The sequence below is a fragment of the Rheinheimera baltica genome (genome assembly GCF_030731985.1).
Lineage (GTDB): Bacteria > Pseudomonadota > Gammaproteobacteria > Enterobacterales > Alteromonadaceae > Alishewanella > Alishewanella baltica.
Genome location: NZ_JAPJDY010000007.1, coordinates 57,672 through 115,342 on the forward strand (window position 1 = coordinate 57,672; position 57,671 = coordinate 115,342).

Consider the following 57,671-nt stretch of genomic DNA (forward strand, 5'->3'; position numbering starts at 1 on the left):
CCAAACTTATCGTCAGTATACGAGGCAAAAGTAAACAACTTATCGAACTCATCATCTAACTTATAAGCTGCCTTGGCAGAGACCATAAACTGCTCTGCCGACCTTTCATTAACTTTATTACCATTGTCATCAGTCTTTTCATCCTCTTTAAAATAGGCACTGAAAATATACTGGTTACTCCAATGTTGTAACTCTTGTTTTGCATCAATTTTGCCAGTAACAGAGGTACCGGCAGTATTGCCTGACGTGGTGATGGCACCAAGCTCAGCTGAGGTGGTCCAGACCTTATCGGTGCCTGCCACATCGTCAGCCTGCACCTGCAAACTGGCTATAACAGCGGCTGCCAGCACTGAATAATATTTCATGTTTACTCCTGCGTATCTTTCTTAATGTGTAAATCCATTTGTGGAAATGGAATACCAATACCTTGCTCATCAAACGTTAATTTTACTTTTTCCAACGTGTCCCAATAAACAGCCCAGTAGTCTGCAGCATTAACCCAGGGACGCAGGTGAATATTCACTGAAGAGTCAGCCAAAGCAGCAACAGCTATGACAGGTGCAGGAGTCGCAAGTATCCGGCTGTCTTGCTTCACTATGTCTTCTAAAAGTGCTTTTGCTTTGCGAAGATCAGAGTCATAACTGATACCAATCAGTAAATCAACGCGGCGGGTTGGCTCTGCTGAATAGTTGGTAATAGCACTACCGGTGATTTGTGCATTAGGTATGATCACCTTTTTATTATCAGGAGTTTTCATAATGGTTTGAAAAATTTCAATTTTATCAACGGTACCGCTAACGCCACCAGCATCAATAAAATCGCCCGATTTAAAAGGACGGAATAAAATAATTAAAATACCTGAAGCGAAATTTGATAAAGACCCTTGTAATGCCAGGCCAACGGCTAAACCGGCTGCACCTAAAATGGCAATAAAAGACGTGGTTTGCACACCAATTTGCGACAATGCCATCAGCACGGTAGCAATCATGATCAAGGCGTAGACTATGCCAGCGACAAAAGAAATGACCGCTTTATCCACAGAACGAGACAGCAATGCTTTTTCCATTAAGCGTTTGATGCCTTTTGCAACTATGCGGCCGACATAAAATATGAAAACGGCAGCCACGAACTTAAGTAAATAGCCAAATATTAATTCATTGTTGTCTTGAAAGAACTGGATAATGTTATCCATAGCGCGCTCCTGTGCGAATTGTGTAATAAAAAATCAGCAAAATGATAGCATACAACCGCTTAGATGAGCATAAAAACCACAACTCAGCCTTGGCTAAGACGCTTTGTTACTAAAAAAGCTTGGTACCACTAGAAAATATGGGTAAAATGCAATGCCTCGGCGGTGATTGTAGCTCAGTTGGTAGAGCCCCGGATTGTGATTCCGGTTGTCGTGGGTTCGAGCCCCATCAGTCACCCCACTTTATTTTCATCATCATACCCATTTGCTAAACTGTGTTTACTCACTACAGCCGTGTTATTTCACTATGGTCAATCTTGCTAGTTTGCAGCATCAACTGCAACACACCAACACTTCTGCAATTGAAAGCTGGACACCGCCATTTTGTGGCGATATTCCTCTGCACATTGATGCAGCAGGTAAATGGCACTATCAAGGCAGTGAAATTAAGCGCCCTGCACTAGTAGCACTATTTGCTTCAGTACTGCTGCTACAATCGGAGGAGTATTTTCTGCAAACTCCGGTTGAAAAAGTCCGAATTACTGTCGCTGATGTGCCTTTTTTGATCACGGATTGGTGCTGGTCGACAACTGATAATGGTCCCGCATTAGTATTAACAACTAATTTGCAGCACCAACTGGTTGCAAGCCCGCAGCATCCAATTTGTTTACGAGCTGATCCACAGCATCAAATTTTGCCCTACATCACGCTATGGCGTGGCTTACAAGCGAAACTAAGTCGCAATGTCTACTATCAACTGGCGGAGCAAACCCATGCAGTTTACTGCAACAAACAGACACATTATCAGCTTAAAAGTGCTGGTTATCCTTATACCTTAGCTATTACATGAGGGGACACTGGTCGGCAATATCCTGCACTTTATCTCAAGCCGATTGTTCAACAGCACAGCTGTGTTAACACTGTTACACCAGAAACTGTACCAGGCTAAAATAAGATGAACAAAACGCCCATCGCACTGCTACTTAGCAGCTTACTTTTTTGTACGCAAATCCAAGCAGCAACCCTTATCCATGCTGGTAAGCTTATTACTGCAGAAAATAGTCAGATTTTGTCTGAACATACTATCGTTGTTGAGCAAGACAAAATCGTTGCGCTAGAGCAAGGCTACCGAAAAGCTGCAGATGGCGACACCATTATCGACCTGCGCCAGCACACTGTAATGCCAGGCTTGATGGACATGCATACTCACTTTTATACCCAATTCAGCGCTAACGTTTACACCGAAGGCTTTACTATGAATGAAGCTGATTATGCCTTGCGTGGTGCAACGTTTGCCGAGAAAACCCTGATGGCAGGTTTCACCACAGTACGCGAACTGGGCGACAACTATCATATTAGTACCGCATTAAAAAAAGCTATTGCTAAGGGGTACATTAAAGGACCTCGTATTTATGCTGCCGGAACATCCATTGCGACTACCGGTGGCCATGCTGATCCTACCAATGGTGTTGCTTATGCGCTAATGGCGGATCCAGGTCCAAAAGAAGGTGTAATAAACGGTGCAGATGACGCACGCAAGGCGGTTAGACAGCGTTATAAAGAAGGCTCAGATTTAATAAAAATCACCGCCACGGGAGGTGTACTTAGCGTCGCTAAAAGTGGTAGTAACCCGCAATTTACTGATGAAGAGCTAGCCGCTATTGTCAGTACAGCAAAAGATTATGGTATGAAAGTCGCGGTACATGCTCATGGTAAAGAAGGTATGGAACGTGCAATTAAAGCCGGCGTACACTCCATTGAGCATGGCACTTACATGGACAAAAACACCATGGCGTTAATGCGTAAACAAGGTACTTACTTCGTTCCTACGATCAGCGCAGGCAAATGGGCAGAAGAAAAATCCCGTATAGCCGGTTTCTTTCCTGATTTGGTGCGGCCTAAAGCAGCTACTATTGGTGGTCGAATTCAACAGACTTTTGCCGAAGCATATAAAGCCGGTGTGAAAATTGCTTTTGGCACAGATGCCGGCGTGTTTGAACATGGTAACAATTGGCGCGAATTTATCTATATGACTGAAGCGGGAATGCCTGCAATTGAGGCTATACTTAGCGCAACCATTGATGGCGCACGCTTATTGGGTGTTGACGATGAACTTGGCAGTATCAAAGTAGGAAAAACGGCTGATATTATTGCTGTACCTGGTAACCCACTGCAAGATATCACCCAAATGGGTAAAGTTAATTTTGTGATGAAAGCAGGCGAAATATTTCGCCAGTAACTTAGTACATTCCAGCCGGTTACTCCGGCTGGACGCGTTTTAATAAAGCAGCTGCATCAAACAGAATACTCTCTTTTAATTCCTGCTCCGCTTTGATCCTAACTTCATCTTGCTGCGCTGTCAGTGATTTAGCCTGTAATTGCCGTGCTTTATGCGTCGGCATATCTTTAACTACCTGATACATTTTGTACAATCCTGGGTAGGTTATCACCGGATCTGGTTTATGATCCGGCGCCAGATGATCCAACAATACCCACAGCCGCAACGCCCCTTCAGATAATTCACATTGCTCTTCACATACAGCTTTGCAAATGACACTAATACTGTCACGTAAATACTTTTGCTTCTTTTCTAGCTGTTGCTGAGCTACTTGAGTCTGCTGCTGCAGCCGCCATAATAAGGTACCAGCATAAAAAGCCAGAGCAACAACAATAACGCATGCTAAAGTAATAAGTATAACCGCTGTAACGTTCAAGATTAGTCCTCATCTCCTAACAGGTCTTTACGCCAATCTTTACTCTCAAAAGCGGCCAACGGATCAATTTGCTCATTACTGTCATCGTCATCAGTCAAACCTAATTGCTGCAACAATTGCTCCAAACGTGCTGTTTTAGCATTAAAATACTTAGCATCTTTACCGGTCAGTATTTCGTCCTGTTCAACTCGAACCAAAAGCTGCTGCAGATAATTATCATTTTCTATCAATGCTAATTCTTGCTCTGGTGTTAGTGTCTCGGCTTTGGGCTTTGCTAAGCTTGCTTTAGGCAGCGGCATTACACGAGGCTGAGTCGCAGTTTCCGCAACATCAGTCACAATCAACGCAATCGGTTTTTTGCTACCGATGCGCTTGTCTTTCTTAGCCGATTGCTGCTGTGTAGCCGGCTCTGCTAAAGCAACACTATTACGACTACCTGATTTTAAACCAGCACCTTTTTTCTTGGTTTGCTCTTTGGGTTCGCGGGTTTTTCGAATATCTTCTGAGGATAAATGTCGCGAGCCGTTAGGGCCGGCAGAGCGTGTTTTTTTCTGACGAGTCATGATTGTTACCTGTAAAAAAGGGCGCGTATTTTAACCAGAATTTCTGCGAAACACTAATGCTTTCGGCGTTGCAACAGAGCAATATCTTTATCGGGAAAATTGACAATAAAATTATCTCGCTGCGCCAAATAAATAAAAGTATGTTCACAAAAAAAACTGACATGCGTTGGGTCGCGTTTGTAATGCCATGAAGCGAAGGCGTTAACATCAGTATAGCGCTTTGTCATAATGCCTAGCGTCCCCCCCGGTTTCAATAACGTTAGCCACAATTTCCATTCATGCACGGGGTAAATAAAGTGCTCTATCGCTTCAGAGCAGGTAATAAAATCGTACTGTTTTTTAAGTACGCTATCATCGGTTGCAAAGTAGGGATCCCACACTGACATTTTGTGGCCCGTCTCAGCTAACATTTTTGCTAATAAAGGGCCTGGCCCGCAGCCAAAATCCAGCCCTTCAAGGCCATTAGCGGCTAACTGTTGCTGTAATGGTAAGGCTAAACGCTGCAAAAACTGGCGATAGCCAATATCGTTCAAGTCATTTTGATGCATTTGATACTGCGCCAATTCATCTAAAGAAGAGAGCAAAGTTGTTCGATCAGCAAACACCAACAGGCAAAGCTGACACTGATAATACCGTCTTCGATTGTCCTGATAAAAAAACTGACAAGGTTCTGCGTAGCATAAAGGACATTGATGATTTGGCATGGCTAGGGCTTTTTTTGTATAAAGAAAAGGGCGATAAGATTTCCTTATCGCCCTGGATATTTTTGTGTCTCGTGGACACCGTTCTCATTCGCGTTCATCTTCCTGATGCTGCTGCAACACCCTGTCTGCTAGTTCCGTATTTTATATTGCCTTCCTGGCTGCTATTTTTATTGTTTACGATCATCCTGATACTTTCGTAATCATCCTTGAGCGTGAATTCACGCAGCACATCTTCCAAATGTGTTCAAAACGAAGGCACCGCGCACTTGCGTACTGGTACTATTACTTCCCTGCGGATATTCCCTGTTTTTATTCGTTACAAACTGTAACTGACGGTTAATTTACTCTGTTCTGACTATATGGCAAGCCTTTACCCTAAAAAAAACCAATTTCATCACCGCCATAAATATTAAATTTATACTTTTCAGTATGTTGAGCAAAATCAATCACAATAAAAAAGTTCAATTTATTTTCTATACACGCTTTTATCCTACAGCGATTGTGAGATATATCTCACAAAAAATCACCTCAAGCATAAAAAAACCGGCGATGAATGCCGGTTTTTATGCGATAAATGCGGGTAGTTATAGCGTTTAGTGCAAACCACCCAGGTACTGAGATAACACTTCAATATCTTCGTCAGTTAGTTTTTTAGCAATATCTCGCATCATGCCATTCATGTCATTTGCACGTTGACCGCTGCGAAATTCCAGCAAAGTGGTTTTAAGATAATTTGCATGTTGAAAGGAAATTTTTGGAAATCCACTCAAACTGGCACCCGAACCACGAGGACCATGGCAAGCAATACAAGCTGCAATACCACGCTGTGCATCACCACCACGATACAATGCTTCACCACGTGCAATAACATTTTCAGGAGTAGTGCCTGACTTCATTTTTTGTGAAGCAAAATAGGCCGATAAATCTTTCATGTCTTGGTCTGACAGTGCCGCGACCATACCAAACATTATGCTGTTATTACGGCCTTCCTTGCCCGCAGATGCCATACCTTGCTTGTAGTTGGTTAGCTGTTTATACAAATAGGTCGCATGTTGGCCAGCCAGTTTAGGGTACATGTCAACAACGCTGTTACCATCAGCATTGTGGCAAGCGGCACAAACCGCAGATTTTGCTTTACCCGCTTCAGCATCACCGTCAAACGCTTGGGCTGTTCCGATTAAACCGAATATCAGCGTCAGTGGAAGTAGCATTTTATTCATTTTTTATCCGTCTCTGTCCGCATTAAACCGCCAGCATACTGGCAACCAAGTGTAATAACCTTAATTTTTATCTCTATTTTACACGAAACTGGTCAAAGTAAAATCCCATACCGCATGCAAAAGCTTCTGCGGATCTCTCAGATCCGCTACAATGACGCAAATTATTTGCCGGAGAAGCCCGTGTACAAGTCAAAAATCAATTATCAACGAGCCGCATTTTTAACTAGCGCGCCCGATATCAAGGCATTACCGGCGGACGCAGGCATTGAAGTTGCGTTTGCAGGCCGCTCTAATGCTGGCAAGTCCAGTGCATTAAATACGTTGACGCGCCAAAATAGTTTAGCGCGAACCAGTAAAACGCCCGGCCGCACTCAATTGATCAACACATTTAGTTTGGATGAACACCGTCGATTAATCGATTTGCCGGGTTATGGCTTTGCCAAGGTTCCTTTAGCCGTAAAAGAAAAATGGCAAAAATCACTGGCAGAGTATCTGACAAAACGCGCGAGTTTAAAAGGCATAGTTGTGTTGATGGATATTCGCCACCCATTGAAAGATTTAGATCAAGATCTAATACATTGGGCAGTTGATAGTGAACTTCCTGTACTTATATTGCTGACTAAGTCGGATAAGCTTGGCCCTGGTGCACGAAAGAAAACCTTGTTTGAAGTGCGCGATGCCACGTTAGCTTTTATGGGTGATATCACCGTACACACTTTTAGTTCACTAAATAAACAGGGATTGGCTGATTTGGAGCAGGTGCTAGATTTATGGTATCAAGCCCCTGATGCCACTTCAGATATTGCAGACTAACACAAAGCATAAAAAAACCGACACCCTTGGGTGTCGGCCATAGCAAACGGGGGAGAAGCTATAATTTCAAATCAACAGGGTGTCTTATCGCTAAGACAGCTGCATTATACAACAAACCCGGCCCATTTAAAGTATTTACTCTAAAAAATCTAATTAAATTTCAAGTTATTTCGCGACATCTGGCATTTTCCAGCCTTCCTGTCGTAATACAGCAGCACTGCCACGTCAAAATTATTAATAATTACGCAAAAAAAAACGCCCCGCTGCAAGCAGCGGGGCGGCTAAATAAGCCTACTTTCTTGTGTTAGAACTTTAGCTCTGTGCACTGAAAGATAGAATATCTTACCTCTGTACCCTACACGACAAATTTTAGTCAACTACTGGTAAAATGCAAGTCATTTGTGTAATAAAACTACATTATTCATTTAAAAAGCTTAATTAAGCCTTTTTTTGGTAATTTAATTACCTTATTAGGGTTATTGAAAATATAAAAAAACCCCGTCAAATGACGGGGCGAAAATAAACTAAGGAGAGATATATCAACGTAACTGACACTACGACTTCTAGTGTATCAACTTAGTTCAAAATTAATGCGCTTGATCCCAATTATCACCATCACCGGCTTCAGCCAGCAGGGGCACATCGAGCTTTGCTGCCTGCGCCATAAGCTCAACCAATGTTTGTTTTACCTGTTCAACCTTGTTCTCATCAACTTCGAATACAAGTTCATCGTGGACCTGCATAATCATTGTCGCAGGGGGACAATCTTGTTGCTGTAGCCAGTTATCTACTACGATCATTGCTTTCTTGATAATGTCTGCTGCAGTGCCCTGCATAGGTGCATTAATTGCCGCTCGCTCAGCGCCTTTTCTTCTAGCCATGTTTTGCGCATTTATGTCAGCCAGATAAAGACGTCGGCCAAATAGCGTTTCAACATAACCTAGTTCATGGGCTTGCAGCCGGGTACGCTCCATATATTGTAGTACGCCGGGAAAACGCTCGAAGTAACGATCAACATATTGCTGAGCTTCGTTGCGCCCTACACCCAGTTGCTTTGCAAGACCAAACGCAGACATGCCATATATCAAACCAAAATTGACAGCTTTGGCACTGCGCCGCTGCTCCGTTGTCACATCCGCCAAATTCACACCAAAGACTTCAGCCGCAGTAGCACTGTGAATATCACGGCCGTGAGCAAAAGCATCCAACAGTGCCTTATCCTGCGACAAATGCGCCATAATACGCAGCTCTATCTGAGAATAATCTACCGCCACTATCTTTTTACCTGGCGCAGCAATAAATGCCTGGCGTATACGCCGGCCTTCTTCTGTACGAATTGGAATATTTTGCAAGTTAGGCTCGGTAGAACTTAAGCGCCCTGTTGCTGCAACGGCCTGATGATAGGAAGTATGCACTCTACCTGTTAGCGGATTTTGCATTTTCGGCAGTTTATCGGTATAGGTAGATTTAAGCTTGGTTAAGCCCCGGTGTTCGGTAATTAACTTCGGGAACTCGTATTCAAGTGCCAGCTCTGCCAACACTTCCTCAGCAGTTGAAGGCGCACCTGTAGGCGTCTTTTTCAACACAGGCAACTGCATTTGCTCAAACAATATTTCCTGCAACTGCTTAGGAGATGCAAGATTAAACGGCTTGCCTGCCTGCTCATAAGCCTGTTGTTCTAGTTCAGCAATTCGCGCAGCCAGTTGCTCGCTTTGCTTAGCAAGTAGCCTGCTATCAATTAACACACCGTGGCGCTCAATACGCGACAATATATCAACCAACGGCATTTCAATGTCGTTAAGAACCGCTACCAGTCCATTATGCTGTTGAAGCTGAGGCCACAAGTTATGATGTAACTGCAGAGCAATATCAGCGTCTTCTGCCGCATACTGCGCCGCTTTTTCCAACTCAATCTGATTAAAGGTAAGTTGTTTAGCACCTTTACCGGCAATATCGGTAAAACTGATGGCTTTGTGTCCAAGGTACTTAAGCGCAAGGCTGTCCATATCATGCCGGGACGCAACTGAGTTGAGAACATAAGACTCTAACATCGTATCAAAACGTACGCCTTTTAAGTTGATTTCGTATCGAGCTAATACACTTTGATCATATTTCAGGTTTTGTCCTACTTTGGCCTTGCTGTCGTCTTCGAGCCAAGGCTTTAGCTGATCAAGCACCCAGTCTCTATTTAGTTGTTCAGGTGCTCCAACGTAATCGTGTGCTACGGGTACATACCAGGCTTTTCCCGGTGCAGTGGCTACGGATAGACCTACCAGTTCGGCTTGCATATAGTCCAAACTTGTTGTTTCGGTATCAAATGCGGTAAGCTCGCAGGCGCTTATTTGCGCTAACATATCGTTAAAACTCAACTCATCCAGCACGGTGATATACTGGCTACCTTCTGCTGAACCCGTTGCTGCAGCGTTGGCCAAAATGTCATCGTCGGCGAGCATGTCCAATTGCGCTGTTGCAGGTTGCTTGCTTGTTTTAGTCTCGGTTACGCCACTTAATATGTCGCTTAACCAACGCTTAAACTCACACTCTTTATAAAGCTCTGCCAATCGCGCATTGTCCGGCGTTTTCACGGTTAAATCGGCTAACTGACACGGCAAATCAACATCTGTTTTAATGGTTGCCAGCTGATAAGATAACGCCAGTTGATCTCGAAACTCTTCTAACTTCGTCGCCATGGTTTTAGCACCACGGAAACTCAGTTCTGCCACGCTATCCAATTGCTGATATATCTGCTCAATAGAGCCAAGTCCTTGCAATAATGCGGCCGCAGTTTTTTCGCCTACGCCAGGTAAGCCGGGAATGTTATCAACTTTGTCACCCATTAACGCCAGATAGTCGACTATTAGTTCGGGCGCAATGCCAAATTTTTCCACCACGCCTTGCGGATCCAATAGCGTATTGGTCATGGTATTAATCAGCGTGACATGCTCATCCACCAACTGTGCCATATCTTTGTCACCGGTAGAGATAAGTGTGGAGCGCCCTTCACGGCTAGCCTGCCTTGCCAAAGTGCCTATAACATCGTCCGCTTCAACACCACTGATACACAGCAGCGGCAGACCCATTGCCTCAATGATGCTATGAAGCGGCGCAATCTGGCTACGCAGATCATCGGGCATGGGTGGGCGGTGAGCTTTATACTCACTATACATTTCATTACGAAACGTCGGCCCTTTCGCATCAAACACCACCACCATCTGCGTTGGTTGGTACTGTCGCAGCAAACTTTTCAGCATGTTGACCACACCATAAATCGCGCCCGTTGCCTCACCGCGGGAATTAGTTAAATGTGGTGGAGAATGGTAAGCGCGAAAAAGGTATGAAGAGCCATCAACCAAAATCAACGGTGTGCTGGAAATAGAAGCCATCGGAAATAATGTCCTGCAAAAATAAAGCTATAGCATGCCACAGCGCCGTGCACACAACCAGAGAACACGGCAGCAATAATCAAGGTATAATCTGTGGATAACTTTGTGAAAAACAATAGGTAATAGCCGGCTATTTGAAAAATAGCCAGTTCGATAGAAAACATAACACGTTGTTTTATTTAGAGAAAAAATGGATGAACTACAAGACCCATATTATTATTTTTGTACTTCCATTTTGTGGAAAACTGTTTTAGGTAGTTTCCAGCAGCAGCGTAATTTTTTTAATTTGCGATAACGCCGGTCAAGCAGACTACCACAATGAACACAGATGCAAAGCAAAACCTTTAAAAAATTTTGCTTTAAAAAATGATAATGTCCTGCGAGAAAAGCATATAGCAAGAACGACGTGCTTTACGACCACAGTGCCAAACTGAAACACAGAGTGTTAATCTTTTTAGCCGTTAAACACGTATGTTTCAACATCGCGTCATTACGGCAAAAGGGCACCCAGCAGAAGGGCTTCCCCTCGCCGGTGCTTGAAGGCTATAATGGTGCAAACTTTGTGCGGACTTTACCACAGGAACTCATAACATGAAGAAAATCACCATTGCACTTGCCTTGCTGTTAACTACTTTTGGCATTCACGCCAGCTCTGAGGCAGATAAGGACGCATTGGCAAAACGATTGTCGCCGGTGGGTCAGGTCTATGTTGCGGGGGCTGTTGCTGCAGCCGATACGGCAGCTTCCGGACCTCGCAGTGGTGAGAAAGTGTATCAAACGGCATGTTTTGCTTGCCACGGCACTGGAGCTTTGGACGCACCAAAGAAGGGTGATGCGGCGTGGAAAACTCGTATAGATCAAGGTTTTGATGTAATGTTGAAGCATGCTATTGAAGGTATCCGTAATATGCCAGCACGCGGCACTTGCGCAGATTGCAGCGATGATGAAATTGCGGCAGCCATTAAGTTTATGACTGAAGGCGTTTAACCACTCCTCGGAGTCGCTATTCCCTCAAGGCCACTCAATTAGCGTGGCCTTAGTGTTTTTTTACCTGCCTTAAAAAAATTTAGCCTAAGAATATAATGAAATAATGATCGCACCTCTATTCCAAGCGGTTAAATTTTATGCATAATAAAGTAATTTAAAATTTGGCCATCCAGACTGGATATCCACAACGAAAAGAGTCAGGGTTGAAGGGATCAACGGAACTGAACAAACGCCAAAGGCACACTGATGATAAATTACGTCGGTTAACCTTTTTAGCTAAGCGCTACAAGCAGGCGTATTTAATCCAGAATGCCTTACTCAGGTTGTCTGAACTGGCTAGCACCATTAGCGATATGCGGGAGTTTTATCCGGCTATTCATAATATGGTGTCCGACCTCCTGCATGCCGAAAATTTCTATGTTGTGTTTTATGACAGCGCAACCGAACAATATACGCCGCAATATTTTTCTGATGAAAAAGACCAGCTAATTATTGATCAAGTTCCATCCAGCGCCTTTTCCAGCGGCCTTACTGGCTATGTAGCCCGCAGTGGCAAACCACTACTGTGTGACACAGAGCAGTTTGCTACTCTCGTAAAAGATGGGCATATAGAAGCTCACGGCTCACCTAGCGCACACTGGCTTGGCATTCCATTGTGTCGTGGCAATCAGGTAATTGGTGTTATGGCTATTCAGTCATATAACGAGAAGCATCGGTACACCGAGTCTGACCTGGCAGTATGCAGTAGTATCGGCGGGCACACCCTAACAGCGCTGGACCGGGTAAAAAGCCGTGAATTGCTGGAAGATACAGTGCGCCAACGTACGCGACAGCTTCAGAAAATAAACAGTTCATTGCAAAAAGAAATAAAAGAACGGACCAATGCTGAGCAATTGCAGGTAGCGTTGTACCGAATTTCAGAACTCACTGCCAGCAGCAGCGACATGAATAGCTTTTATCGGGCAGTCCATCAGGTGTTGTCTGGCTTGATGCCCGCTGAGAACTGTTATATCGCTTTACTTAACAGTGACCGCACCAAACTCACCTTCCCATTCTTTCTCGACCAATATTCACCGCCACCACGCGAACGGCCGCTTAGTAAAGGCTTTACCGAATATGTTATACGTTGTGGTGATGCCAGACTTATTAATAACGATACCGCAGCCGCGCTGGTTGAGGCCGGAGAGCTGCGTCGCAGCGTAGCTGAACCCATAAATAACGCTAGATATTCTACCAGTTGGCTTGGTACTCCACTGCTCATTGAGCAACAGGTTATTGGTGTCATTGCGCTACAGTCATATGAACAAAGCTATAAGTACTCCGAAACCGAGCTAAGTATACTGCGTTTTGTTTCACAGCATATTGCTGTTGCTATTCAGCGCAAGTTAGCAACCGAGCAACAAAAGCGGCAGCAGGAAGAGCTGGAACGTAAAGTGTTTGAAAGTACGCGCGAGCTACGTCAGACCAATTTGTTTTTGCGCTTGCAGGTGGAAGAACGAAAAAAAGCCGAACAAAAGCTATTTTATGAAGCAAATCATGATGCTCTTACCGGCCTGGCCAACCGGCAAATGTTTTTACAGCAATTAAAACAGCAATTTGCGCTGAGTAAACGCCAGTCACAACTGAACATGGCGTTACTCTTTATCGACCTTGACCGATTCAAACTTATAAACGACAACTTGGGGCACCATGTTGGCGATGCTTTTTTAATCGAAGTGAGCAAACGGCTCCTTAGTACTGTTCGTGAACATGACGTAGTAGCTCGGTTAGGCGGCGATGAATTTGTAGTATTGCTGACTAGCTTGATGCAAACAACGGATGCAGAAGATGTAGCAGAGCGTATTATTGATAAAGTACGGCTACCATTTTTTTTACAAGGCCAACAAGTTACATCTGGCGCCAGTATCGGTATTGCTCAGTTTCAAAGCGAACATACTAATGCGGAAGCCTTGCTACGCGATGCAGATGCAGCGATGTACCAAGCTAAATCGATGGGGCGCAACCGCTTTGTTATTTTCAACGAAACCATGCGCGAGCAAATGCTGCAAGCGTTGAGCATAGAGCAAATTATTCAACAGGCACTGGAAAAGCAACAATTTACTGCTGTATTTGAACCGGTACTATGTGGCCAGGCGCGAAACCTAATGGGTTATGAACTTCATACCCGGTGGCAACATCCACAGTTAGGCACACAATACGATTTTAGCCAGCACATAACCGATGCGGGTTTATTGCCAAAAATCGAACAGCTTATGTTGCAACAGGCATGTCATCATCTCGCAGTAAGTGACAGCAATATCGGTTTACTTACGGTAACGTTGAGCACCGCGCACCTGCAACAAGCCGATCTGTACGATCAGCTAAAACAACAACTTTCTGGCTTAGAGCCCAAGCATCGTCTATGTCTGGCATTTACCGAGCGAGAGATGCTTCAAGCTGATAGCGCCATCATGACCCCGTTGCGCCAGTTAAAACAGTTAGGTATCAGATTAGCGCTACACAACTTTGCTGCCGACGCAGCGCCAATGGGCTTGCTACTACAGCAACTATTTGAATTTGTTAAGTTAGATGCCACTTTTTGCCGCCAACTGCCTCGCAGCGAACATAAACGCCAACTACTACAAATGCTGCAATCGCTAGCAGTAAGTTATAAATTTCGTGTGTTGGCCGACGGGGTAGACAATGCCGACTTACTTAACCTGTTATTGGCCGAGGGCTGCTGTTTTATGCAAGGTAAATATGTTGCAGAACTGCTATCGGCTCAAGCACTGGCTTCATCACCGTCAGTTGTTTTTCAGCAACTGGCGTAAGCGCTCAATATGCGCCTGACCGGTTTGCTGGCGTTGTTCCGCTGTTTTCACTGGCGCCGCGCTTTGCCACTCCAGGTCATCCTGCGGCAACTCATATAAAAAGCGACTGGGCTCCGGACGAATAGTTTCACCAAACTGACGCCGCTCTTTAGCATAGGTAAATATTAGTTCTTTTTGAGCCCGGGTAATACCAACATAAGCTAACCGCCGCTCTTCTTCTACATTGTCTTCATCTATGCTGCTTTGATGTGGCAAAATACCTTCTTCCATACCCACCATAAACACGAAAGGGAACTCCAGTCCTTTTGATGCGTGCAGGGTTAGCAATTGCACCTGGTCAGAATTGTCGTCTTGTTCTTGCCGCTCCATCATGTCGCGTAATGTAAGGCGAGTGACGACTTCTGGCAGTGTCATAGGCTCGTCGTCATCTTTACCCTGCAGCATTTCACTGATCCAACGGTATAACTCGTTGACGTTTTTAAGCGCCATTTCCGCAGCTTTCGGGCTGGTACTGGTTTCAAACAACCAGGCTTCATAATGGCTTTGGCGGATTAAATCGCGAATGGCTTCGGCTGGCTCGGCGCGCTGGACATTGTCGGCAATGCTCACTATCCACTGCGCAAATTGCTTTACCGCATTATGCGCCCGAGCCGACAAATGCATCGATAGCTCACTGTCACAGCAAGCTTCAAACAAACTAATGTGCTTCTCATTGGCCAAATTACCTATTTGCTGCAAAGTGGCGGCACCAATTTCACGTCGTGGCACATTGATTATGCGGAGTAATGCATTGTCATCATCCTGGTTAACTACCAGGCGTAAATAGGCCATCACATCTTTAATTTCGCTGCGCGAGAAAAACGACGTACCACCGGAAATTTTGTACGGAATACGGTTAGTCATTAGCGCCTTTTCAAATAAACGTGACTGATGATTTCCGCGGTACAGTAAGGCGTAATCCCGGTATTGGCTGCGGTTGATAAAACGGTGTGAAATAATTTCCGCTACCACCTTTTCGGCTTCGTCTTCTTCGTGCTTGCACGGCAGCACCTTAAGCGGCACGCCGTAACCGTTTTCGCTGAATAGCTGCTTTTCAAATTCGTGTGGGTTGTTAGCAATAAGAATATTGGCGGCTTTTAAAATTCGTTCCGCTGAGCGGTAGTTTTGCTCAAGCTTAATGACATTTAAGCTAGGGAAGTCGGTTTTTAATAGTGCCAGATTTTGTGGTCGGGCGCCGCGCCAGGAATAAATCGACTGATCATCATCGCCCACCACTGTAAAACGTTGGCGCTCACCAACTAACCACTTTACCAGCTGATACTGGCTGGTATTGGTATCTTGGTATTCATCTACCAACAGATACTTAATTTTCTGCTGCCACTTGGTACGCACCTCTTCATTGTGCTGAAACAGCAGGGTTGGCATTAAAATTAAGTCGTCAAAATCCAGTGCATTATAGGCGGTAAGTTGCTGGCTATACTGCTGATAATAATTAGCAAAGCTGATGCTCTGTGCGTCTGTAGCTTCAGCCATAGCTTTGGCAGGTAAGGTGAGCTCATTCTTCCAACTGCTAATTTTGCTTTGTAATGCCCGCAGTAAATCTTTATCACCCTGAATATCATTCTCGCTAAGCTCTTTTAGCAAGGCCATGCTGTCTTGATCGTCAAACAAGGTAAAGTTAGATTTATAGCCGATATGGCGGTATTCCTTTTTTAGAATATCCAGCCCTAAGGTGTGAAATGTAGAGATAGTCAGGCCGCGGGTTGCCGTTTTCGGCAATTGATGATTAATACGTTCACGCATTTCACGCGCAGCTTTGTTGGTAAAGGTAACCGCAGCGATATGCCGCGCAGACATTTCGCACTCTTGAATCAAATATGCAATTTTATTAATAATAACCCGGGTTTTACCACTGCCGGCACCAGCCAGCACCAAACAAGGCCCAGAGATAAATTTAACTGCTGCATTTTGTTGCGGATTTAACTTCATTGACTCACCCTTACACCAAGACGGGCATTGTAACGAAATTTGCTGTTAAATAGCATTCGCGATTGTCGTTTTGGCCTGTAGAATAATGCAAACCGTTATACACCATGTTGCAAGTCACTGATGCAACGAAGGAGAACCGCATGATAGACCCGAAAAAAATTGAAGATATCGCCAAACAAATTGGTAATGCTATTCCGCCACAAGTTCGCCAGTTTGCCGATGATGTTGAAGCAAAAGTAAAACAAGTTTTGCAAAGTAAACTCGCCGACATGGACTTTGTTAGCCGTGAAGAATTTGACGTTCAGCGCCAGGTGCTGCTGCGCACACGCGAGAAAGTGGAAAAGCTGGAACAACAACTCGCTGCTATTTTGGCAGAGAAAACCCAGCAATTTGATGCCAAAGATTTACCATCATCAGATCAGCAATAATACCGTTACTGTGAAATGGCGCCAATACTAAGAAAAAATGCCAGCATGCAGATGACAACGCGCAACCGGTGCCAGTTTTGCCAGCGGTTTAATTCACCGGCTAACTGGTCGGCGCTTATAGCTGCACGAGCAAATGCGGCATTGGTCTGGCTAAAATACACAAAATAAATCGCAATTAAACTAGCCGCTAGTAGTGCCGTGCCAGTAGACCACCACGCTGTTGGCGCATTGTTGTACCACGCCAACAGTGAAGCCACGACTGCAACGGGTGGCGTAAGCGCAGTAATGGGAGCAAAAAACTTAAACAAACGCGGCGCATACTGCGGGTGTAGCTTGTAAAACTCATCGCTGCTTAGCGTTTTCCAGTAAGGCACCAATAACTCGCCCTCTGCCCATAGTGCGCCAGCCAGCAAACCTAACAGCGCAACCGTTAACGATTGCGAAATGTCGACTAAAAACAACATAAAGTGCTCACTCACTCTTATTTTTCAAGCATATTGCACAATACAGGATTTTTCCTCAGGTACAGGTGCAAGCGTGTGATTATTCGTAATAAAGTTGCGCTGTGGTTGTTGCTCAGGGTACTCAGCAAACAGGCTGATGGTGGTAGAACACGCCAAATTGCCATTGACGCTTGCCAATGCTGTGACCTTCATTATTTTACGTTTAAGACAGACTACTTTAATGTCTAGTTGTAATTGATCGCCGGGGATAACTTTGCGTTTAAACTTAGTTTTCTCGGTTCCGGCCAAATAGCAAAGCGTACTGTTTTGTAACACGTCAGCATTGCTCTGCGCCCATAAAATGCCTGCGGCCTGTGCTAATGCTTCAATGATCAGTACACCCGGAAACACTGCATTACCCGGGAAATGCCCTTGCAGCGCAGGTTCATTTTTCGACACATTTTTTATCGCACGCAGACCACAGTTCTTCTCATAACCAGTTACGCTATCTACCATCAAAAACGGATATCTGTGTGGTAATACACTCTCTATATCAATAATGCTCATGTTCAATCCTCGCTAAGCGTTAAGGCAGCCCCGCCTGAATAAAGGCGGAACTGCTTTAGTGGTTAAGTCCTTTTATTACGCAGTGGTAGCTTGTGGTTGCTCTACCGCTTGCATCACATGCCGGGCAAGATGTTCTGCCAGCTCCGGATCCTGCATTATCGACCAGTGATCGCCATTGAGCGTTAATGCCGAAAGCATTTTACTTTCCAGCAAGTCATGCCAATCGTTAATATAGTTATTGAACGAGCTTTTTGAAGCGCGCACCAATAAGGTATTCATTGGATTTATGCGTGATGGGTTAAAGCCACGTGCGTTAAAAATATTAGCGATAGCAATTTTGCTATAACGTTCAATTTGCGCTTCTGAGTCTTGTTTGGAGTAACCCAAAAAGCGATAGAATTGCTGTTTAGCGCATTCATCTGCCTGTGTGACAAAACCAAAGCGCCGACCAAACTTGTCTAACAGCGTTTGCAAAGTGCCAGGTTCATATAGGTCATCCAGGTTCAAAATACTGTTATTCTGAATAAAGTGGTCAAAGTCTTCCGGCACATGCGGTGCCTCTGCATCAATAGAAATAAATGCACTGACTTTTTCACCACGCTGAATCAACTCCTGCGCAATATGAAACGCCACAGATACACCATACGACCAACCGCCAATCAGGTAAGGCCCTTCGGGTTGCGTTTGTTGGATCAGACGGACATATTCAGCCACCATTTCTTCTAATGTTGCAAAACATGCCTCACCGTCTTTAAAACCATTCGCTTCAAGACCATAGGCCGTAATGTCAAGGTTATATTGATCACGCAAATTCTTTTGTAAATTTCTAATTAGCGGATAAAAAGACGCCAGATGCCCACCCAAGCCATGCACCATAAATAGTGGCTGAGATTGTCTGACATTGTCGCCTTTACCGCGGTTTAAATCGGGGAAGCGTACTAAGTTAGACGTAGTTACAGCGTCATTTTGTGCTTCAATAAAATGCGTGAGTTTGGCGATGGTAGGGTTGTCAAAAATGGCATGAATAGGCAGCTGAACGCCAAATTGTTTCTGTACTTCACTTAGCAGCGACATCACCAATAAAGAGTGTCCGCCCAGTTCCATAAAGTCGTCATGCAAACCAATATTGTTAACATGCAATAACGACTCCCAAATGGCGGCCATTTTTACGTCCTCTGGCCGTTGTGGCATCGACAGATCCGCATTGCCACTGGCAGAAATCGCCATATCGACAAGTAGCTTACGGTCAACTTTTCCATTTGGATTAAGGGGAACCGCAGGCAATTGCAACAACAAGTTAGGGATCATATAACTTGGCAGTGCTTGCTCAAGGTAGTTGCGTACCTCTGCTGCAGAAAGCGTTACCCCTGAGCTAAAGTAGGCAACAATTTTCTTTTTACGATTGTGCTCTTTTAGCACGACAGCCACATTGTCAATTTGCGGATGACAGCCAATAACACTTTCAATTGCACCTAATTCAATGCGATAGCCCCGCACTTTAACCTGATTATCACTGCGGCCTAAAAACTCAATGTCACCGTCGCGGTTCCAGCGTGCTAAGTCACCCGATTTGTACATTTTACCGTTTGCACTTAGAGGGTTATCAATAAAGGGGTTATCAATAAATGCGGCTGCGGTATCTTGTGGCCGGTTTAAATAACCACGTGTGACGCCAGCACCAGCAATATACAAGTCACCAACGAAACCAATGGGCACCGGCTTTAATTGGGCATCCAGAATATGCATTTGTGTATTTGCAATCGGTTTGCCAATCGTTATCTTTTTAACTGGGCCGGTTAGTGTGCTTAAGCTGGCGGTTACCGTAGTTTCTGTCGGGCCATAGGTATTGATCAGTGGAATAGTCGGGTTGTGCTGACGCCATTGCGTATACTGATGCAAGTCCGCTTCTTCACCACCAATGGCGACTAAACGTACCCCCAACTTTTCTACATTAATGTCACTGATGTTGTGCCAGTAAGCGGTGGAGAATTTCAGTACCGTTACGCTATGCTGGCGCATAATTTGCTGCATTTTTTCGATGTCTGGCAAGTGCTCCTGGCGCACCATCACCAGTGTTGCGCCGCCCAATAAGGTAGGAAAAACCTCCTCGACAAAGGAATCAAAGTTCACGGTAGAGAACTGCAATAATTTATCGTTACGTCTAATAGCAAAGCTGCTTTGCAGGCTTAAACTATGATTAAGCACACTTTGATGTTCAACCAACACGCCCTTAGGGGTGCCTGTCGTACCCGACGTGTAAACCATATACGCCAAATCCTGCGATTGACAGGCTGCATCTATGGCAGCAAGTTGTCGCGCTGATACATCGGCCATCTCGGTAATGGCGTTTACATCCAGCCACTTATTACTATGTGCCTGCAGTTTTTCTTTCGCAGCCTGATCAACCAAAATCCACTGGGCATTGCTATCTTCCAGCATAAAATCCAGGCTAGCTTTAGGATAAGTCGGGTCTAGTGGAACATAGGCGGCGCCAGCTTTTAAAATACCTAACACGCAGGCAATAAGCTCAATCGAGCGGCTAACAGATAAGCCGACAAACTGATTACGTGCCACACCTTGCGCAATGAGATGGCTGGCAATTTTATCAGCCCACATATTCAATGCCGCATAGCTAATAGATTGGCGTTCAAATTCAACAGCAACGGCGTCTGGCGTGAGTGCGGCCTGGTACGCGAACATCTGCTGCAAACACTGCGAATCAGGATAGGCTGTTGCAGTGTTGTTCCAGCGGGCAATTTGTGCCATTTCCTCGGCATAGCTCAGGCCGCTTGTTGTCGGCAATGCATTGTTTTGCACTAAGAAGTTAATGGTTTTTTCAAACCAGCTATCAATAAACTTCTGCTCCATTTTTTGCCGTAATTGCGGGTCCATGTGTTCAATAAAGTTACTGCTGTCATAGAACGATTCTACTTTCGGTGTTGGGTCTTCAAACAAGCGAATAACTAATTGACGATATGACTTACATTGCTCGTCCCAGCGTTCAATCGGATAATTTCTCAAGCGTTCAACAAATTCTACCCGGCTAACTTCGTCAAGCTTGTAGCCCATATTGCGTAACATCACCGCAATACGTTTCATGTCGATAGACTCTTTGGATTGACTGGTTACGTTGTAGTTGGTGTTTTCCGCTTTACCAATTAATGACGCCATGGAATCCGCCATCAGATCAACCGGCACCACATCGTGCAGATAATTACCCTGCGGGTAGGCACCAATGGTTAGCAATATACGCAGCATAATATTGAAACCGTCGCCCACTTTAGTCAGGCCGGTTTCTATGTGACCGCCAACCCATACCAGACGATAAATATTACACACGATGCCATCAGCACGGGCGAGTTTACACATTTCTTCGCTGGCATATTTACTGATATCGTAGCCAAAATAGCGGTTGATATCGCCAACCTTAATATTGTCTTGCTCGAGGAATATGGACTGATCATCTTTATCTGGTGAAAAGGTACTGGTACTGGTGTAGTGCAGTTCTTTCTTACGGCCCGTGCGTGCCAGTTGCAACAAACTGCGGGTACCATCGACATTGATTTCGCGAATACCTTCATACGGTAGCCAGTTATTAACGTGCGAGCCAATGTGGAAAATCTTGTCGACATTGGCAACTACCCATTGGTATTGCTCCGCCGGAATACCTAATTGCTTCTTGCTTAAATCGCCCTGCACTAACTTAACACGCTGTTTATCAATGCTGTTTTTCATTTTAAAGTAGGCGACAGCGTCATCGAATTTCTTTTCAATCGCTTCCTGTGAAGCCCCCCGCACCATCAACACAAACTGATCCTGGCTACGCTGCATCATCGCTTGTAAAAAATGCAAACCAAAGAAGCCGGTCCCGCCGGTGATCAGCGAAATACCTGTTTTACCTTGTAAGCTGTTATCAAGTGCCAAAGGCGGTAAGTAAATATCGGAAGCGACATCAGGAAATTCATATTCTGAGGTGCGGTACAGGTAACCATTAATGGTTGGGTAGCGAAACAGCAGTTCCATCGTTACATTTAGGCGCGTTGCCAATTCCAGCATGGTCAGTGAAGAGCCACCCAGTTCAAAGAAATTGTCATTCATTCCCACTTTTTCTGCCGGCATGCTAAGAATATCACCCCACATCACCGCCAGTTCGCGCTCACTTTCGGTAATCGCCGGTACAAAACTATCTTTACTGGCCTCTGCACTATCGCTGTCGCTTTGAGTCGTCGTAGCTTGATGCTCTAACAACGGGGTAAACTCACCAGCCAGATACATCTGTTTCGACAAGCGACGTTGTACTTTACCGCTGGTGGTGGTCGGCAACTCTTTTGGTTTTATCAGCACTACCCGATCCAGGTGCAATTGATGGTCGGCATAGACATTGGCACGTATTTGCTTGGCTAATTGTTGCAGCTCTTCCTCTGTAGAAGTCAGTACCCCGGCAACGACAATTAACTTTTCCTGACCGTCGTTGGTAATAGAAAAAGCAACACAGCAGCCAGGACGAATGGCAGCAAGCTCGTTGGTGCTCCATTCAATGTCTTCAGCGTGAAAGTTTTTACCCTGAATAATAATCACATCTTTAATGCGCCCGGTAATATGCAAGCTACCATGGCGGGCGAAGCCCGTATCGCCGGTACGCAGAAAATGACGCTCATCATCAATGAGTGTGGCTTGAAACGTTTCTGCAGTGGCTTCTGGTCTATTCCAATACCCTTGTGCAACACTGGGGCCATGCACCCAAATTTCTCCTTCCGCGCCGTCAATGACTTCCAGACGGCTTTCAGGATCAACAACCTTAACGACATCACAGCTATCAGCAATACCCGACGGCATATAGTTAGTTTCAGCATCGGCCAGCAACGGTTTATCGCGCTGGGTACCGCTCACAATCAAGGTGGCTTCTGCCAGGCCATACACCGCCATGTAAGCGTCAGCAGGCAGCTTGCACTGACTGAATTTTTGCGTGAAGCGCTCTACCGTTTCGCGCCGAACCGGCTCGGAGCCATTAAACGCCGACTTCCAGCAAGACAGATCCAACTCCTGCATTTCTTCATCAGAAATCTTATTTACACACAAATCAAAGGCAAAATTTGGCCCGCCACTTATTGTGCCGCGGTACTTACTAATGGCTTTTAACCAACGAACAGGTTTTTGCACAAAATGCAGCGGCGCCATAAAAATCAGTGGCACCCCCAGGTACATAGGTTGCAATGCTTTACCAATCAGTCCCATATCATGAATTAACGGTAACCAGCTGACAAAAACACTATTTTCGTCGTTGTTATAGAGTTTTTTTATCGTACGCTGATTGGCCATCAAATTACTGTGGCTCACCATTACCCCTTTGGGCGTGCCAGTTGAACCTGACGTGTACTGCAAAAATGCAATATCATCGGCGCTCACCTCTTGCTCGATAAAATGCGCTTCAACACCGTCTGTCAGTTGGTCGGTATTAATCCATTCAAGCGTAGAAAACTTGCCGTTATGGCTAGCGTTGTTGCCTACCACTTCCATACTGATCATGCGCTCAATATGCTTACTGGTAGACAAAATAAAGGCAATATCACAATCTTCAACAATGCCATTTAAACGGGTAGCGGTTTTTTTGCTGGTAGGGGGTGACACCAGTACGGCTGTCGCGCCAGCATAGAGGCTGCCAAAAAATGACACCAAAAATCCAATACTCTGCGGATAAATCAGCAGTACTCTGCTGTTATGAATTTGCTGGTTTTTTTGCTGCAACGTTGCCGCCAACTGGCGTGCACGTCTATCCAGTTCCTGATAGGTGATTGTTACTTCCTTGTCTTCACCATCTTCGAGAAAGATATAAGCATTTTTATCTGGTGTATGGGCTGCTCTTTGTTTTAGCACATGCACCAGGGTGGCTTGGTTCTCGATCATTGAGTTTATACTGTTCACTTGGGGCTCCTTGTATGCTCCGGATTAAGTGTCTCTAAGCGGTTAACTAAAAATCATATTGGCCATAAATTTGCACAACATCGTTATTGCGATAGGGGTATAGCGTGTCACTTTGATTAAAGTGGTAATGCACCAACAGGCCCCCGACTTTAAACGCGTCAGTCAGGGGGTACTCCAGGTTCAGGCGGAAAATTCGACCGTTGTTGTCCAGCATGGAAATGGCATTTGCTTTGACGGTGAGCTTTTCATTTGTGTCACTCCACAGCAGGCTGAACATGGCACCATATTCATTTTTGTCGATGCTAAGTGCGTCAGTGTTACCCGTGGTGTGTTGCAGATTGAGTTCCAGCGATAAGGTTGTATTGCGCCAGCCGACATAATCAAAACCCGCCATACTTAACAGCTGATCATGTTGCGGCCATCCGCCAAGATAATGGTTAAACTTGGTGGCAGCGGGCATCAGTGACTTATTGTGATGCACGCCCAGCTCGGCTTTATACACCCACAAGCCCTGACTTAAACTGCTGGTGAGCGCCAACACGCTGAAGCGATCTTGGGAAAAAGACAGCTGTTCAGCTTTGGCCTGTTGCAACGTCAAGGTGTTGTTATTGGCTTCAGCCATAATCAGGCTGACATCACCGCCATGGAAGTTATGCTTAAGCCGAACAAAGTATTCTATTTTGTTGTCGGCGTTATATTGCGCGAGTGGTTGCGGCAGGTCGCGTAGTGCAATAAAGGGGTCAAACTCGTTACCCAATGGGGCTAGCTGGTTAAATCCTGCGTCGTAGGTCAGCACCATGTCTAGCGTAAAGTCGCTAGTGCTACGAGTAAAATGCGCCGCCGGCACTTGCAAGCGTACATCTCTTAAATCGGCCTGCAGTAGGGTGTAATTGTTGTGCGGGGCAATAACATCAGCAATAACCACAGCGTCACTTTGGCCCCAGGCAATAATCTGATGACCCAGCCTAAGGTGCCATTGCTCAGTTAAACTAATGTCTAAATAAGCATCGCGCAGTTGGAAACGGGTTTCAAATTCGCTTAGCTCTTGCGCCGATGGTTGAATATCGCTATCAAGCCGATAAATTGCATCATAAAAAGCTTCAGCTTCTATCCGCCCGGAAATACGCTCAGAAAACGTATATGAGACTTCACCATGTATACTGGTTTCTATTTTATTGAAGCCCACCTCTGAGCGTGAAAAGCCTTGGCCCGGGGCTTCTACGCCATAGGACAACAGCTGCCGGACAAACCATTTATTTGGGCTGGGTAGCTGATCCAGGTTATCGACGTTAACGTCTATATCAGCAAAAAAGTCATCACTGTTTGCAGCGGCGCTATGCAGCATGCAACACGCGAACAGCGCTGAAGTTGCGTAACATCGCAGCAGGGCTGTAGCGGTTAGTTTAAAAAGCATTGGGCAAAACCTCTCTACCAGAGCCAGAAACGGGCTCAGTTGTACTTATGTGTTAAGGGTTGAAACGCTAAGTAGAGTTAGTTCATTGCAGCGGCCCGCTGCATGTTATCCGGCAGGAAAATGTCATCACCCACCCCCACGCCGTAATTAATATCCTGGATAAGGAAAATACTGGAGTGTTGGCGTTTGTCATTTTTGGTGGTGATCATTTGCATTTTTTGCGCTGTCCAGATGCCATCAATTTGCTCAACATCCGTTGCCATAAAATATTTTATTTCGCCAGCACGCGCTTTCCATATTTTGCTTTTTACCTGGAAGAAAATGTCTTTGCGCACCCAGGTTTGGGTTTTTAAATCACCGGTAGTGCGTAGCACCTTGTCGCGTAATGCGGCCTTAGGTTCATATTCAATTACCCAGCAATCATGGCCGTCTACCATCTCGCTTTCTTTGATAATGCGGTAGTCGTACCATTTCAGTTCAAAGCCACTGATGTCAGCATAGCTAAAGTCACTACCCAAAAAGGCGGCGGAGCGGTCTTCTGATGATATGCGCTTCACTTTGTTCAGCGCGGGTAAAAACAACCAGGATTCATCATCAACGTCAGCAGAGGCGTTCCAGTCATAGTTAATGTACACGGTGTCTTTAAGATCGGCAGGAGACAGAAAATGCGCCATATATTTTTGTTTGTCGCCATATTCTTTGGCGTACTGCTTTAATTGCCGCACCCGTTGCCTGTTTCGACTGTCAATTAGGATCATCGCGCTGGTCGCAACAGAATTTTCACCTTCATCGCGGGCGTCAACTTGCGCCATAATGTCGCGGGCTGACAAACTATTATTCTCAGTTGCGCTAACTAAAACCGATAGCAATAAAAGTGGCGTTAGTAGCCAGCGCGAAAGTGTGCGACCTGATACAAAGTTCGTTGTTTTCATAATGTCAGTTCCTTAACGTGATGCTTGATCACATGTGTTTATCAGGCAATGTCCGAAATATTTTTGTCATGGCTCATGGCTGTTTTGTCATTGCTAATGGCGTTGCTGTTGTGGGTGTCATCGCTGTGATTAACGGTGTTTCGCTCTGCCGCGCCCTTGTTATCGAGGGTAAAAATAATGGCAGGTAGCAGGAGTAAATCAGCCAGTAATGCCAGTAACATAATCGCGGCGCTAAACAGGCCGACATGAACGATGGGCACAAAAGACCCCAGCATTAGCACCGAAAACCCCAGTACTAACACCACTGAACTAAACACCACGGCTGTGCCAGACTCTTTCATGGTAATGCTTACCGCTGCAAAGCAATCCAACCCGGCTTGTCTGGCTTTGGCGTAGCGGCTGACTACGTGAATGCTATCGTCAACGGCTAGCCCCATGGTCATCGCGCCCACTATCATGGTGCCTAAATCCAGGGAAACTCCCAGTAAGCCGGTTATTGCCGCCACCACAATAATGGGCAACACGCTGGGAATAATGCAGTACAACCCAAGTTTAAATGAGCGGAATAAAACAAAAAAAAACAAACTGATAACCAATAAGCTCAAGCTAAAAGATTTCACCATGCCTTCAGAGGTGTACACGTCTTGTATTTGAAACAGCAGTTTCACGCCCGTCAGTGTAATGGCCAAATCAGCGAAGTCTGTTGCAATAGCCTGCTCAATTTGTGCAAGCTCTTGCTCCATGGCAGATGCCGGCATATTGATCATCGGCACTGTCAGGCGAAGATAGCGGTTATCAAAGTCACGCATGTCTGACAGGTCTTCTTCCGGGCCTGCATTTTCATACAGAAACAACAACTGGCTGGTCATATTACTGCTGGTAGGGATCGTGAAATACTCTGGGTTTTCTTCGTGCATCGATTGATTAATTTCTTTTAAATAATCAACAACCGAGAGTATTTTTCCGGTGGAATTTCGGCTTTCGAGGGCCTTCTCCAACAACGCGACACGTGTTAAAAATGCCGGTTGTTTTATACCGTTCTCAGCACCAGAGTCGATGATAACTTCCATTGTCATCGCACCGTTAAAGTGCTCATCAAAGTACAGCATATCCTGACGGGCAGGGTTGTTGTCTTTAAAATACTCAACAAAGTTGGTATCTATTTTTACTGTATTTAACGCCGCGCAAGTGGCCATAAACAACAATCCACCTAGCCACAGAATAGCTTTGCGATGTTGATTGGCAAAGCCCGGTAACACATGCATCAATGCTGCAATGGCATTAGCTATACCGCTGGGTTGCAGGTGCCGTCCGCCCGGCTTGCTGAAGCTAAGCAAGGCGGGTAGCAGGGAAAAACTTAATATGAACAGCAGTATGGGCCCCACGGTACCCAGAATAGCCATTTCTTTTACCGGCACAATATTGGTAGCAGATAGCGTAAAAAACCCAATGGCCGTGGTAATGCTGGTAAATAAACAGGGTAGCCAAAGTTTAAGCATGGTTTGCTTTACCGCTGCTGCACTATTTTGTAGCTGGGTATTGGCATTGATAAACGCCAAAATAATATGCATACACAAGCCGATGCTAATGATAATCATCGTGGGTATCAGGGCTTGATCGACGGCTGAATGTGGGTAACCAAGCACACCCTGTACACCGTTTAACATTGCTATGGCAAAAATGATCACCGTCCAGGGCATAAGCGTGACATACCAGGAACGAAAGCTAACAAACAGCACGATAATCATAATCAATGCCATCACCGGATACAGCACGGCCGAGTCGCTTTGATTGCGGGTTTCAAACTGCTCATCAAACACTGGCTGCCCGCCAAAGCGAATGCGATAACCCTGCTCGGTATACTGCTGTTGCTCGACATAGGCATACAGCGCTTTGACTAACGCCACCTTGTGTGCGGGTGAGTCTTTGACATAGCGAATACGTGCGGCAATGCGTGTTTCGGTAAGCGCAGTATTCACTAAAGTGTCTAGTGCCAACGCTTCGGATACAATACGCTGACGCGCGGCATCAAGTTGTGCGTCGGTGGCATTAGCCGCATGCTGATTTGGAAATAAATCTTCAATATTTAACGCATCAGCATCACCATGAATATATTGATACTTCGCCAGCGATCGAACCTGCGTAACCGCTTCTTGCTGTTCTAAGAATAGCGTTAACTCATTTACGATATTCATCGTTTTTGATGTAAAAACGTCTTGTTGCTCTGGGGCACTTACGCCAACAACAAGGTATTCATTATCGCCGAACAAGTGTAATAATTGATTGTATTCCAGTACTTTAGGATCATCATCAGCGAAGTTGCGTTCAATGGTGTGGTCGAACGGTATGCTGCTACCCAAGTAGCCGCCAGCTAACAGTAATAGCACTGACAGGATGATAACCAACCAACGTTGGCTGATAACCAGGTTAGCCCAGCTTGCTATAAACCGGCTCATACTTCAGTCCCCGAAGCGGCGTCTGCCTGTTCCGCTGCTCTAACTTTGTTATCCAGAATTAAGCCTATATAAAACAGCAAGCCACCAACCATCGCTAAGGCAAACAGTTGCACACCAAGTGGCAAGCTGGTTTCATAATTGCGGTAAACCGTAATGGTGATCAGCATAAAAGCAAACCACATAATGGCTTTTTGCAAACTGGCTTTACTAATTAACGGGTCAAATTTTTCACGACCGGTGCCAGCATGATCTGCTGCTGCGCCACTTTTTTTCGATAAGTAGCTTGGCGGGCCAAAAAGGGCAACTAACTTGCCTCGAAGGCTTGGTTTACTTTTCGCTTCGGCAAAAACCCGGGCCAAAGTGGTAATTTGCGCAGTAACCGGATTAAGCGTCGTTGTTTCCTGACCAATACCAATTTCTGGTGTTTCAGTGCGTTTTGCAAAAGTACCAAACATTTTGTCCCAGATAATCAGCACGCCGGCAAAGTTCTTATCGACATAACAGCGGTTACGGGCATGGTGAATTTCATGATGGTATGGGGTATTAAAAATTAAGCCAAAAGTTCTGAACTCAGGTAGGTAAGAGGTGTGGATAAGAAACTGATAAAGGTTATGTGCTGCAAACATCAGGAAAAAGGCGGCCGGTGAAAAGCCCAATACCGCAAACGGCAGGTAGACACTGATGATAGTGAATTCCTGCATTACGCTTCGACGCAGTGCAACCGTAAGGTTAAACTCTTCCACTTCATGGTGCACAACATGGCCAGCCCATAACACACTACAAACATGACTTAATCTGTGGAAGCCATAAAACACTAAATCAACCAGTAGCATCAGGCCGATAAATACCAGTAGCGAGTCTTCGATGGTGTATAAACGATGCGTGTTGTAGAGGTAGATGTAAAGCAGAGCAAACAGGCCTTTAGAGATAAACCCCGTTACCTGTTCAAAGATGCCACAGCTTATATTGCTAATAGCGGCATTAATTCGGTAGTTTTTTTTCTTTCTGCGCATGTCGTATAGAAACTCAATGACCACGCAGGCAATCATAAACGGAATGCCAATTGCAATGATATCAGGATACATAACAAGTCCTTTTGATTTACGTTAAAAAAACATTTATCACAGTAATACTCGCGATCTGTACATATATTGAACTCTATAAAAGCGATTGTCTTAACGCTTTAGCATTAGTCAAAAATATATCAGCCATATATTGCACAAATATTAACCATTTGATGTTGTTATTTTACACTTGTTATGTTTTAGTTTATTTATGGTTCTAACTTGGAAACTGTTTAATAATTTCATGGCTCCATAAGAGAAACGTGCAATACCGCTAGCAAAATGGCCAACGATATTTTCAGTAGGCAATTAGTAAAAAGCTCACACATAGCCACTAGCTTTGGCGCAGCAGCTATTACGCTGGTAAGAAACGGATAATTAATATCGCATTATCCTTCCTTGCAAGAATCTATGATGAGAGAAATCAGTCGAGAGACAAGTTTTGAGAGATATCTGTTTGAACGCAATGCGGTTTTAACGTTTAGGTAAAGTAACTTAGTCACAGGATGCAACGCGGTGCTTTACGATGAATCCTGTAACTTATTAGCTATTTCTGCTGAGCTCGCTGTTCATAGGCTAATTTAGCTTGGCCTACTTTCTCAAGTTTACGTTGTAACTCAGCGGACTCCTGGCTTAGCTTCGCAATATGCTTTTCAAACTTTAGTTTTTTATTTTGCGTTATAAAACTCACATATTCAGCATTGCTATTGTTTCTGCTGCTTGCCCCTTGCATAAAAGCCTGCGCCTGATAACCAAGCTCTCTATTAAAGTAACGTGGTAAACATTCCATTTTCTTTATGTGAGAACCTATATTTGCTCTGGGGTGACAATCAATACTAAAGTTGCTTATTGTGTTAAGTGCATTATAAGACTCGATAAAATCCATTTGCGCTAATTCAAGCTGTCGCTTGTAGTGATGCTCGCTTCTTTGGCCTGTCACAGTAATGCGTTCAATTGCATCGGAGCTTTGTTGCTGCATAGCGTTAATGTCCGCAGAAAGAAAAATACTCAGACAAAGTATTAACATCGAGTAGTAAGCTGAAGTTTTCATAAATTTCGTCTCCTAAGTAGATGTAGGCGGCAATAACACTAAAACCGCCCCTTTCGACACAACGCTATTTTCTTGGTTGCGCTATTTTTAATATTTCAGTTAAACCGGCTACCGCACCGCCAATATTTGCCAGCTCAGCAGGTACTATCATGGTGTTATTGGTTTTGGCCAGGTTTCCAAATTCTTTAACGTATTGTTCAGCAACACGCAGACTAACCGCTTCTGAACCGCCAGGATGATTTATTGCTTCAGCAATTTGACGAATACCTTCAGCAGTCGCGATGGCGATAAGCTCTATTTCACGTGCACGGCCTTCGGCTTCATTTATCTGCCGCATCTTGTCACCTTCAGACAGGTTGATCACTTCCTGCTTCTGACCTTCAGAAACGTTGATCATCGCCTGACGCTCACCTTCAGATTTCGCAATCGCGGCGCGGCGTTCGCGCTCGGCACGCATTTGTTGCTCCAGTGCGTCTTTAATACTAATGGGCAGCTCAATATCGGCAATTTCATAGCGCAGCACTTTTACGCCCCATGGCGCGGCTGCTTCGTCTAGTGCTTTGACCACCTCTTCATTTATTTTCGCGCGTTCTTCAAAGGTTTTATCTAAGTCTGTCTGGCCTATAACTGAACGCATGGTGGTTTGCGCTAACTGCGCCGATGCATAGCGGTAGTCATTAATACCGTAACTGGCTTTATGCGGGTCGATAACCTGTAAATATAAGATACCGTCGATACCAACCTGGATATTATCGCGGGTGACACAGGTTTGACGCTGCACATCGATAACTTCTTCTTTTAAGCTGTGCATGTAGGCAACTTTATCCACAAAAGGGATAAGAATATGGAAGCCTGAGTCCAACGTGCGCGAGTATTTACCTAAACGCTCGATAACAAAATTACTTTTTTGCGGTACTACACGGGCCGTTTTTATAATAGTGATAATAACTGCCAACGCAAAGCCGGCCATTAAAATGGTATTAATATCAATTTGAGCCATCAAATTTACTCCTTAAAATAGATGGTTAGTGAATAGTGTAAAAACTAATTTGGTTTAGTTGCAGATACCACCAATTTGATACCGTGATTCGCCACAACCCAGGCGATATCCCCGGCCTGTAATGCATCACTCGACTCGGCGTCCCACTGCACGCCGTTAAGCACCACTCGGCCAGCGCCTTGGGTAAAATCAGTATGTACGTTAACGCGGCTACCAATATCGTCCGCAAAACGTGAAGGTTGTTCATTGCTGTCCGCCGTATATCCAACAAACCAGCGCTTAAAATGACCGCGCGTGCTGAATAACAACACTAAAGACAACACACCAAACAACATAAATTGTATGCTGTAACTTTCTATTACCCCTATATTAAGTAGCAAGCCGACGATAATGGCTGCAATACCAAAAAATACCGCCACGATACTGGTCGCCATTAATTCAGACAAAATCAGTACAATACCAACGATAATCCACAGGGTAGCAATATTCACTTAATTTGCTCCTTAACAATTGTTATGCTGTACATTAACTTAAGGCATACAAAGTGGTCAATGCAAACTGCATTGGGCTGGCATTAGATAAGCTGTTGGTAACCGAATGAGATTTTTACTGCGGGCACTGTTTTATACGCTATTACTCTACGTAAGTTATTTACTGTTAACCGGCTTAATTCGCAAAGATGCACCTTTACCTCAGGTGTTAGAGCGCTATGCCGAGGCTACGGTAAAGCAGTATTTATGCACGTTACCCATTAGTTGGCGTATCGGTGAACTGGACCCGGCATTTGCCCTAACCCTGGAGCAGGCAGAGGATGCCGCCATGCTAGCGGCTGCGCAGTGGAATAACGCCTTTGGTATAGAGGTGTTCCGCTATGACAATATTGAAGGTTTCCCCATTAATTTTGCTTACGACGAACGCCAGCAACATCTGCTACAACAGGCGCTGTTACAACGTAATTTACAGCGTTACGACAGTAACATTAATCAGCGGTTAGAGAATTTGCAGCATCAACATGCGCGCTTGCAACAACAACAAACGCAGTTCGCCCGTGACAACCAGCAGTTTGCGGCAGATATCGCTGCCTTTGAACGCAAGGCGCAATATGCAAGCGCAGCCAACCGCAGCGCTTTGCAACGTGAGCAACAGCAGTTGAATGCACGTCAGCAACAATTACAGCAAAAAGCCGAAGAACTTAATGCAAAACAACAGCAGTTGGTACGTGAACAAGACTATGTCAACGATACTGTAGCAGATCGGAATGCCCTTTTGTCGCAACAGCCCGCAACCGACGTTGCCGCCGAAGTGGGCCTAATGGAAATACGGGGTAAACAGCGCACTATGACTATTTTTGCATATAAAACATTGGTTGATCTGCAGCTGACCATGGCACATGAATTTGGCCATGCATTAGGTGTAGGCCATACCGATAGCCCGGCATCGGTGATGCATTTTGCTTTAAACACGCAACAAAGTGAACTAACGGTAGACGACATTCAAGCTGTTAGCCATCAATGTGACTTGCAGCCACAATGATGGTAATCGCCTTAAACAGCCTTAAATAACTTCTGCTCTAATGTCTGGCCTTTCGTTAAATTACGATAGCGCCAGCCGTTAGCCGCCAGGCATTGTAAAACCGCCAAGTCAAAATCCGTGTTTTGCTGCACGCTATAACATAACACCAACTCTTTTTTCTGGCTGGCGTTAATACTTACCAAACCAGGCAGCTGGCTCAGCGCCTGGGTTACTGCTGCGGCATCATCCTGCTCTAATTGCAGCGTCAAATATTGTTGCTGAGAATCAGTTTCGCCGCTGGCTTGAGTTTGCAGTTGGCCATGTTCCAGATAAAGCACCTTATTACACAGCTGTTCAAGTTCAAAGATATTGTGCGAGCTAATCATAAAGCTGACGTCGCCACTTAAACGGCTAATAAGTTGACGAATATGTAGCGCATTTACCGGGTCTAAGCCCGCAGTGGGTTCATCCAGCAATACCAACTCTGGCTGACCAATAAACGCCTGTGCTATGGCAGCACGTTTGCGCATGCCGTGACTAAGCGCTCCGGCTTTATGTTGCACCTGCTCGCTTAGCTCAACCAGTGCCAGTACCCGCAATGTTTCGGCACGGGCAGCTTTATTGCTTAACCCTTGCAAGCGGCCAAAAAAATCGAGCTGCTCACCAATACTAAACGCAGGATCAAATTGCGCATCTTGGGGCAATGCCGAAACCTTGCCAAATAAGGCGTCGCTACCAGCGCGGTGGCCGAGCAAACTTACGCTGCCGCTATCAGGCTTTAAATAACCACATAAAATACTAAATAAGGTGGTTTTACCGGCGCCATTTGGCCCAATAAGTGCCGCAACGTCACCCTTTTCCAACTCAAAACTCAGTTGCTTTAATACCTGTTTGCTGCCGTAGCTTTTTGTCAGAGCCTGACATTGAACAATCGCATTCATAGCATTTTCCTTTTCAATATCACAGTCGCCAAACCTAACAACACTATGGTTTGCACTAGCGGCAACACAGCATGTTGCAAGGTTTGCCAACCTTGTAATGGCAACAACTGCAATACCTGCGTACCGGGCAGATAGCCCAACAAAAACAGAAAATCAGGAAAGTAAAATACAAACCAGCTTAACATGGCAAATAACAAACCCAGACTAACGATAGCAAGGCTTACGGCAAGTCGGGACGAGCGCACCAAGGCTGAAAAACAGCTCATTAACGCGGTAAACGGCAACAATACAATGAACAAATTTACAGCAATCACCAAAGCTGCACTGAGCACAGCGAGACTAATACCGCCTTCACGCCACATCGCTAACGACAGCGTTGCGGCTAAAGATAGTAAGATTAGACAACTTTGCACCAGCATTTGGCCACTAAACCGCCCTAGAACAATACTCAACCGGCTGGAGCGCAGAGCCAGAAAACGCAGTGTGCCGCGTTCTATATCGCTGCATAATTGGTTCGCAGTAAAAAACAGGCTAAATAGCGGCAGTAATAACAAACTCACCGCCCAATACACGGCAAGTTCCGGTGCCGGCCAGGCAAATAACTGCGTTAAACCAGAGTCACCAAAAATACTACGAAAAAACTGTTGAAAACCATCATTGGCAATAAGCTCGCTGGCGGGTGCTATGGCATAGCGCAATAAGAAAAACCAGATCATAGTGGTTGCAGCCAATGTCATAAGGCCACGTCGGGTAAGCCAAAGTCGGCGTAGTTCAAAGCCGGCATAAAGCTGGCTATGGTGCAGGGTAAATCCCAATGTTGTCATAGTGTAAATCCCTATAGGATAAAGTGCCGTGAGGCTCGATTTATCAAAGCCTGAGCTGAGGATGCAGAGACAATGCCAAATTTTAAGCTATTGTTTTTAATATCTTATTATCTAATTAACCATTTGCATACTACTAAAGCATCGCCAAATTAACCACTTATTAGCCGATAACCCCATACGCAGCTAAGCTGGCGTACCTTTAACCCCAAGAGTGACAAAAATTTTATATATTATCGCATGCGGTTACATAGTAAATGCCTGCAACAGCAAGTTTAATTTTGGGTGCAATAGCTCACGTTGCGTTGTGACAATATAAAAGTTTTCATACACTTGCGGCAGTGTCAGGTATTTCTGCAAGCGGCCATTTTTTAGCTCATCTTTTACCACTACTTCAGGCATTACGGTTAAGGCGCCACTGTCTCGCACCAACAACCGTAGCATGGCCATGTCGTCCGCTTCTGCTACTACCTCAGGTTGCAATTGAAATTGGGCGGCTAGTGCATCAAACGCGGTACGGATAGGGCTTTGCGAAGGTGGAAGTACCCAGCGTTGCCGCTGATATCCCTGATTTAAGCTTTGCGCAGCTTCAATACCGGCAGGTCCAATAATAGATACAGGCTGGCGTGCCAACAGCCTGCACTGCCACAACTGGTTGTCATGCCCCTGCACGATGATATTAGTTAGCGCTAAATCAAGCTGATGCTGGGCCAAGGCATTTAATAGGGCCGGCTGATCCATCGATAACAAGGTGTATCTTGCATCGGGCATGGTGAGCAATGGTGCAATAAAACTTTCAATAAAGTTACGTGACATGGTGGATAACACGCCAATTCGAATAGGGCTATGCTCCGGTTGTAGCCCTTGCATTAACAAATGCTCCAGTTCGGCCCCGCGACTAAAAATATCTTCCGCATATTTCAGCGTTTGATATCCACTATCGGTTAGTAGCAGTTTACGACCTTCACGATGAAATAGCGTCACCTCCATACTCTGTTCTAACTGCTTAATTTGCGATGACAGCGCCGACTGTGAAATGTGCAGCAATTCAGCAGTTCGGGTCAAATTACCCTGCTTTGCCACCTGCCAGAAATAATACAAATGATGGTAGTTTAATCGGCCCATTGTTCACTTTTAAAGAACGATTTCTAGTTAATAATGTATTTTACTTAATATAGGTTGCTTATCACAATGACGCCAGCAAAACTAATTGGAGATACGCAATGCAAGAATTGCTGGTTCTAACCCCGTTAAACTCCCTGTTACTCATATTGGTTATGTTATTGGCAGTGGTTATTTGGCGCTACAGTGCTACTGCATTACATGCAGAAGCAGATAAACCGCGTTTTATGCGAGCGTTAGCGACAACGTTTAGCGCTGTTATTTTTACCTTGCTCAGCAATCACTTATTACTTTTCTGGTTTGGCTGGGTACTTATAAGCTTTAGTTTGCAACAGTTACTGCTGTTTTATCCGCAACGACCGCGCGCCCAGTTAGCCGCGCACAAAAAAGCGCTTAGTGCGCGTTGCGGCGAATTATTGTTAGCGCTGGCGTTTATGCTGCTTTATGCCGAGTACGACACCGCTAACATCACTGCGTTAATTCAGCTTATTGCAACACAAACAACGCTAAGCCTAACCGGTCACATTGCCGCGATGTTGCTGGTATTAGTTGCTTTGCTTAAATGCGCCCAATTACCCTTACATGGCTGGTTGATACATGTTGTTGAAGCCCCAACGCCAGTATCGGCGCTACTGCATGCTGGCATTATTAACCTTGGTGGCATCTTATTACTTACGTTTGCACCATTATTAAGCCTTAGTATGCCCGCGGCCAGCCTGTTGTTGGTGGCGGCAACATTGAGCACAGTGTTAGCGGCGCTTATTATGACAACCCGGATCAGTATAAAAGTACGTTTGGCATGGTCTACGGTGGCACAAATGGGCTTAATGCTGGTAGAAATTGCGTTAGGTTTCTATACCTTAGCATTACTGCATTTACTGGCGCATTCTTGCTATAAAGCTTATGCCTTCTTACATAGCGGCAATGCCGTTAATCATTATCTGGCGGCGCAGCTGGCACAACCGGTTATACCGCATCTACGCCATTGGTTTGCTTCACTAAGTCTGGCAGCGGGGTTAATCGGTATCACTCATTTACTGGTCATCCCCTTTGTAAACCTGAGTAGTGCGTTGTTACTGATCTTGGCGATTAGCGTATTACTACTCCCGGCGCTTACCCGGACTGATAGCCGCCGCCCTGTACGATTGTTAATAGCTAATGGCTGCGCAATACTGCTTTTAGCCATTTACCTTGCTGGTAAAACCTTACTGCAGTATATAGCGCCAGCCGATAATGCCTTATCGATGGTAGCGGATTTGTTTGCCAGCCTGGCGTTTTTAAGTCTGTTTGCTCTGGCATTGCTCTTGCGTTATCACGCCCAGCGCAGTGCCGTGAACCGGCTTTTTATTTGGCTCAATGCCGGTGGCTATCTGGATGAGTGGGCTACGCGGGTCACGCTAAAACTTTGGCCATTTACCCCGCAACCAACAAAGAAAAACACCGAATTAACCCCAGTGGAGACAGTGAAATGAGCGCAGTATTAAGCACATCGGCCCCTGTAAACCATAGCCTGGCGCTACTAGTTGCCAACGCTGCCAGCCAAATTGCACCTGTGTGGCCGCTGGATCAAGCTATTGCAGTAAACCCCTGGTGGCCTAAGCGCGCAAACGCCTTTGCTAGTGTCTGTGCAGAGCAACAGCTATTGGCGGGAACAGATTGTTTAATGAGCGCCAACTGGTACTTGTCACAATGGCAGCAGCAAATAAGTGCAATACACTTGCAACAAGCGTTGGATGAATCCCACTCCTCATTAAGTCAGGATGAAGCTGTTGCTGCACTTCGACATCAACACACATTACCTCGCTGGAAAAGACTCTGCGAACTACTCACCGAACATAGCAAAGACAACGACACACTGCCGTGGCAACAGCTTATTTTACAACAGCTAAGCCAGTTCCTTGCGCTGTATCATCAATATCCAGAACGTTTCGCTGTTGCCACTGACAGTCCTGATCATTTGTATCAAAGCTGGTTAAGTGTCGTTCGGCAAGACAAAGGGCTTCGCGTACTTACCGGCACTAACCTGTTACCACTGTTTGATACACTGCCTGACTGCAAAAACACACTTCTTGCAGAATTAGAAAACTGGTTAACACAATGGTGCCCTAGCGAACAATCGCGACTGGCGTATTTAGAAGCGCTTCTACAAAGCATATCCGGCTGGGCAGGTTGGCAAAGCTGGCTTGACTGGCAAAAACAACTGCAAGGCGAACACGGACATAAAGCCGTATGCCAGTTGCTTTACATGCTACTTGGCTGGGATTGGGTGCTGTGGCAATTTAGCTGCCGCCAACCTAACGTCGTCAAACCTATACTGGCCGAGCTACAACAGCAAGCAGAGCAATACCATGCCATGCAGCAGCACACTAAGCAGCTACTAAGCGCTCGCCAGCTATGGCAGCGTGCGCTAGAGATCAGTGTGCAAACCCCGTTACTGCGCCAGTTACAACAAGCTCAACAACAGTTACAACCTGAATTAAGTAAAAGTAGTGGCACAGCCTCAACACCTGTATTGCAAGCGGCATTTTGCATAGATGTGCGCTCTGAGCCTATGCGTCGGGCATTGGAGAAACAGCATCCCGCCATCCAGACACTGGGCTTTGCCGGCTTTTTTGGCTTGCCCCTGGCGTATCAGGCACCTGACAGCACGCTTACCCGGCCACAGTTACCAGGCTTGTTTGCACCGGCTATCACCGTGACACAAATACGCCCTGAGCCAGCAACACTGACCCGTCAACCTCTTTTAGGTTGGAAGCAAAGTTTTGATACCGCCTCATCCAGCCTTGGCATGGTAGAAGCCGCAGGGCCAGTTAAACTTATTAGTTTGATTAAAAAAGCCTTTTTCCGTCCAGCACCACACCATGCATTAAATAAGCATCTTGATGACAGTCCGTGGCAGCTAATAAAGCAAAACCAAGCCCTAAGCATTGAAGAACAAGCAGAGCTTTGCGCTGCCATTTTATCGGCAATGGGCCTGAAGCTAAATCTGGCACCGACAGTGCTGTTGTTTGGACACGGTAGTCAAAGCTGTAACAACCCCCACGCCGCGGCATTGGATTGCGGTGCCTGCGGCGGCCAAACCGGCGAAGTTAATGTCAAGGTATTAGCACAGCTACTGAATGATAGCCAAGTGCGCACTGCGCTGGCGCAACATCACAACATCGTGATACCAGCAGAAACGCGCTTTTATGGCGCAATGCACCATACAACAACTGATGCACTGCAGGTGTTTCAAGCGCCGGAGCAGACAGAGTGGCTTAGCTGGCTTGACGCTGCCAGCAAACAAGCACGGACTCAACGTGCAACACAATTCTCTGATGCTCCACAGCAAGCGTCTGGCTTAGCCGCTTTTTTCGCTAATCGCAGCCGCGATTGGGCACAACTGCGACCAGAGTGGGGCCTGGCGAATAACGCCGCCTTTGTGGTTGCCCCCAGAGAGCTTACTCAAACATTAGATTTACAGGGCCGCTGTTTCTTGCACGATTACAATGCCGACAACGACACTGACTTTGCCTTATTAAACACCATTATGACCGCGCCAATGGTAGTCACCAACTGGATTAACCTGCAGTACTATGCCTCAGTTGTGGCGCCGGAAAAATACGGCAGCGGGAATAAATTACTGCACAATGTGGTGGGCGGGCATATTGGTGTGTTTGAAGGAAACGGCGGTGATTTACGAAATGGCCTCTCCTGGCAATCAGTACATGACGGGCAAAAGTTGCGTCATCAGCCTGTGCGACTGAGTGTCATTATTGCTGCTCCCGCCCGTGCCATTAGCGATATTATTGCTAAAGCGCCTGATGTTGCAGCACTCGTCAATAATCAGTGGTTGTGGCTATTCCAGCTTGATGCCAACGGCCAATTACAGCAATGGCAGCCACAAGGTTGGCAGCAGGTTAAACTATGACCCAGCACGTCGCCTTGTTAACACAACATCATAAAGCCGGGTTTATTGCCCCAGCTATGCAGGAACTTGATTGGCAAATAAGCACAATAGCGTGTTTTGATACTGACTTACTGGGTAGCTTTGCCGGCGAACACGCGCGCTTTATGGCGCCGCATGAATGTGCGTTTCGAAAAGCGGCGCTGGCGGCTGATTTATCAGGCTTGGCTATTGGCTTGGGCAGTGAGGGAAGTTACTCCGCAGGCCCTTATGGTCTGGGCACAGTTAATCTGGAGCTGTTATGCTGCATTAATGTAGAGCAAGGTTGGGCGGTGACCGGGCGCTATTACGCACCATCTCGCGCTCAGCAATGGCATATTGCCAGCGAAGAAGCGTTACAACAGGCCATTGCACAAGTGTGCCCTGGCCAGCATGTGTTAATACAACAGGAAGATGAGTTTGCCAAGGGCTTAACGCCTACGCAAGCGCTGCGCCTCGCGCCTGCTATGCTGAAACAAGGCCCGTTAGAACTGCGTTATGACTTGCGGGCGCATCTTAGCCCTGAGCGACAACAGCATATTCTGCTAGCAGCCGAGGATCTTGTCCGGCGAATGAATAGCACTTGCCCCAAATGCCATACGCCAGGTTTTGTGCCTGACATTACAATACCCGGTTTACCGTGCGAAGCCTGTGGTGCGGCAACCCGATTGATACTGCAACATCAGGCAGTTTGCCAACGCTGCGAATATCAACAGCTGTACCAGGCAAAACAGCCTTTTGCCAACCCTCAATATTGCCCGGAGTGTAATCCATGAATACATTACTGCTGGACGCTAATATACCTGCCGATGTGGATTTATCTGCTGACTTATTACAGGCGGGTAAACTTGTAGCCGTGCCAACTGAAACGGTTTACGGCTTGGCGGCTGACGCCACCAACCCGGATGCTGTCAGGGCAATTTTTACCGCGAAAGGTCGTCCGGAAAATCACCCGCTTATTGTGCATGTGGCAAATAAAACGGCCTTACCGCGCTGGGCAAAAAACATTGGTGTTGAGGCTTACGCCCTGGTGGAAGCTTTCTGGCCGGGTCCGCTTACCTTGTTGCTCCACAAAGCGGACCATGTTTCTAGTGTCATAAGCGGCGGTTTAAATACCATTGGATTACGCATGCCCTCACATCCGGCGTTGTTGTCGCTATTGCAAAGACATGATTTAGCTTTAGCAGCGCCGTCTGCCAATCCCTATAAAAAACTTAGCCCAACTTCAGCACAGCAAGTAATGGCGGGGATGCAGGGTAAAATAAGCGCTGTACTTGACGGTGGTGTTTGTCAGTTTGGCCTGGAATCAACCATTTTAGATATGACAGGAGTCAAACCAACAATAGTGCGGGCGGGTCCTATTTCAGCGCAGGCTATTGCCAAGGTTATTGGCCGCCCAGTTGAGCAACCACGCCATCATAATGCCGTAGTGCCAGGCAATGTTAAGGCACATTACCAGCCAGAAAAGCCGTTATTATGCTTTAGTCGGGAAGAACTGCTGTTACATTTGCCATTGCTGGATCATAACATCGCCTTACTGCATGTTTCTGCGTTGCCAGAAACGACAAAAGCCTATCGATTTGCGATGCCTGCCGAGCCCGTCGAGTATGCCCATCGATTGTATCAAACCTTGTTTACTGCCGACCAACAACATGTTGACGCCATTTGGTGCGAGCTTCCTCCAACAGGCGATGCTTGGTTAGCGGTGCATGACAGGTTGTGCCGGGCGGCTTATAGCCCATCTTAACCGGCTAGTTTTGGGCTGCCACTATCTTAATTTCAATTTTCCAGCTTGGGTCTGCCAGCGCGGCTTGCACGGTCGCGCGGGCAGGTGCACAACCGGCAGCTACCCAATTGTCCCATGCTAAATTCATCGCTGGGTAGTCTGCCATATCGGCTAGATAAATAGTGGCATCTACCAATTTAGTTTTATCGCTACCACACTGCGCCAGCAATGCATCAACTTGCGCCAATACATTTTCAGTTTGTAAGGTAGCGTCGGCACTGGTTGTTTCTGGCACCATACCGGCACAAAATATTAAGCCGTTAACAATCACGGCTTCGGAATAACGGGCTGCGGGAAGAATGCGTTGAATTGTCATGTTTTACTCCTAACTAAGATCGTCTCAGGCTAACCTGAAGTAACGTCAATAACCAGTCGGAGCAGTGTAGCTTGGTTTAAAATGAAGATGAAAAAAGACACGCTGTTGGGATGAAAACAGCGTGCCAAAAGTGGTGGAAAACCACCGGTCCTTGGAGATGAAACTCAGTTAAATAAATAATAAGCCGTTTGTTTACCCGAACTAAAATCAATTAAATCATACTGTTGCATTTGTGGAATGGCTTTGTGGATCTGGCTTTCAATGGCATCTAACTGCTCCAGGTTGGCGCACATCGCCTCACCGCGTTGCTCAAGCAGCTGGCTTTTCACTTCCATACGTTCAGATAAATCATCGCCAAAGCGTTCCATCCGCTCGCCAAAGGCTTCCATACGTTGCTCAAAGTTACCTTCACCACTGCTGATTGCTTTACCTACCAGCATCAGAATACTGCCCATTGAACTGGTTACAGCTTCTTCAATTGCCTGCTCAAACTCTTCGCCAAAGGCATTGTCGATACTGTCAAAGCGGCTACCGTAAATATCAATGGTGTCACCGTGGCGCACCACGATGCTTTCGGTACCGGTTTTAATTTTTTCCAGGGCGTTTTGCAACGCTGGATGGCTATCTAAAGAATCGCCGGTAAGTTCAGTTAGCACAGAATTTACGGCATCAGCTGCCAGCACCAAGGCATCTTCTACCAACGCCACTGTTTCCAACGTTTGATGGCGGATACCTGCCTGATAGTCACGTAACAAACGCTGAGTCGCACGGTCTGTATTAACCGCTTTACCATCCAGCCATAATTCACCGTCACTATTGATACGCCACCGTTCAGTGCCGGCATCAGTCATTTTGACCTGCTCACTGCTAATAGACATGTCTTTATCAAAGTTAACGTTGCAGCTGTGTTGTTCATGCGCCATAACAGCACCGCTGATACTGGTTAAAGCGAAACCGGTCGCAATAAGTAATGTTTTCATGTTGTCTATCCTTCAGGCTTATGGCCGTTGCTAAGTACAGCTTTGCTATTACAAACTTGATGCCAAAATTTAAGTTATTGTTATTTATCTATAAAAACAAAAACGGCTAAGGTTGGCCTTAATGCAGTTCGCAATATTCACTATTTTTTAGTCATTTACGCCTATATAAAAAGTGTTATTTATTAACGCCAACAGGGGTTTTAATTACTTATTGGAATAAAGAAGAGAGATCCATTCTTTTACTGGTATACATATAGACGGCTAAAATGTTAGCAATATTAGTGTGCAGGGTATTTTATGCTTTTATCTTCATTAGTGGCTCAGGCCAGTCCTTTGTCTGAGCAGCAGGTAAGCCAACTGCAGGGTTTGGTCAGTCAGTTGAACCCGATTCAACAAGCCTGGGTTAGTGGCTATCTGGCAGCTAGCGCTCAGCTTGCTGGTCAGGGTGCTGGCGCACCAGTGCAAGCGGCGGCCAGTGCTAACCTGACGATTTTGTTTGGTTCACAAACCGGTAATGCGCGTCATGTAGCAGAAGCTATTGCCAAACAAGCACAAGGCAAGGGCATCGTCGCTAATGTCGTTGATATGGCGGATTATAAAACCACCCAGCTAAAGAACGAACAGTATCTGGTTATCGTGACTTCAACCTATGGCGAAGGTGAACCACCGGAAAATGCCATCGGTTTGCACAATTTCTTATTTAGCAAAAAAGCGCCCAAGCTTACCGGCTTAAAATATGCCGTGCTGGGGCTGGGTGACACCAGTTATGAGTTTTTCTGTAAAACAGCACAAGATTTTGACCAACGCTTAGCTGAACTTGGCGCGACATCGGTGCATGCGCGAGCAGATTTAGATGTTGATTATCAGGCACAAGCTGATAGCTGGAGTAACGAGGTTATTGCAAAGCTGGAGCCAGAGTTAACAGCGACTACCGCACCATCTGCTCAGGTTATTGCCTGGCCGGGAAGTGATACCACCGTAGGTACTGCCAGCCAGTACAGTAAGCAAGCGCCTTTTGCTGCTGAACTGTATACCAACCAGAAAATTACCGGCCGCGATTCAGCTAAAGACGTGCGTCATATTGAAATTTCACTGGCGGGCTCAGGTTTAACTTATCAGCCGGGTGATGCCTTAGGTGTGTATTTCAGCAATGACCCGGCACTGGTCCGTGAACTGCTATTATTAACCGCTATTGCCCGCGATACGCCAGTGCAACTGGGCGGCGAAACCTTAACCGTAGAGCAGGCTTTAACAGAGCAGCTGGAGCTTACTCAGTCGTATCCGGCATTTGTCGAAAAATACGCTAGCGCAACCAACAACGCCACACTTAGCAAGCTGGCTGCTGACAAAGCTGAACTGCGCACTTATATCGGCGAACGACAAATTGTCGATATTGTCCGCGATTATCCGGGTTTACTCAGTGCACAGCAATTAGTTGATGCGCTGCGCAAACAACAGCCACGGCTATACTCTATAGCCTCGTCCCAGGCCGAAGTTGAAGATGAAGTGCATTTAACCGTTGCTGTTGTGCGCTACGATGCCTATGGCACAGGGCATTTAGGTGGTGCATCTGGCTTCTTAGCAGAACGCTTAGCCGAAGGCGACAAAGTGAAGGTGTTTGTTGAGCACAATAATAATTTCCGCCTGCCGGCAAGTAATGACACGCCAGTCATTATGATAGGCCCGGGCACAGGTATCGCCCCGTTTCGGGCATTTTTGCAACAGCGCGATGCTAGTGGTGCTCAGGGTAAAAACTGGCTGTTTTTTGGTAACCCGCACTTTACCCAGGATTTTTTGTACCAGTTAGAGCTGCAAAATTACTTAAAACGCGGTGTACTGAGCAAACTGGATGTCGCCTTTAGCCGTGATCAGGCAGCAAAGGTGTATGTACAAGACAAGTTACGTAAAAATGGTGCCGAAATATGGCAATGGCTGCAGCAAGGTGCACACCTGTATATTTGTGGTGACGCCAACAAGATGGCAAAGGATGTTCAGCAAGCACTGCTTGATATCGTGCAGCAATACGGCAACCACACAGCAGAGCAGGCGCAAAAGTATTTAGATGAGCTGCGCATTGCAAAACGTTTTCAGAAGGACGTGTATTAATGAGTCAGTATCCAATTAATCCAGATTTAGTGGCACCGGGTGCACTGTCGGATAACGAACGCTTAAAAGCCGACAGCGACCACCTGCGCGGCACCATTACCACGGATCTGCAGGATGAGATTACCGGTGGTTTTACCGGCGATAACTTTATGTTAATTCGCTTCCATGGCATGTATCAGCAAGACGACCGTGATATTCGCGCAGAGCGCACGGCACAAAAGCTAGAGCCCCTGCACAACGTGATGCTACGCGCCCGTATGCCGGGCGGCATTATTACGCCACAGCAATGGCTGGCGATAGACAAATTTGCCGCCGACAACACCATGTATGGCAGTATCCGTTTAACTACACGCCAGACTTTTCAGTTTCATGGTGTGTTAAAGCCGCATGTCAAACCCATGCATCAGTTTTTGCATAGTATCGGCATTGACTCTATCGCCACCGCTGGTGACGTAAACCGCAACGTGCTGTGTACCTCAAACCCGGTAGAGTCAGAGCTGCATCAGCAAGCCTATGAATGGGCGGCAAAAATCAGTGAGCATTTATTGCCGAAAACGCGTGCCTATGCCGAAATCTGGCTGGATGACGAAAAAATTGAAACGACCGAAGTAGAACCTATATTGGGCGATAACTACCTGCCGCGTAAGTTCAAAACTGCGGTAGTGATACCGCCGCATAACGATATTGATGTGCATGCCAACGATTTAAGCTTCGTCGCTGTGGCCGAAAACGGCAAGCTAGTTGGTTTTAACGTATTGGTTGGTGCAGGCTTAGCCATGACCTGGGGCGATACTGCTACCTACCCGCGTATGGCTGACGATTTAGGTTATGTATCACTTGAGCACACATTAAAAGTGGCTGAACATGTGGTTACCGTGCAACGTGATTATGGCAACCGCTCAAATCGCAAAAATGCAAAAACCAAATACACTATCGACCGCATTGGCATCGACGCCTTTCGTGCTGAAGTTGAAGCGCGCACTGGCGTGGCTTTTGAGCCAGTCAAACCCTATAACTTTACCAGCCGGGGCGATCGTATTGGCTGGGTAGAGGGTGTCGACGGCAAGCAACATTTAACGCTGTTTATTGAAAATGGCCGCGTGCTGGATTTCCCTAATAAACCGTTAAAAACCGGTTTAGCAAAAATTGCCGCCATCCATCAGGGTGACTTACGCATGACGGCAAACCAAAATCTGATTATCGCCGGGGTACCTGCGGCACAAAAAGCCGAAATTGATGCCATTGCCCGTGCCCACGGTTTAATTGATGACAGCCATAGCGAGCAGCGTAAAAACTCTATGGCATGTGTCTCGTTCCCAACTTGTCCATTAGCGATGGCCGAAGCCGAGCGCTATTTACCCGAGCTGGTAACCAAAACCGAAGACTTATTGGCAAAACATAACCTGGCCGATGAGCATATCGTACTGCGTGTGACCGGCTGTCCCAACGGTTGTGGCCGTGCCATGCTAGCCGAAGTAGGTTTAGTTGGCCGTGGGCCAGGTAAGTACAACCTGTATTTAGGCGGTAACCGCGAAGGTACCCGTATTCCACGTCTGTTGCTGGATAACGTCGGCGAAGCCGATATCCTTGGCACACTGGATGGCCTTATCGGCCGCTGGGCCGCTGAGCGCAGCAATAGCAGCGAGGGCTTTGGTGATTTCGTCATAAGGGCTGGCGTAATAGCGCCGGTAGTGGTGCCAAAAGATGACTTCCACAGCTAAACAGGTTAGTGCGGTGACAAGCGCAAGCAAGTTTCGTAGCATTCTTAAGCAAGATGCCGCCACGCAGCAAGCGTGGTTGGTTGAGGCCAATCAGCTGCTAGCGGGTTTCACAGCTGCAGAACGTGTACGCTGGGCACTGGACAATCTGCCAGCAAGCCCAATACTCAGCTCCAGCTTTGGCATTCAGGCCGCAGTAATGCTGCATTTGGTGACACAGCAACAGCCCGATATACCGGTGGTATTAACCGACACCGGTTATTTATTTCCGGAAACCTATCAGTTTGTAGAACAGTTAACTGAGCAGCTGTCACTAAATTTGAAAGTGTATCGCGCCACCCTAAGCCCTGCCTGGCAAGAGGCGCGGTTTGGGCAGCTTTGGCAAACACCTGAAGGCATTAAGCAATATAATCAGCTAAATAAAGTAGAGCCGATGCAGCGTGCGCTGGCAGAACTCAATGTTGGCAGCTGGTTTACCGGTTTACGTCGCAGCCAAAGCAGTACCCGGGCAGAAAAAGCAGTACTGGAGATAAGCCGCGGCGTGGTAAAAATACAGCCAATTATTGATTGGACAAACAAAGACGTTTTTTACTACTTAAAAGAGCACGGCTTAAGCTACCACCCCTTGTGGGAGCAAGGCTATGTTTCAGTGGGTGATACGCACTCTACCCGCAAGCTGGAACTCGGTATGAGTGAAGAAGACACCCGCTTTAACGGCTTTGGCCGTGAATGTGGCTTGCATATGGATGGCGATGGCATTTGAAACTGGCTTGCCCGATTAAATAGCAGGAATGCCACTGCCGTTTAACCGGAGGTTTTAGGCCGCTTCCACCATAGTACCAGGCCTGGCAACTGTCACTGATATCACTGCATGCTGCAGCATGGTGGGCACAATATACTGCAGATGCACATATTTAATTAACCTCAAATACCACCTGCCCAAAGCATTATTACATTTAACTTTGGTTGCCAGACTAACCCGAATAAAGCCATTTTTTTGGTCTTGTACTGCAACCGATGAACGAAACCGCAGATGCTTGTCATCCGCACCAAGAATAACCTCTGCCGTATTGCTTTGTTGATCACAGTGTTGCTGTAAAACAGCAAAACGTTTCGCGAAAAGCTGCGCTGGCGCATCAGACAATAGCGACGATACCGGGCAACCCAGCGGCGACGTCCTCCAACCAAAAGGCTTAACCAATATATTTCGGGTCATCATAAATGCTGTTACCCCCAAAGCGGGCTGAGTAATAAACGCGTCTAATATATGTTCCAGCAACAACGCGCTATTGGTTGACGGTGCATCACACACTTTTATATCGATGCTAAAACAGTCTTCATGCTCACATTCCTCACGGTAAAATTGTTGTAGTAAAGAATTAGCGGGAGTTGAACGCTTTACGGCTTTAAACGCTTTATTAATACTTAAAAAGCCCCGCCCGGCAAACCGAGTAAAATAACCTTTAAAACTTCCCATAAAGGCTCTGAACCTACTGCAAAAATGCTGTTGTAAAGTATTTGCGGGGGCATTAAATGACAGCGTCGTAGTAGGTACCTGTAACGTAGCTAAGTAGCTGTGTGACACAAGCGCGTTAATCGAATCAGGTAACAGCGTTGTTAAGCTTGGGATACTGGCATCATTTTCAATAATTTTGTTTTGTAGCTCAGTATTTTCGATACCACTTAATTCGTTGCTATGGCAGGAAATAGCAAACAGTGCCGGATGGGCAGTATTTGGCTGTAGCGGTACGAATTGATGCCATACCATCCCGGGGAACCTCACCACAAACAGACAGTCTGGTGGAATATTTACCACATGCATAGCACGGAAAAATGCGCTTGGATCCGCCGTAAATACGGCTTCAGACGCGGTTGAAAAACGCAGTTGTGTGCCTACACTGCCAGACATTGCCGTGAATATGCGATGACCCGCATGACAATGAAATGGGTGCCCTTTAGCACCAACAGAAAACGAATAAAATGACGTTGCATCTCCTTTGTTGAAGTCTGTACCGCCCAGCTTGGCCGAGGGCTCATCTAAGTCATCCACATATTTAGCATGTGCCGTTTGACGTTTGCTACTTAGTTGCACAAGCTGCGTGCCAGCACCAGGCGCTAATTGAGAAAGTAGCACTACCTCTATCGGTAAACGGTCACTACAAGATGTGATAGTGGCGGTTGGGAAGGTATCAGTTGCTTCAATAGTAGACACGTTTATACTCCTTAAGTCATACAATGTTACTCAGCAGCAAAAACAAACTGCTGGTATCAAACTTGGCACACTGTTAGAATATTACACAATTAACTAATTAGCTAAATATATTCATGGAAATTGATTATGTTTTTGAGGCGTTAGCCTCAACACCTCGGCGTAAAATTTTAGCGTACCTGTCTGAGGCTACCCTTACTGCAGGCGAAATCGCAGCGCGCTTTGACATGAGTAAACCGGCGCTGTCAAAACACCTGAAGATACTCGAACAGGCAAAACTGATTAGCAGTGAACGCAAAGGTCAGTTTATTGAATACCGCCTGGCCGATAAGAATATGATGGTCAGCCTGACCAATATGCTGGCAACGTTTTGCCCTGTGGGAAGTGGATTAAAAAAAGAGAGCACGGCAATAGCTCGCAATAAAGACAAGACCACTAAACAAGAGTGAAGAAGACACCCGCTTTAACGGCTTTGGCCGTGAATGCGGCCTGCGTATGGATGGCGATGGTATTTAATGCCTGTGAATGAATCAAATCGATTGCCACTTTTGCTGTATCTCTGCCATAGTCTGTATTTCGAAACTTAGTCAGAGGGACCTTGGCATTATGAGTATGCGGTTATGCAGCGCGATACTTAACATTTTGCTGTTGTCCTTTGTGGCGTGTGCCGAGCACCTTACGTTATATACCGAGCATTTTCCGCCATATAGCTATGTAAAAAGCGATACTGTTACTGGCTTAAATACCGAATTAGTCCGCCTAACTTGTGAAAAAGCGCAATTGCAATGTGACTTTGTGCTGTACCCCTGGTTACGGGCTTATGAGGCGGCGACAAAAAATCCACAAGGCGCGCTTTATTCCACCTCCCGTAATCCATTGCGAGAACCCTTATTTAAGTGGGTTGGTCCGCTAGCGCAATATGGCAAAACTGTTGATGTTGTAGAACCGATGGTTGATTTGTCGGTAGTCGGTGCAAATTATCTAGCATTAAACCTGGCGCTGCCTGATACGCTGGTGCAAAAGCTACAAACAGCATTGGATCAGCTTTATGCCAGCGGTGAGTATCAACGACTTACTGAACAATATCTTAAACCCTGAAGTGTTGTCTTATATCATGTTGTTTGCTTGAGAAATGCCAAAAAACCCCCATCTAGTGGTTGGAGTCGAATTCACTACATTACGCTTAATCATAAAAAGCGATTAATTTGATTTGTTTTATTCGTTTTGACAAAAGATGCATGCACGTTAAACTGCATAGCGTTGAAACACGAACTGTTAACTAACCTAAAGGAGCAAGACTATGTCTTCTATTATCAATACTAAAGTTAAGCCGTTTAAAGCGACTGCCTTCCATCAGGGTAAATTTGTTCCTGTTTCTGATCAGGATTTAGCCGGCAAATGGGCTGTAGTATGTTTTTACCCAGCCGACTTCACGTTCGTATGTCCAACTGAACTGGGCGATCTGGCTGATTTCTACCCTAAGTTCCAGGAAATCGGTGTTGAAGTTTACTCAGTATCAACTGACACGCATTTTACACATAAAGCGTGGCACGATGCGTCTGATACCATCAAGAAAATTAACTACCCAATGATCGGTGACCCAACAGGCACTATCACTCGCAACTTTGGCGTGATGATTGAAGAAGATGGTCTGGCACTGCGTGGTACTTTCGTGATTAACCCAGAAGGCGAAATCAAAGTTGCTGAAATTCACGACTTAGGTATTGGCCGTAGTGCTGCAGAACTTTTCCGTAAAGTACAGGCTGCACAGTATGTTGCAAACCACGACGGCGAAGTATGCCCAGCTAAATGGACTCCGGGTGAAGCGACATTAGCACCATCACTGGATCTGGTTGGTAAAATCTAACGTTGATGCAAACTGCAGGCAACTGCAGTGCCGGAAGCGGCAAACAGCTCCTCTTTTAAGAAGCTGTTTCCAGCTTCCCCACTGCTAACACCTTTGTTTGCACGGGCTGGTATTACACCAGCCCGACCTTAGCGGCTGACTTTTTTTCGCACTATCTGAATTATCTAAACCGGAGTCATTATGTTAGATACTAACCTGAAGCAACAATTAAAAACCTATCTGCAGAACCTGAAAACGCAGGTTGAACTGGTGGTATCTTTAGACGATAGCGCCAAGGCCGCAGAAGTTAACGCTCTGGCAAGCGACATTGCCGAATTGTCTGATTTAGTGTCATTGCGTCGCGATGACAATGCCCTGAGCCGTAAACCGGCAATGCTGGTGCGCTCGGTCGCTAACGACACCCACATTACCTTTGCTGGTGTTCCGCTGGGCCATGAATTCACCTCTTTAGTACTGGCACTGCTGCACTCTGGTGGCCACCCCATTAAGGTTGAGGCCGACACCATTGAGCAAATTCGTCAGTTACAAGGCAGCTTCGCCTTTGAGACCTATGTGTCATTAAGCTGCCAAACCTGCCCGGAAGTGGTGCAGGCATTAAATATTATGTCGGCAATTAACCCCGGCATTACCAACGTGATGATTGACGGCGCCATGTTTCAGCAAGAAGTCGCCGACAAAAACATTATGGCCGTGCCTTCGGTTTACTTAAATGGTGAGCTGTTCTCACAAGGCGCTATCACGCTGGAAAAAATCATTCAGAAACTGGATGTCAACGCAGAAAAACGCCAGGCCGAAGCGCTGAAAAACAAGGCTGACTTCGATGTATTAGTGGTTGGCGGTGGCCCTGCAGGTGCGGCTGCATCTATTTATGCCGCGCGTAAAGGCTTAAATACCGGCATTGTAGCTGAACGTTTTGGTGGCCAGGTAGCTGATACTGTTGGCATTGAAAACTTTATTTCGGTGCAGTACACCGAAGGGCCAAAATTAGTCAATAGTTTAGAAGCGCATGTGCGTGAGTACAACGTTGATATTATGAATAACCAGCGTGCAGTTAAGCTAAATAAAGCCGGTAAGGTTGAACTTGAACTGCAAAACGGCGCGGTACTAAAAAGTAAAACCGTGATTTTAAGCCCCGGTGCACGTTGGAGAGAAATGAACGTACCTGGCGAGCAAGAATATCGCGGCAAAGGCGTAGCTTACTGCCCACACTGTGACGGCCCGTTGTTTAAAGGTAAAAAGGTTGCCGTAATAGGTGGCGGTAATTCTGGCATTGAAGCGGCTATCGACTTAGCCGGTATTGTGGAGCACGTTACCGTCTTGGAATTTGCCGCTGAATTACGTGCCGATGCGGTACTGGTGAAAAAAGCCAATTCAATGGGCAATATTACTATTATTACCGAAGCACAAAGCACAGAAGTCACCGGCGATGGTAGCAAAGTAAATGGTATTAACTATACTGACCGTAAGACCGGTAATAAGCACCATATTGAGCTGGCCGGTATTTTTGTTCAAATTGGTTTAGTACCCAACACAGAATGGTTACGCGGTGCTGTAGAGCTATCGCCACGCGGAGAGATCATTGTGGATGAACGCGGCCAAACTTCTGTACCGGGTGTATTTGCCGCTGGTGATGCGACAACCGCACCCTTCAAGCAAATTATTATTGCCATGGGCTCGGGTGCCAATGCCGCGTTAGGCGCTTTTGATTATATGATTCGAAACTAATTACCACGTTACAACGTACAAAATTACAGCGTTTTCATTCTCCACTCTCTGAGTTTTACGGCAACTTCGGTTGCCGTTTTTTTTGCCTCGACTTCAGCATTACTTATTACAATACTGTTATTAATTCCTTTTAGTTATATCTGAGCGTAATTAACTATTTTATAAAAGCCATACGGACGGCTATTCTGCGCATCGTAAACTAACCTTTTAAACCAGCGACCTTATGGCAGGAGCTTGTGTGCAGTACTTACCCCTTTTCGTTAAGCTAACCGATAAACCTGTGCTCATAGTGGGTGGCGGCTCGGTGGCGTTGCGTAAAGCTGGTACCTTGCTTAGCGCAGGCGCCAAGTTGCATGTGGTATCACCGGAGTTTGCACCGGAGTTTATTGCCTGGCAACATGAAGGCAAAGCTGAACTGATTAACGGCTACTTTAAGCCAACAATGTTGGATGGCAAGCTGCTGGTGATTGCCGCTACAGACAATGATGCAGTAAATGCTGCCGTGTATGACGCTGCTACAGCGCGCAATATGTTGGTTAATACTGTTGACGACCAACCCAAATGTGGTTTCATCTTCCCGTCGATTATCGACCGCAGCCCCATTATTATGGCGATTTCCAGCTTTGGTACCGCCCCTGTATTGGCCAGGCGTTTGCGAGAAAAACTTGAAGTATTGCTACCGCATCATCTGGGCCCGTTGGCTCAGTTAGTTGGCCGTTTTCGTGATCAGGTAAAGGCTAAAATTAGTGGCTTTGCTGCACGCAGACAGTTTTGGGAAAAAGTATTTGATTCAGACGTCGTGCGCGATGTGCAAGCCAATCAATTACCACAGGCAGAGCAACGTTTGCTGCAATTACTGGACGAACCGCAGCAACAGGCCGGTGAAGTCTATGTCGTGGGCGCTGGCCCGGGTGATCCGGAATTGCTTACGCTAAAAGCGCTGCAGCTAATGCAGCAAGCTGATGTCGTGGTCTATGACTATCTGGTGTCGCCGCAAATTATGGAGCTAGTGCGCCGCGATGCTGAGCGTATTTGCGTCGGTAAAAAAGCCGGTGATCATTCGGTGCCGCAGCAAGATACAAATCAGTTATTAGTTGATTTAGCACTAGCCGGCAAAAAAGTCTGCCGGTTAAAAGGTGGCGACCCGTTTATTTTTGGTCGGGGTGGTGAAGAAATACAGGCGCTTATTCCGCATAATATTGCCTTTCAGGTAGTACCAGGTGTAACAGCAGCCGCAGGTTGTGCCGCCTATGCCGGTATACCGCTAACCCATCGTGACCATGCGCAAAGTGTGCAATTTATTACCGGGCATTGCCGCCCAGACGGTACTGAGCCAGACTGGTACAGTATGAGCAAAGCAAATCAAACGCTGGTTATCTATATGGGCCTGATGAAGGCAGCACACATTCAACAGCAACTGATAGATGCGGGGCGCAGCGGCAACACACCGGTGGCCATTATTGAAAATGGTACCCGGCGCGAACAACGCATTATTACCGGCACGCTACAGCAATTAGCTGAACTGGTAAGCCAGCATCAGATAAACTCACCAGCACTGTTGGTGATTGGCGAAGTGGTAAGTTTACAACACGATTTACATTGGTTTGGTCAGCGCCCGCAAGTGCCAGTGTTTGGCCAAACCCTGACCCGGATGGAGTGAGGATTAATAGATGTCTGAATTAGCCAGTGCTTTATCGCACTTACAGCAGCTGGAAGCTGAAAGTATTCATATTTTCCGCGAAGTAGCGGCAGAATTTAAAAAGCCCGTCATGCTGTACTCTATCGGCAAAGACTCGTCAGTATTGTTGCATTTGGCGCGTAAAGCCTTTGCACCGGGTAACATTCCCTTTCCGCTGTTACACGTGGATACTAATTGGAAGTTTCGTGAGATGATTGCGTTTCGCGATCGCTTAGCCAAAGAATACAACTTTGAGCTGTTGGTGCACAAAAACCCCGAAGGGTTGGCTATGAACATTAGCCCGTTCGAACATGGTAGTGCTAAACACACTGACATTATGAAAACCCAAAGCTTAAAACAGGCGTTAAATAAATACGGCTTTGACGCGGCTTTTGGCGGCGCACGACGCGACGAAGAAAAGTCCCGGGCTAAAGAGCGGGTGTACTCGTTTCGTGATAAACACCATCGCTGGGATCCGAAAAATCAACGTCCTGAGCTGTGGAACCTATATAACGGTGCCATTAACGAAGGCGAAAGTATAAGGGTGTTTCCGCTGTCTAACTGGACCGAGCTGGATATCTGGTTATACATTTTGCAAGAAAAAATCGACATAGTGCCGCTGTATTTGGCCAAACATCGCCCGGTAGTAGAACGCAACGGTAGCTTAATCATGGTAGATGACGAGCGTATGCCGCTGGAGCCCGGCGAAACACCCGAGCTTAAATCAGTACGATTTAGAACCTTAGGCTGTTACCCACTTACCGGCGCTATTGAATCTACCGCAGATACCTTAGAAGGCATCGTTGAAGAAATGCTGCGCGCCCGCACATCTGAACGTCAGGGCCGGGTAATTGACCAGGACCAATCTGGAATGGAATTGAAAAAACGCGAGGGCTATTTCTAATGTCATCAGTTAATGTAACCTCGTTAAACGAGCAATTAAACACCTTAGGTATAGTCGGTTATTTGCAGCAGCATCAGGATAAAGGCCTGCTACGGGTGCTTACCTGTGGCAGCGTGGATGACGGTAAAAGCACCTTAATAGGTCGTCTGTTGCACGACAGCCAGCAGTTGTATGATGATCAGCTGGACGCATTGAAACGCGACCACAAAGGCCGCAACAGCGAAGGCGAATTAGAACTGGCTATGTTGGTAGATGGCTTACAAGCTGAGCGCGAACAAGGTATTACCATTGATGTGGCGTACCGCTACTTCTCTACCACAGAGCGCAAGTTTATTTTGGCCGACACCCCTGGCCATGAACAATATACCCGTAATATGGCCACCGGTGCGTCAACTTCTGACGTGGCTATATTGCTGATAGATGCCCGTTATGGTGTACAAACACAAACCCGCCGTCATAGTTTTATCTGTTCACAACTGGGGATTAAACACCTTATTGTTGCAGTAAACAAAATGGATATCGTCGATTACAGCGAGCTGCGTTACAACGCGATAAAACAAGACGTGCAAGCACTAATGGCGCAGCTACAGGTACCCACCGTAGACGTGGTACCGATCAGTGCGTTAAAAGGCGAAAACATTTTAACCTTGTCCGCAAACATGCCGTGGTACACCGGTACAGCACTGTTGCCGTTACTGGAAACCTTGCCAATACCTTTGCGTGGCGGTGTGGGCACACGCTTCCCGGTGCAATATGTAAACCGGCCCGATCTGGATTTTCGTGGCTTTGCTGGCACCTTAGTCAGTGGTCGCTTAGCCGTAGGGCAAGCCGTAACCGCTTATCCGTCGGGTAAAAAAAGTACCATTAAACAAATTGTTAGCTTTGCTGGCGAACAAGCTGCCGCCATCGCCGGTCAGGCGGTTACCCTTACGCTTAATGATGAAATTGATATCAGCCGTGGCGACTGGCTGGTACCGTCTGATGAAACTGTAACGCTAACTAACCGGGCACTGGCTTATCTCGTGTGGTTTGATGAGCAACCATTGCAAACCGGACGCTTGTACGACTTAAAGCTGGCCACACGCAAAAGCAGTGTTTGCATTAACCGGTTAAATCATAAGGTAAACGTAAACACCTTGGCGCAAGAAGCGGCTGAACAGGTGACTATGAATGATATCGCTCTGGTCGAGCTGGAATTAACCGAAACCCAGCCGCTGGATACCTTTAAAAACCAGCCTGGTACCGGTAATTTTATTCTTGTTGACCGTTTAACCAATGCCACTGTGGCGGCGGGTTTAGTACAAAATGTACTGGCCGAAGAAAAAGCAGCAAGCGCGGATATCAGCGTGTTTGAGCAAGAACTTAATGCGCTGATCCGTAAGCACTTTCCGCACTGGGGTGCACGTGATGTGCGCGAGCTATTCAAGGGCGATAAGTAATGCACTATCAGCAGTATGGCGTAATCGTTCTACTTCTGGCGCTGGTAGCGGGGCTAATTTTTAGCAAACGCTCCCCGGCACTGTGGTTCGGTGGCGCCTTACTGCTGAGTTATCTGGTGGGCTGGTTGCCACTGGAAAAAGCCCTGCAAAACTTTGCCAATCCTTCGCTGGTCACACTGTTATTGCTGTTATTGGTGTCAATTGCGATTGAAAAGTCACAGCTGGTTACCTGGCTTAGCCAAGGTTTTCAGGGTAAACGACTAAGCAGCGTTATCGCGCGTTTAAGCTTGTCCAGTGCGTTGATGTCAGCCTTTATTAATAATACCGCCGTAGTGGCTACGTTAATGTCGTCGCTTCGTCATCATAACCATTTCGCCGCGTCTAAGCTGCTGTTACCGCTGTCTTACAGTGCTATTTTAGGTGGCATGCTTACACTCATTGGTACCTCAACCAACCTTATTGTTAACGGCTTTATTGAGCAAAGCGGCGAGCCGGTATTGGGCTTTTTTGACTTTACTTTATTGGGTGCTTTAGTGTTGGCAGCCGGAATAGTGGTGTTGATTATTGGCAGCCGCTGGCTACCCGATAACCGCCAACAAGACAGCGATGCCACACCATACTACCTGACAGCACACGTGCGCAGCGACAGCCAATTAATTGGTAAAAGTGTTGAGCAAAACCAGCTACGCGAACTGCAGGCGCTGTTTTTAGCTGAAATTCAACGCGGTAAAGAGCGCATTTGCCCGGTTACTCCCGAAACCGTTATTGAAGCTGGCGATGAGCTGCGCTTTGTCGGCGATATCGCTGCGGTAACCCGGCTACAACAATTCCCCGGTTTAGACTTACTACGACAAGACCAACAGCAAGGCGAACTACTTGAAGCAGTACTGAGCTACAGCTCGCGCCTGGTAGGTAAAAGCTTAAAACAACTGCGCTTTCGCCATGAATATGATGCCGTAGTCATTGCCGTCCG

The 57,671-nt window shown here is 46.2% G+C and carries 47 protein-coding genes and 1 tRNA gene (2 of these 48 cut by a window edge); 24 read left to right on the top strand and 24 right to left on the bottom strand.

The window, feature by feature from the left end:
- Together ORJ00_RS12565 and ORJ00_RS12570 are read right to left on the bottom strand one after the other, a co-directional pair.
- Positions 1 to 365, bottom strand: partial view of a DUF481 domain-containing protein gene (locus tag ORJ00_RS12565; RefSeq protein WP_306140024.1) — the 5' portion only. Its footprint begins 382 nt before the window's first position; only the first 365 of its 747 coding nucleotides appear in the window; its start codon is at positions 363 to 365; its stop codon lies beyond the left edge, outside the window.
- Positions 366 to 367: 2 nt separating this feature from the next.
- A complete protein-coding gene (locus ORJ00_RS12570) occupies positions 368 to 1,192 on the bottom strand; it encodes a mechanosensitive ion channel family protein (RefSeq protein WP_305974033.1) in 825 nt (274 codons plus the stop codon).
- 162 nt (positions 1,193 to 1,354) lie between these two features.
- On the opposite strand from ORJ00_RS12570, the gene ORJ00_RS12575 reads away from it, so the two are divergent.
- The 3 genes from ORJ00_RS12575 to ORJ00_RS12585 all read left to right on the top strand — a co-directional run bounded on the left by ORJ00_RS12575 (position 1,355) and on the right by ORJ00_RS12585 (position 3,428).
- Positions 1,355 to 1,430: transfer RNA gene (locus tag ORJ00_RS12575), tRNA-His, on the top strand.
- A gap of 66 nt (positions 1,431 to 1,496) precedes the next feature.
- Complete coding sequence (locus ORJ00_RS12580) at positions 1,497 to 2,039, top strand: DUF1285 domain-containing protein (RefSeq protein WP_027669374.1); 543 nt, start codon at positions 1,497 to 1,499, stop codon at positions 2,037 to 2,039.
- Positions 2,040 to 2,144: 105 nt separating this feature from the next.
- On the top strand, positions 2,145 to 3,428 hold the full coding sequence (locus tag ORJ00_RS12585; RefSeq protein WP_027669375.1) for a metal-dependent hydrolase family protein: 1,284 nt from the start codon (positions 2,145 to 2,147) through the stop codon (positions 3,426 to 3,428).
- A 19-nt stretch (positions 3,429 to 3,447) separates the two neighbouring features.
- Here the strand turns inward: ORJ00_RS12585 and ORJ00_RS12590 are convergent, their stop codons facing one another.
- From ORJ00_RS12590 to ORJ00_RS12600, 3 genes are read right to left on the bottom strand one after another with little or no spacing between them, the layout of a single operon-like run.
- The gene (locus tag ORJ00_RS12590; protein WP_027669376.1) at positions 3,448 to 3,903 is read right to left on the bottom strand and encodes a DUF2489 domain-containing protein; all 456 of its coding nucleotides are present in this window, start codon (positions 3,901 to 3,903) and stop codon (positions 3,448 to 3,450) included.
- 2 nt (positions 3,904 to 3,905) lie between these two features.
- Positions 3,906 to 4,466 carry a Der GTPase-activating protein YihI gene (yihI, locus tag ORJ00_RS12595; protein ID WP_027669377.1) on the bottom strand — a complete coding sequence of 187 codons (561 nt, stop codon included), beginning with the start codon at positions 4,464 to 4,466 and terminating at the stop codon, positions 3,906 to 3,908.
- Positions 4,467 to 4,519: 53 nt separating this feature from the next.
- Positions 4,520 to 5,014, bottom strand: a complete 495-nt coding sequence (locus tag ORJ00_RS12600) for a class I SAM-dependent methyltransferase (RefSeq protein ID WP_306126590.1) — start codon at positions 5,012 to 5,014, stop codon at positions 4,520 to 4,522.
- Between the two features lie 38 nt (positions 5,015 to 5,052).
- Between ORJ00_RS12600 and ORJ00_RS12605 the strand changes: the two genes are divergently transcribed.
- Positions 5,053 to 5,370, top strand: coding sequence for a hypothetical protein (locus tag ORJ00_RS12605; RefSeq protein ID WP_306126589.1), 318 nt, complete (start codon positions 5,053 to 5,055; stop codon positions 5,368 to 5,370).
- Positions 5,371 to 5,763: 393 nt separating this feature from the next.
- On the opposite strand, the gene ORJ00_RS12610 is transcribed toward ORJ00_RS12605, so the two are convergent.
- Positions 5,764 to 6,390 carry a c-type cytochrome gene (locus ORJ00_RS12610; protein WP_305974027.1) on the bottom strand — a complete coding sequence of 209 codons (627 nt, stop codon included), beginning with the start codon at positions 6,388 to 6,390 and terminating at the stop codon, positions 5,764 to 5,766.
- Positions 6,391 to 6,570: 180 nt separating this feature from the next.
- Here ORJ00_RS12610 and yihA point away from each other — a divergent pair, with 180 nt between their 5' ends.
- Positions 6,571 to 7,203 (top strand): ribosome biogenesis GTP-binding protein YihA/YsxC, encoded by a 633-nt coding sequence (gene yihA / locus ORJ00_RS12615; RefSeq protein ID WP_027669380.1) that lies wholly within the window; start codon positions 6,571 to 6,573, stop codon positions 7,201 to 7,203.
- A 587-nt stretch (positions 7,204 to 7,790) separates the two neighbouring features.
- On the opposite strand, the gene polA is transcribed toward yihA, so the two are convergent.
- Positions 7,791 to 10,586 carry a DNA polymerase I gene (polA, locus tag ORJ00_RS12620; RefSeq protein ID WP_306140025.1) on the bottom strand — a complete coding sequence of 932 codons (2,796 nt, stop codon included), beginning with the start codon at positions 10,584 to 10,586 and terminating at the stop codon, positions 7,791 to 7,793.
- A 591-nt stretch (positions 10,587 to 11,177) separates the two neighbouring features.
- Between polA and ORJ00_RS12625 the strand changes: the two genes are divergently transcribed.
- Together ORJ00_RS12625 and ORJ00_RS12630 are read left to right on the top strand one after the other, a co-directional pair.
- The gene (locus tag ORJ00_RS12625) at positions 11,178 to 11,573 is read left to right on the top strand and encodes a c-type cytochrome (RefSeq protein ID WP_027669382.1); all 396 of its coding nucleotides are present in this window, start codon (positions 11,178 to 11,180) and stop codon (positions 11,571 to 11,573) included.
- A gap of 203 nt (positions 11,574 to 11,776) precedes the next feature.
- Complete coding sequence (locus tag ORJ00_RS12630) at positions 11,777 to 14,383, top strand: sensor domain-containing phosphodiesterase (RefSeq protein ID WP_306140026.1); 2,607 nt, start codon at positions 11,777 to 11,779, stop codon at positions 14,381 to 14,383.
- Here ORJ00_RS12630 and rep read toward each other — a convergent pair.
- The gene (rep, locus tag ORJ00_RS12635; protein WP_305974021.1) at positions 14,357 to 16,372 is read right to left on the bottom strand and encodes a DNA helicase Rep; all 2,016 of its coding nucleotides are present in this window, start codon (positions 16,370 to 16,372) and stop codon (positions 14,357 to 14,359) included. The two genes, ORJ00_RS12630 and rep, sit on opposite strands and share 27 nt — an antisense overlap.
- Positions 16,373 to 16,512: 140 nt before the next feature.
- Between rep and ubiK the strand changes: the two genes are divergently transcribed.
- Positions 16,513 to 16,800, top strand: a complete 288-nt coding sequence (gene ubiK / locus ORJ00_RS12640; protein ID WP_027669385.1) for a ubiquinone biosynthesis accessory factor UbiK — start codon at positions 16,513 to 16,515, stop codon at positions 16,798 to 16,800.
- 5 nt (positions 16,801 to 16,805) lie between these two features.
- Here the strand turns inward: ubiK and ORJ00_RS12645 are convergent, their stop codons facing one another.
- The 10 genes from ORJ00_RS12645 to ORJ00_RS12690 form a co-directional block, all read right to left on the bottom strand.
- On the bottom strand, positions 16,806 to 17,264 hold the full coding sequence (locus ORJ00_RS12645) for an anthrone oxygenase family protein (protein ID WP_306140027.1): 459 nt from the start codon (positions 17,262 to 17,264) through the stop codon (positions 16,806 to 16,808).
- Positions 17,265 to 17,288: 24 nt separating this feature from the next.
- Positions 17,289 to 17,810 (bottom strand): 3-hydroxyacyl-ACP dehydratase FabZ, encoded by a 522-nt coding sequence (fabZ, locus tag ORJ00_RS12650; protein ID WP_084153413.1) that lies wholly within the window; start codon positions 17,808 to 17,810, stop codon positions 17,289 to 17,291.
- A 75-nt stretch (positions 17,811 to 17,885) separates the two neighbouring features.
- Positions 17,886 to 23,732: an amino acid adenylation domain-containing protein gene (locus ORJ00_RS12655; protein WP_306140029.1), complete on the bottom strand. Its 5,847-nt coding sequence runs from the start codon at positions 23,730 to 23,732 to the stop codon at positions 17,886 to 17,888.
- A 46-nt stretch (positions 23,733 to 23,778) separates the two neighbouring features.
- Entirely contained in the window at positions 23,779 to 25,146 is a 1,368-nt protein-coding gene (locus ORJ00_RS12660; protein WP_306140030.1) for a DUF1302 family protein, read from the bottom strand.
- Between the two features lie 77 nt (positions 25,147 to 25,223).
- Positions 25,224 to 26,078 carry an outer membrane lipoprotein-sorting protein gene (locus tag ORJ00_RS12665; protein WP_306140031.1) on the bottom strand — a complete coding sequence of 285 codons (855 nt, stop codon included), beginning with the start codon at positions 26,076 to 26,078 and terminating at the stop codon, positions 25,224 to 25,226.
- A gap of 41 nt (positions 26,079 to 26,119) precedes the next feature.
- Positions 26,120 to 28,534: an efflux RND transporter permease subunit gene (locus tag ORJ00_RS12670; protein WP_306140032.1), complete on the bottom strand. Its 2,415-nt coding sequence runs from the start codon at positions 28,532 to 28,534 to the stop codon at positions 26,120 to 26,122.
- Complete coding sequence (locus tag ORJ00_RS12675; protein ID WP_305974009.1) at positions 28,531 to 29,619, bottom strand: sterol desaturase family protein; 1,089 nt, start codon at positions 29,617 to 29,619, stop codon at positions 28,531 to 28,533. The genes ORJ00_RS12670 and ORJ00_RS12675 overlap by 4 nt, the downstream gene beginning before the upstream one ends.
- Before the next feature lie 526 nt (positions 29,620 to 30,145).
- Positions 30,146 to 30,649 carry a hypothetical protein gene (locus ORJ00_RS12680; protein ID WP_306136362.1) on the bottom strand — a complete coding sequence of 168 codons (504 nt, stop codon included), beginning with the start codon at positions 30,647 to 30,649 and terminating at the stop codon, positions 30,146 to 30,148.
- Between the two features lie 64 nt (positions 30,650 to 30,713).
- The gene (locus ORJ00_RS12685) at positions 30,714 to 31,649 is read right to left on the bottom strand and encodes an SPFH domain-containing protein (RefSeq protein ID WP_027669390.1); all 936 of its coding nucleotides are present in this window, start codon (positions 31,647 to 31,649) and stop codon (positions 30,714 to 30,716) included.
- 44 nt (positions 31,650 to 31,693) lie between these two features.
- Complete coding sequence (locus ORJ00_RS12690) at positions 31,694 to 32,140, bottom strand: NfeD family protein (RefSeq protein ID WP_306126580.1); 447 nt, start codon at positions 32,138 to 32,140, stop codon at positions 31,694 to 31,696.
- A gap of 106 nt (positions 32,141 to 32,246) precedes the next feature.
- Between ORJ00_RS12690 and ORJ00_RS12695 the strand changes: the two genes are divergently transcribed.
- On the top strand, positions 32,247 to 33,182 hold the full coding sequence (locus tag ORJ00_RS12695; protein ID WP_306136363.1) for a matrixin family metalloprotease: 936 nt from the start codon (positions 32,247 to 32,249) through the stop codon (positions 33,180 to 33,182).
- An 11-nt stretch (positions 33,183 to 33,193) separates the two neighbouring features.
- On the opposite strand, the gene ORJ00_RS12700 is transcribed toward ORJ00_RS12695, so the two are convergent.
- The 3 genes from ORJ00_RS12700 to ORJ00_RS12710 form a co-directional block, all read right to left on the bottom strand.
- Positions 33,194 to 34,102 (bottom strand): ABC transporter ATP-binding protein, encoded by a 909-nt coding sequence (locus tag ORJ00_RS12700; protein WP_305974004.1) that lies wholly within the window; start codon positions 34,100 to 34,102, stop codon positions 33,194 to 33,196.
- Positions 34,099 to 34,926, bottom strand: a complete 828-nt coding sequence (locus tag ORJ00_RS12705; protein ID WP_306126578.1) for an ABC transporter permease subunit — start codon at positions 34,924 to 34,926, stop codon at positions 34,099 to 34,101. The genes ORJ00_RS12700 and ORJ00_RS12705 overlap by 4 nt, the downstream gene beginning before the upstream one ends.
- A gap of 243 nt (positions 34,927 to 35,169) precedes the next feature.
- Complete coding sequence (locus tag ORJ00_RS12710; protein WP_306140033.1) at positions 35,170 to 36,048, bottom strand: LysR family transcriptional regulator; 879 nt, start codon at positions 36,046 to 36,048, stop codon at positions 35,170 to 35,172.
- A 98-nt stretch (positions 36,049 to 36,146) separates the two neighbouring features.
- Between ORJ00_RS12710 and ORJ00_RS12715 the strand changes: the two genes are divergently transcribed.
- The 4 genes from ORJ00_RS12715 to ORJ00_RS12730 are packed head-to-tail and all read left to right on the top strand — an operon-like array spanning position 36,147 to position 41,717.
- Positions 36,147 to 37,517: an NADH-quinone oxidoreductase subunit L gene (locus ORJ00_RS12715; RefSeq protein ID WP_306140034.1), complete on the top strand. Its 1,371-nt coding sequence runs from the start codon at positions 36,147 to 36,149 to the stop codon at positions 37,515 to 37,517.
- Positions 37,514 to 39,955, top strand: a complete 2,442-nt coding sequence (locus tag ORJ00_RS12720) for a DUF2309 domain-containing protein (protein ID WP_306140036.1) — start codon at positions 37,514 to 37,516, stop codon at positions 39,953 to 39,955. Before ORJ00_RS12715 ends, ORJ00_RS12720 begins: the two co-directional genes overlap by 4 nt.
- A complete protein-coding gene (locus tag ORJ00_RS12725; protein WP_306140037.1) occupies positions 39,952 to 40,746 on the top strand; it encodes a DUF6671 family protein in 795 nt (264 codons plus the stop codon). Before ORJ00_RS12720 ends, ORJ00_RS12725 begins: the two co-directional genes overlap by 4 nt.
- The gene (locus tag ORJ00_RS12730) at positions 40,743 to 41,717 is read left to right on the top strand and encodes an L-threonylcarbamoyladenylate synthase (RefSeq protein ID WP_027669398.1); all 975 of its coding nucleotides are present in this window, start codon (positions 40,743 to 40,745) and stop codon (positions 41,715 to 41,717) included. The genes ORJ00_RS12725 and ORJ00_RS12730 overlap by 4 nt, the downstream gene beginning before the upstream one ends.
- A gap of 4 nt (positions 41,718 to 41,721) precedes the next feature.
- On the opposite strand, the gene ORJ00_RS12735 is transcribed toward ORJ00_RS12730, so the two are convergent.
- Entirely contained in the window at positions 41,722 to 42,072 is a 351-nt protein-coding gene (locus ORJ00_RS12735) for a RidA family protein (protein ID WP_305973992.1), read from the bottom strand.
- 164 nt (positions 42,073 to 42,236) lie between these two features.
- Positions 42,237 to 43,052, bottom strand: a complete 816-nt coding sequence (locus ORJ00_RS12740; RefSeq protein WP_305973990.1) for a DUF2884 family protein — start codon at positions 43,050 to 43,052, stop codon at positions 42,237 to 42,239.
- Between the two features lie 297 nt (positions 43,053 to 43,349).
- Between ORJ00_RS12740 and ORJ00_RS12745 the strand changes: the two genes are divergently transcribed.
- Genes ORJ00_RS12745 through ORJ00_RS12755 form a run of 3 tightly spaced genes read left to right on the top strand, consistent with a single transcriptional unit; the run spans position 43,350 to position 47,639 of the window.
- Entirely contained in the window at positions 43,350 to 45,158 is a 1,809-nt protein-coding gene (locus ORJ00_RS12745) for an assimilatory sulfite reductase (NADPH) flavoprotein subunit (protein WP_027669401.1), read from the top strand.
- Entirely contained in the window at positions 45,158 to 46,879 is a 1,722-nt protein-coding gene (cysI, locus tag ORJ00_RS12750) for an assimilatory sulfite reductase (NADPH) hemoprotein subunit (protein WP_305973986.1), read from the top strand. Before ORJ00_RS12745 ends, cysI begins: the two co-directional genes overlap by 1 nt.
- On the top strand, positions 46,863 to 47,639 hold the full coding sequence (locus ORJ00_RS12755; RefSeq protein ID WP_306140038.1) for a phosphoadenylyl-sulfate reductase: 777 nt from the start codon (positions 46,863 to 46,865) through the stop codon (positions 47,637 to 47,639). Before cysI ends, ORJ00_RS12755 begins: the two co-directional genes overlap by 17 nt.
- 54 nt (positions 47,640 to 47,693) lie before the next feature.
- Here the strand turns inward: ORJ00_RS12755 and ORJ00_RS12760 are convergent, their stop codons facing one another.
- Positions 47,694 to 49,088: a DUF2867 domain-containing protein gene (locus ORJ00_RS12760; protein ID WP_051219679.1), complete on the bottom strand. Its 1,395-nt coding sequence runs from the start codon at positions 49,086 to 49,088 to the stop codon at positions 47,694 to 47,696.
- 113 nt (positions 49,089 to 49,201) lie between these two features.
- On the opposite strand from ORJ00_RS12760, the gene ORJ00_RS12765 reads away from it, so the two are divergent.
- The 8 genes from ORJ00_RS12765 to ORJ00_RS12800 form a co-directional block, all read left to right on the top strand.
- A complete protein-coding gene (locus tag ORJ00_RS12765; protein WP_306126573.1) occupies positions 49,202 to 49,534 on the top strand; it encodes a metalloregulator ArsR/SmtB family transcription factor in 333 nt (110 codons plus the stop codon).
- Positions 49,535 to 49,691: 157 nt separating this feature from the next.
- Positions 49,692 to 50,183, top strand: coding sequence for a transporter substrate-binding domain-containing protein (locus ORJ00_RS12770; RefSeq protein ID WP_306126570.1), 492 nt, complete (start codon positions 49,692 to 49,694; stop codon positions 50,181 to 50,183).
- 202 nt (positions 50,184 to 50,385) lie between these two features.
- Positions 50,386 to 50,952 carry an alkyl hydroperoxide reductase subunit C gene (ahpC, locus tag ORJ00_RS12775; protein ID WP_027669406.1) on the top strand — a complete coding sequence of 189 codons (567 nt, stop codon included), beginning with the start codon at positions 50,386 to 50,388 and terminating at the stop codon, positions 50,950 to 50,952.
- Positions 50,953 to 51,132: 180 nt separating this feature from the next.
- Positions 51,133 to 52,677, top strand: a complete 1,545-nt coding sequence (gene ahpF, locus ORJ00_RS12780; RefSeq protein WP_027669407.1) for an alkyl hydroperoxide reductase subunit F — start codon at positions 51,133 to 51,135, stop codon at positions 52,675 to 52,677.
- Positions 52,678 to 52,915: 238 nt separating this feature from the next.
- A complete protein-coding gene (cysG, locus tag ORJ00_RS12785) occupies positions 52,916 to 54,337 on the top strand; it encodes a siroheme synthase CysG (RefSeq protein WP_306140039.1) in 1,422 nt (473 codons plus the stop codon).
- A 10-nt stretch (positions 54,338 to 54,347) separates the two neighbouring features.
- Positions 54,348 to 55,259 (top strand): sulfate adenylyltransferase subunit CysD, encoded by a 912-nt coding sequence (gene cysD, locus ORJ00_RS12790; RefSeq protein WP_306140040.1) that lies wholly within the window; start codon positions 54,348 to 54,350, stop codon positions 55,257 to 55,259.
- Complete coding sequence (gene cysN / locus ORJ00_RS12795) at positions 55,259 to 56,698, top strand: sulfate adenylyltransferase subunit CysN (RefSeq protein ID WP_306136913.1); 1,440 nt, start codon at positions 55,259 to 55,261, stop codon at positions 56,696 to 56,698. The genes cysD and cysN overlap by 1 nt, the downstream gene beginning before the upstream one ends.
- On the top strand, positions 56,698 to 57,671 hold the 5' portion of the coding sequence (locus tag ORJ00_RS12800; RefSeq protein ID WP_027669411.1) for an SLC13 family permease. It continues 751 nt past the right edge of the window; 974 of the gene's 1,725 nt are visible here — the first part of the coding sequence; its start codon is at positions 56,698 to 56,700; its stop codon lies off the right edge, out of view. The genes cysN and ORJ00_RS12800 overlap by 1 nt, the downstream gene beginning before the upstream one ends.

Bases quoted from the DNA above. Each gene is read 5' to 3' on its own strand.
- ORJ00_RS12570 (WP_305974033.1), bottom strand. From the start codon at position 1,192: ATGGATAACATTATCCAGTTCTTTCAAGACAACAATGAATTAATATTT.
- ORJ00_RS12580 (WP_027669374.1), top strand. From the start codon at position 1,497: ATGGTCAATCTTGCTAGTTTGCAGCATCAACTGCAACACACCAACACT.
- ORJ00_RS12585 (WP_027669375.1), top strand. From the start codon at position 2,145: ATGAACAAAACGCCCATCGCACTGCTACTTAGCAGCTTACTTTTTTGT.
- yihI (WP_027669377.1), bottom strand. From the start codon at position 4,466: ATGACTCGTCAGAAAAAAACACGCTCTGCCGGCCCTAACGGCTCGCGA.
- ORJ00_RS12600 (WP_306126590.1), bottom strand. From the start codon at position 5,014: ATGCATCAAAATGACTTGAACGATATTGGCTATCGCCAGTTTTTGCAG.
- ORJ00_RS12610 (WP_305974027.1), bottom strand. From the start codon at position 6,390: ATGAATAAAATGCTACTTCCACTGACGCTGATATTCGGTTTAATCGGA.
- polA (WP_306140025.1), bottom strand. From the start codon at position 10,586: ATGGCTTCTATTTCCAGCACACCGTTGATTTTGGTTGATGGCTCTTCA.
- ORJ00_RS12625 (WP_027669382.1), top strand. From the start codon at position 11,178: ATGAAGAAAATCACCATTGCACTTGCCTTGCTGTTAACTACTTTTGGC.
- rep (WP_305974021.1), bottom strand. From the start codon at position 16,372: ATGAAGTTAAATCCGCAACAAAATGCAGCAGTTAAATTTATCTCTGGG.
- ubiK (WP_027669385.1), top strand. From the start codon at position 16,513: ATGATAGACCCGAAAAAAATTGAAGATATCGCCAAACAAATTGGTAAT.
- ORJ00_RS12645 (WP_306140027.1), bottom strand. From the start codon at position 17,264: ATGTTGTTTTTAGTCGACATTTCGCAATCGTTAACGGTTGCGCTGTTA.
- fabZ (WP_084153413.1), bottom strand. From the start codon at position 17,810: ATGAGCATTATTGATATAGAGAGTGTATTACCACACAGATATCCGTTT.
- ORJ00_RS12660 (WP_306140030.1), bottom strand. From the start codon at position 25,146: ATGCTTTTTAAACTAACCGCTACAGCCCTGCTGCGATGTTACGCAACT.
- ORJ00_RS12665 (WP_306140031.1), bottom strand. From the start codon at position 26,078: ATGAAAACAACGAACTTTGTATCAGGTCGCACACTTTCGCGCTGGCTA.
- ORJ00_RS12670 (WP_306140032.1), bottom strand. From the start codon at position 28,534: ATGAGCCGGTTTATAGCAAGCTGGGCTAACCTGGTTATCAGCCAACGT.
- ORJ00_RS12675 (WP_305974009.1), bottom strand. From the start codon at position 29,619: ATGTATCCTGATATCATTGCAATTGGCATTCCGTTTATGATTGCCTGC.
- ORJ00_RS12680 (WP_306136362.1), bottom strand. From the start codon at position 30,649: ATGAAAACTTCAGCTTACTACTCGATGTTAATACTTTGTCTGAGTATT.
- ORJ00_RS12685 (WP_027669390.1), bottom strand. From the start codon at position 31,649: ATGGCTCAAATTGATATTAATACCATTTTAATGGCCGGCTTTGCGTTG.
- ORJ00_RS12695 (WP_306136363.1), top strand. From the start codon at position 32,247: ATGAGATTTTTACTGCGGGCACTGTTTTATACGCTATTACTCTACGTA.
- ORJ00_RS12700 (WP_305974004.1), bottom strand. From the start codon at position 34,102: ATGAATGCGATTGTTCAATGTCAGGCTCTGACAAAAAGCTACGGCAGC.
- ORJ00_RS12705 (WP_306126578.1), bottom strand. From the start codon at position 34,926: ATGACAACATTGGGATTTACCCTGCACCATAGCCAGCTTTATGCCGGC.
- ORJ00_RS12710 (WP_306140033.1), bottom strand. From the start codon at position 36,048: ATGGGCCGATTAAACTACCATCATTTGTATTATTTCTGGCAGGTGGCA.
- ORJ00_RS12715 (WP_306140034.1), top strand. From the start codon at position 36,147: ATGCAAGAATTGCTGGTTCTAACCCCGTTAAACTCCCTGTTACTCATA.
- ORJ00_RS12720 (WP_306140036.1), top strand. From the start codon at position 37,514: ATGAGCGCAGTATTAAGCACATCGGCCCCTGTAAACCATAGCCTGGCG.
- ORJ00_RS12725 (WP_306140037.1), top strand. From the start codon at position 39,952: ATGACCCAGCACGTCGCCTTGTTAACACAACATCATAAAGCCGGGTTT.
- ORJ00_RS12730 (WP_027669398.1), top strand. From the start codon at position 40,743: ATGAATACATTACTGCTGGACGCTAATATACCTGCCGATGTGGATTTA.
- ORJ00_RS12735 (WP_305973992.1), bottom strand. From the start codon at position 42,072: ATGACAATTCAACGCATTCTTCCCGCAGCCCGTTATTCCGAAGCCGTG.
- ORJ00_RS12740 (WP_305973990.1), bottom strand. From the start codon at position 43,052: ATGAAAACATTACTTATTGCGACCGGTTTCGCTTTAACCAGTATCAGC.
- ORJ00_RS12745 (WP_027669401.1), top strand. From the start codon at position 43,350: ATGCTTTTATCTTCATTAGTGGCTCAGGCCAGTCCTTTGTCTGAGCAG.
- cysI (WP_305973986.1), top strand. From the start codon at position 45,158: ATGAGTCAGTATCCAATTAATCCAGATTTAGTGGCACCGGGTGCACTG.
- ORJ00_RS12755 (WP_306140038.1), top strand. From the start codon at position 46,863: ATGACTTCCACAGCTAAACAGGTTAGTGCGGTGACAAGCGCAAGCAAG.
- ORJ00_RS12765 (WP_306126573.1), top strand. From the start codon at position 49,202: ATGGAAATTGATTATGTTTTTGAGGCGTTAGCCTCAACACCTCGGCGT.
- ORJ00_RS12770 (WP_306126570.1), top strand. From the start codon at position 49,692: ATGAGTATGCGGTTATGCAGCGCGATACTTAACATTTTGCTGTTGTCC.
- ahpC (WP_027669406.1), top strand. From the start codon at position 50,386: ATGTCTTCTATTATCAATACTAAAGTTAAGCCGTTTAAAGCGACTGCC.
- ahpF (WP_027669407.1), top strand. From the start codon at position 51,133: ATGTTAGATACTAACCTGAAGCAACAATTAAAAACCTATCTGCAGAAC.
- cysD (WP_306140040.1), top strand. From the start codon at position 54,348: ATGTCTGAATTAGCCAGTGCTTTATCGCACTTACAGCAGCTGGAAGCT.
- cysN (WP_306136913.1), top strand. From the start codon at position 55,259: ATGTCATCAGTTAATGTAACCTCGTTAAACGAGCAATTAAACACCTTA.